Source organism: Gudongella ferriphila (assembly GCF_046224405.1).
GTDB lineage: Bacteria > Bacillota > Clostridia > Tissierellales > Tissierellaceae > Gudongella.
The window spans coordinates 1-46,535 of record NZ_JBJXRK010000018.1 but is presented as its reverse complement, the minus strand read 5'-3'; the positions used below and the strand labels follow the sequence as shown (position 1 = coordinate 46,535).

The 46,535-nt window shown below is 42.6% G+C and carries 46 protein-coding genes, 1 pseudogene and 1 other annotated feature; of the genes and pseudogenes, 10 read left to right on the top strand and 37 right to left on the bottom strand.

All coding sequences use genetic code 11. The features are described from left to right. From ACKVDP_RS09780 to ACKVDP_RS09745, 8 genes are all read right to left on the bottom strand, one after another. On the bottom strand, nt 1–190 hold a 190-nt coding region (locus tag ACKVDP_RS09780), incomplete at its 3' end, for a RidA family protein (protein ID WP_409228650.1). Nucleotides 191–210: 20 nt separating this feature from the next. Then, nucleotides 211–903, bottom strand: a complete 693-nt coding sequence (locus ACKVDP_RS09775; RefSeq protein ID WP_409228653.1) for a M48 family metallopeptidase — start codon at nt 901–903, stop codon at nt 211–213. A 2-nt stretch (nt 904–905) separates the two neighbouring features. Next, nucleotides 906–3,335 carry an AAA family ATPase gene (locus ACKVDP_RS09770; RefSeq protein ID WP_409228649.1) on the bottom strand — a complete coding sequence of 810 codons (2,430 nt, stop codon included), beginning with the start codon at nt 3,333–3,335 and terminating at the stop codon, nt 906–908. Beyond that, complete coding sequence (locus ACKVDP_RS09765) at nt 3,332–4,441, bottom strand: metallophosphoesterase family protein (protein ID WP_409228648.1); 1,110 nt, start codon at nt 4,439–4,441, stop codon at nt 3,332–3,334. Before ACKVDP_RS09765 ends, ACKVDP_RS09770 begins: the two co-directional genes overlap by 4 nt. A gap of 127 nt (nt 4,442–4,568) precedes the next feature. Beyond that, the gene (locus ACKVDP_RS09760) at nt 4,569–4,745 is read right to left on the bottom strand and encodes a hypothetical protein (RefSeq protein ID WP_409228646.1); all 177 of its coding nucleotides are present in this window, start codon (nt 4,743–4,745) and stop codon (nt 4,569–4,571) included. Between the two features lie 20 nt (nt 4,746–4,765). After that, nucleotides 4,766–6,469: an aldehyde ferredoxin oxidoreductase C-terminal domain-containing protein gene (locus tag ACKVDP_RS09755; RefSeq protein ID WP_409228645.1), complete on the bottom strand. Its 1,704-nt coding sequence runs from the start codon at nt 6,467–6,469 to the stop codon at nt 4,766–4,768. Between the two features lie 18 nt (nt 6,470–6,487). Beyond that, on the bottom strand, nt 6,488–7,642 hold the full coding sequence (locus ACKVDP_RS09750) for an iron-containing alcohol dehydrogenase (protein ID WP_409228644.1): 1,155 nt from the start codon (nt 7,640–7,642) through the stop codon (nt 6,488–6,490). A gap of 41 nt (nt 7,643–7,683) precedes the next feature. After that, nucleotides 7,684–8,181, bottom strand: coding sequence for a hypothetical protein (locus ACKVDP_RS09745; RefSeq protein ID WP_409228643.1), 498 nt, complete (start codon nt 8,179–8,181; stop codon nt 7,684–7,686). A gap of 222 nt (nt 8,182–8,403) precedes the next feature. Here ACKVDP_RS09745 and ACKVDP_RS09740 point away from each other — a divergent pair, with 222 nt between their 5' ends. Beyond that, a complete protein-coding gene (locus ACKVDP_RS09740) occupies nt 8,404–9,921 on the top strand; it encodes a PucR family transcriptional regulator (RefSeq protein WP_409228642.1) in 1,518 nt (505 codons plus the stop codon). A gap of 18 nt (nt 9,922–9,939) precedes the next feature. Here ACKVDP_RS09740 and ACKVDP_RS09735 read toward each other — a convergent pair whose 3' ends face one another. From ACKVDP_RS09735 to ACKVDP_RS09710, 6 genes are all read right to left on the bottom strand, one after another. Further along, nucleotides 9,940–10,728, bottom strand: coding sequence for a 2-keto-4-pentenoate hydratase (locus tag ACKVDP_RS09735; protein ID WP_409228641.1), 789 nt, complete (start codon nt 10,726–10,728; stop codon nt 9,940–9,942). Nucleotides 10,729–10,804: 76 nt separating this feature from the next. Then, nucleotides 10,805–11,383, bottom strand: coding sequence for a DUF937 domain-containing protein (locus ACKVDP_RS09730; RefSeq protein WP_409228640.1), 579 nt, complete (start codon nt 11,381–11,383; stop codon nt 10,805–10,807). Nucleotides 11,384–11,455: 72 nt separating this feature from the next. Further along, entirely contained in the window at nt 11,456–12,925 is a 1,470-nt protein-coding gene (locus ACKVDP_RS09725) for a UDP-N-acetylmuramoyl-L-alanyl-D-glutamate--2,6-diaminopimelate ligase (protein WP_409228639.1), read from the bottom strand. A 111-nt stretch (nt 12,926–13,036) separates the two neighbouring features. Then, nucleotides 13,037–14,035, bottom strand: a complete 999-nt coding sequence (locus ACKVDP_RS09720) for a pirin family protein (protein ID WP_409228638.1) — start codon at nt 14,033–14,035, stop codon at nt 13,037–13,039. 24 nt (nt 14,036–14,059) lie between these two features. After that, nucleotides 14,060–15,316: a serine hydroxymethyltransferase gene (locus ACKVDP_RS09715; RefSeq protein WP_409228636.1), complete on the bottom strand. Its 1,257-nt coding sequence runs from the start codon at nt 15,314–15,316 to the stop codon at nt 14,060–14,062. Between the two features lie 135 nt (nt 15,317–15,451). Beyond that, a complete protein-coding gene (locus ACKVDP_RS09710; RefSeq protein WP_409228635.1) occupies nt 15,452–15,991 on the bottom strand; it encodes a putative immunity protein in 540 nt (179 codons plus the stop codon). A gap of 153 nt (nt 15,992–16,144) precedes the next feature. Between ACKVDP_RS09710 and ACKVDP_RS09705 the strand changes: the two genes are divergently transcribed. The 3 genes from ACKVDP_RS09705 to ACKVDP_RS09695 are packed head-to-tail and all read left to right on the top strand — an operon-like array spanning nt 16,145 to nt 18,836. Then, a complete protein-coding gene (locus ACKVDP_RS09705; protein WP_409228634.1) occupies nt 16,145–17,218 on the top strand; it encodes a cobalamin-dependent protein in 1,074 nt (357 codons plus the stop codon). A 24-nt stretch (nt 17,219–17,242) separates the two neighbouring features. Continuing rightward, entirely contained in the window at nt 17,243–18,289 is a 1,047-nt protein-coding gene (locus ACKVDP_RS09700; protein ID WP_409228633.1) for a GGDEF domain-containing protein, read from the top strand. 22 nt (nt 18,290–18,311) lie between these two features. Further along, complete coding sequence (locus tag ACKVDP_RS09695) at nt 18,312–18,836, top strand: hypothetical protein (RefSeq protein ID WP_409228632.1); 525 nt, start codon at nt 18,312–18,314, stop codon at nt 18,834–18,836. Between the two features lie 7 nt (nt 18,837–18,843). Here the strand turns inward: ACKVDP_RS09695 and ACKVDP_RS09690 are convergent, their stop codons facing one another. After that, entirely contained in the window at nt 18,844–19,182 is a 339-nt protein-coding gene (locus ACKVDP_RS09690) for a hypothetical protein (protein WP_409228631.1), read from the bottom strand. Then, entirely contained in the window at nt 19,179–20,201 is a 1,023-nt protein-coding gene (gene recA, locus ACKVDP_RS09685) for a recombinase RecA (RefSeq protein WP_409228630.1), read from the bottom strand. The genes ACKVDP_RS09690 and recA overlap by 4 nt, the downstream gene beginning before the upstream one ends. A gap of 180 nt (nt 20,202–20,381) precedes the next feature. On the opposite strand from recA, the gene ACKVDP_RS09680 reads away from it, so the two are divergent. The 4 genes from ACKVDP_RS09680 (at nt 20,382) to ACKVDP_RS09665 (ending at nt 25,435) form a co-directional block, all read left to right on the top strand. Then, complete coding sequence (locus tag ACKVDP_RS09680; RefSeq protein WP_409228629.1) at nt 20,382–20,819, top strand: MarR family winged helix-turn-helix transcriptional regulator; 438 nt, start codon at nt 20,382–20,384, stop codon at nt 20,817–20,819. A gap of 203 nt (nt 20,820–21,022) precedes the next feature. Then, nucleotides 21,023–22,693: a dihydroxy-acid dehydratase gene (ilvD, locus tag ACKVDP_RS09675; RefSeq protein ID WP_409228628.1), complete on the top strand. Its 1,671-nt coding sequence runs from the start codon at nt 21,023–21,025 to the stop codon at nt 22,691–22,693. A gap of 13 nt (nt 22,694–22,706) precedes the next feature. After that, nucleotides 22,707–23,678 carry a bile acid:sodium symporter family protein gene (locus ACKVDP_RS09670; RefSeq protein WP_409228627.1) on the top strand — a complete coding sequence of 324 codons (972 nt, stop codon included), beginning with the start codon at nt 22,707–22,709 and terminating at the stop codon, nt 23,676–23,678. Nucleotides 23,679–23,785: 107 nt separating this feature from the next. Next, nucleotides 23,786–25,435, top strand: coding sequence for a helix-turn-helix domain-containing protein (locus tag ACKVDP_RS09665; RefSeq protein ID WP_409228626.1), 1,650 nt, complete (start codon nt 23,786–23,788; stop codon nt 25,433–25,435). A gap of 68 nt (nt 25,436–25,503) precedes the next feature. On the opposite strand, the gene ilvN is transcribed toward ACKVDP_RS09665, so the two are convergent. From ilvN to ACKVDP_RS09575, 18 genes and pseudogenes are all read right to left on the bottom strand, one after another. Beyond that, nucleotides 25,504–25,986, bottom strand: a complete 483-nt coding sequence (ilvN, locus tag ACKVDP_RS09660) for an acetolactate synthase small subunit (RefSeq protein ID WP_409228625.1) — start codon at nt 25,984–25,986, stop codon at nt 25,504–25,506. After that, entirely contained in the window at nt 25,986–27,641 is a 1,656-nt protein-coding gene (gene ilvB / locus ACKVDP_RS09655) for a biosynthetic-type acetolactate synthase large subunit (RefSeq protein ID WP_409228624.1), read from the bottom strand. The genes ilvN and ilvB overlap by 1 nt, the downstream gene beginning before the upstream one ends. Nucleotides 27,642–27,876: 235 nt before the next feature. Next, a complete protein-coding gene (locus ACKVDP_RS09650; protein WP_409228623.1) occupies nt 27,877–28,482 on the bottom strand; it encodes a nitroreductase family protein in 606 nt (201 codons plus the stop codon). A 24-nt stretch (nt 28,483–28,506) separates the two neighbouring features. After that, nucleotides 28,507–28,941 carry a MarR family winged helix-turn-helix transcriptional regulator gene (locus tag ACKVDP_RS09645; RefSeq protein WP_409228622.1) on the bottom strand — a complete coding sequence of 145 codons (435 nt, stop codon included), beginning with the start codon at nt 28,939–28,941 and terminating at the stop codon, nt 28,507–28,509. Nucleotides 28,942–29,142: 201 nt separating this feature from the next. Next, nucleotides 29,143–29,256 (bottom strand): annotated as a pseudogene (locus tag ACKVDP_RS09640) (DUF305 domain-containing protein); the annotation flags it as partial. Nucleotides 29,257–29,361: 105 nt separating this feature from the next. Further along, nucleotides 29,362–30,021, bottom strand: a complete 660-nt coding sequence (locus tag ACKVDP_RS09635; RefSeq protein WP_409228621.1) for a vWA domain-containing protein — start codon at nt 30,019–30,021, stop codon at nt 29,362–29,364. An 88-nt stretch (nt 30,022–30,109) separates the two neighbouring features. After that, on the bottom strand, nt 30,110–31,108 hold the full coding sequence (locus ACKVDP_RS09630) for a macro domain-containing protein (RefSeq protein ID WP_409228620.1): 999 nt from the start codon (nt 31,106–31,108) through the stop codon (nt 30,110–30,112). Nucleotides 31,109–31,227: 119 nt separating this feature from the next. Next, complete coding sequence (locus ACKVDP_RS09625) at nt 31,228–31,689, bottom strand: peroxiredoxin family protein (protein WP_409228619.1); 462 nt, start codon at nt 31,687–31,689, stop codon at nt 31,228–31,230. Between the two features lie 61 nt (nt 31,690–31,750). Beyond that, nucleotides 31,751–32,095, bottom strand: a complete 345-nt coding sequence (locus ACKVDP_RS09620) for a GIY-YIG nuclease family protein (protein WP_409228618.1) — start codon at nt 32,093–32,095, stop codon at nt 31,751–31,753. A 19-nt stretch (nt 32,096–32,114) separates the two neighbouring features. Continuing rightward, nucleotides 32,115–32,861: a DUF2087 domain-containing protein gene (locus ACKVDP_RS09615; protein WP_409228617.1), complete on the bottom strand. Its 747-nt coding sequence runs from the start codon at nt 32,859–32,861 to the stop codon at nt 32,115–32,117. 135 nt (nt 32,862–32,996) lie between these two features. Beyond that, a complete protein-coding gene (locus tag ACKVDP_RS09610; RefSeq protein WP_409228616.1) occupies nt 32,997–33,704 on the bottom strand; it encodes a B3/B4 domain-containing protein in 708 nt (235 codons plus the stop codon). Between the two features lie 35 nt (nt 33,705–33,739). Further along, the gene (locus ACKVDP_RS09605; RefSeq protein ID WP_409228615.1) at nt 33,740–34,240 is read right to left on the bottom strand and encodes a GNAT family N-acetyltransferase; all 501 of its coding nucleotides are present in this window, start codon (nt 34,238–34,240) and stop codon (nt 33,740–33,742) included. Nucleotides 34,241–34,364: 124 nt separating this feature from the next. Beyond that, nucleotides 34,365–35,801, bottom strand: coding sequence for an amidohydrolase (locus ACKVDP_RS09600; protein WP_409228614.1), 1,437 nt, complete (start codon nt 35,799–35,801; stop codon nt 34,365–34,367). 11 nt (nt 35,802–35,812) lie between these two features. Further along, nucleotides 35,813–36,535 (bottom strand): amino acid ABC transporter ATP-binding protein, encoded by a 723-nt coding sequence (locus tag ACKVDP_RS09595; RefSeq protein WP_409228652.1) that lies wholly within the window; start codon nt 36,533–36,535, stop codon nt 35,813–35,815. Between the two features lie 7 nt (nt 36,536–36,542). After that, complete coding sequence (locus tag ACKVDP_RS09590) at nt 36,543–37,205, bottom strand: amino acid ABC transporter permease (protein WP_409228613.1); 663 nt, start codon at nt 37,203–37,205, stop codon at nt 36,543–36,545. 40 nt (nt 37,206–37,245) lie between these two features. Further along, nucleotides 37,246–38,109 carry a transporter substrate-binding domain-containing protein gene (locus ACKVDP_RS09585; protein ID WP_409228612.1) on the bottom strand — a complete coding sequence of 288 codons (864 nt, stop codon included), beginning with the start codon at nt 38,107–38,109 and terminating at the stop codon, nt 37,246–37,248. A 57-nt stretch (nt 38,110–38,166) separates the two neighbouring features. Next, nucleotides 38,167–38,418, bottom strand: a binding site (T-box leader). A 91-nt stretch (nt 38,419–38,509) separates the two neighbouring features. Further along, the gene (locus ACKVDP_RS09580; RefSeq protein ID WP_409228611.1) at nt 38,510–39,694 is read right to left on the bottom strand and encodes a M20 metallopeptidase family protein; all 1,185 of its coding nucleotides are present in this window, start codon (nt 39,692–39,694) and stop codon (nt 38,510–38,512) included. Nucleotides 39,695–39,716: 22 nt separating this feature from the next. Then, nucleotides 39,717–40,190: a flavodoxin family protein gene (locus ACKVDP_RS09575; protein WP_409228610.1), complete on the bottom strand. Its 474-nt coding sequence runs from the start codon at nt 40,188–40,190 to the stop codon at nt 39,717–39,719. 161 nt (nt 40,191–40,351) lie between these two features. Here ACKVDP_RS09575 and speB point away from each other — a divergent pair, with 161 nt between their 5' ends. Beyond that, complete coding sequence (gene speB, locus ACKVDP_RS09570; protein WP_409228609.1) at nt 40,352–41,269, top strand: agmatinase; 918 nt, start codon at nt 40,352–40,354, stop codon at nt 41,267–41,269. Between the two features lie 53 nt (nt 41,270–41,322). Here the strand turns inward: speB and ACKVDP_RS09565 are convergent, their stop codons facing one another. Next, nucleotides 41,323–42,165: a nitroreductase family protein gene (locus ACKVDP_RS09565; RefSeq protein WP_409228608.1), complete on the bottom strand. Its 843-nt coding sequence runs from the start codon at nt 42,163–42,165 to the stop codon at nt 41,323–41,325. Nucleotides 42,166–42,180: 15 nt separating this feature from the next. Then, complete coding sequence (locus ACKVDP_RS09560) at nt 42,181–43,032, bottom strand: pirin family protein (RefSeq protein WP_409228607.1); 852 nt, start codon at nt 43,030–43,032, stop codon at nt 42,181–42,183. 186 nt (nt 43,033–43,218) lie between these two features. Between ACKVDP_RS09560 and ACKVDP_RS09555 the strand changes: the two genes are divergently transcribed. Then, the gene (locus ACKVDP_RS09555) at nt 43,219–44,574 is read left to right on the top strand and encodes a deoxyribodipyrimidine photo-lyase (RefSeq protein ID WP_409228606.1); all 1,356 of its coding nucleotides are present in this window, start codon (nt 43,219–43,221) and stop codon (nt 44,572–44,574) included. 105 nt (nt 44,575–44,679) lie between these two features. On the opposite strand, the gene abc-f is transcribed toward ACKVDP_RS09555, so the two are convergent. Then, nucleotides 44,680–46,305 (bottom strand): ribosomal protection-like ABC-F family protein, encoded by a 1,626-nt coding sequence (gene abc-f, locus ACKVDP_RS09550; protein ID WP_409228605.1) that lies wholly within the window; start codon nt 46,303–46,305, stop codon nt 44,680–44,682. Nucleotides 46,306–46,535: the final 230 nt, after the last annotated feature.

Genomic DNA, 46,535 nt, shown 5'->3' with positions numbered 1-46,535 from the left:
CCTCCTTAAGGACCCTATCCACATTGGAAAGGGCCTGCCTTGCATGGTCTTTCACTCCTCCAGCTGGAAGCTCCCTTGTGTCAGGGTCCACTGAAAGCTGTCCGGATACATAAAGCATCCCATTTGATATCACTCCAGGGGAATAATGCCCCTTGTTTTCACTATTGTATTTAGGTTGCACCTTAATCATAACCATACCTTCCCTCTGTTTTATTTTTGACCATTCAGTTCCTTTTTCAGTTCTCTCCAATTTGGAATGAATCCGGTCATAAGCATCTTGAACCTGTCATTGTGAAGCCTTTCCAATATATGTGTCATCTCATGCACCACTATATATTCAAGCAGGCTCTCATCTCTAGTTGCCAATCTCAGGTTGACCCAGATTCTCTTGTCCCTTATATTGCAGGTACCCCAGCGGGTTTTCATACTCTTGATCCCAAACGCCTTAACCTCAACACCCATTATTGGCTCCCATCTCTTAATGTATTTGGGGACCATTTCCTTCAACCGCTCCCTATACCATTCATTGATGAGCTTTTTTCGCTTTTCTCTTGTATGTCCTTCTCTGACGAACAAGATGATCCTACCATCCTCCAGAAGAACCCTCTGCTTGGCCGATGTGGTCTGAAGCTCCAACATGTAATCCTTTCCCAAATAAGAGTGTCTTTCACCTGTAATATACTCCTTTGGCTCCTCCATATGGGACATCTTGAGCCTTGCTCTCTGATTCCTTATCCACTCCATTTTGGATTTTATGAAAATGATTGCTGCATCATCGCTCACTCCATTGGGAACAGAAATCCTAACCTCTCCTTTTGGAGGGTGAACTGAAAGCCTTAAGGTCTTTATGTTTTTTCTTCTTAACTTGATCCTTATATCATCTACAACTATTTCCTTTACCATATTCAAGCCTGTCCTACCTCAATTATATTGCCCTTAAGCTGAGAAGCTGTATCAGGGCTGCAGGTTGTGAATATGACCTGATGACTTTCTGCAAATTCCCTTATCATCCTAACGGCCATATCCTTTCTTTGGGGATCCATATCCACAAGACAGTCATCAAGAACGAGAATTCCCTTGCTGTCCTTAAGGAGATTTTCCGCTAAGGCCAGTCTCAGTGCCAGTCCTACAGAGTCTCTGGTTCCGGTTGAAAGAAGCTCAATTGGCATTTGAACCGACCCCACCCTCTCAAGGATCACGTCCATTGATTCCCCAATACCGCTTATGTCATAACTGTTCTGGGTCAGAATCCTCATGTACTTGGACATGGACTGGACCAATGGCTTGTCCGTGTCTCCATCCAGCTTTTCCTTGGTTCTCTTGAAGGCCTCTCTAATCCTAAGGAGTGCCTCTCCTTTGTCAAGGAGTCTGTTGAAGCTTTCCTGTGCGGATTTAAATTCAGTTTGCAGCTCCTCAAAGGAGGTCTCCGGAAGATTTCTCTCGCACTCCACATAGGCTTCTCTTGCTTCATAAAAGCTGGCACTTACACCTTCCACATCTTCCCTGGCTGTTCCTAGAGCTGCAAAGAACTCATCAACCTCAGAGAACTCTTCAGGAAGACCCTTTATACCCTCAAGCTCCTTTTCAACTAGCTTGACATCTGCACTCATGTCTATCATTTGATCCATCAGACCATCCTGTGAGCTGAAACTTTCCTTCCAGGAGATGAGCGTATCCTCAATTGACTTTCTATCCACACGCTTCTCAATGATTTTATTGTTAAGCTCATCAATTTCCTTTTCAATATCCGCTGCATCCCTTAATCCATCGAGACCCTTAAGCTCTTCTAGGGTTTTCTCCAGCCCCTCTCTTGAATCATCTCCAAGAAGGATTTTAAGCCTTTCATCCAATCTATTGCATACTTCCTCAATCATGGTCTGCTTTGACCGTGCGGAACGTGCTTCCTGAAGGGATTCCAACTGGAGATATTTTAGTCTGCTGTCAATTCCATCCTTTAGCTCCCTTATTTTTGCCGCAGATTCCTCCAGATTTTTCTCCCCTGCAGATATCCTTATTTCAAGACCATCGCTGCTTTTGATTGTTAAGATACCCTTTGCCGAGAACTGTTCTCCTTCTGCCGCCTTTATTCCTTCATCGAATCCTTCTGAGAAATAGATGTCCACACCATTTGGACTGTTGACCAGCTTCCCGCTTAGGCTTCCAGCATTGAGTACCATTTGGAGCTCTCTAAGTTCAAGACTTTCAGCCTCCAGTAGGTCCAGGTCCTCCTTGGATATTCCAATTAGGCCCTTAAGCTCCTCCTGCTTCATCCTAAGCTCATTCTCAGTGGCCACAATATCGTCAAGCCTTTTTTTAAGTCTTTCCCTCTCACCTGCCTTGGAGGCAAGTTCCTGCTCCCTTCTGAGCTTCAAAAGCCTTCCATTTAGCTCCTCAAGCTCCTCTGCAAGCTCCTTGCTTCTATTTTCCTTTATTGGCCAGCTCCTCTGAATATCCTTTAACTCCTGGATATCTTTCTCAAGCTTAATGATCTTGGGCTGCAGCTTCTGTCTAGTTCTTATATCAACTTCCAATTCTTCAAGCTCGTTCTTTCTTTTCCTCACTGCAGACAGACGCTTCTCCAGCTCCTTGAAACGGTTATAGGCATCCTCCAGCTCCAGCTCCCGCTTTCTGGCATCCTTCAACTGTTGGTTGAGCTCCTCTTTCTTATAAAAGCTCTCCAGAATCCTTCCACGACCTATCTTGTATGGATCGTTGATACCTCTGTTGTTCTCAGGATATTCCCTCTCAACATCCCATCTTTTGTACATTTCCTCAAGCTGGTCGTTGATTTTGCCCTCAAGCTCATCCAGAGAAACCCCGTCAAGCTCCATCACGGTCCTTCTCAGGAAATCTCCAATCTCAACATTTGTTCCATTGTGGGAGGTCATTCGTTGGACGGCATCCTTCAGTTCCTCCTGCTTTGCGAAGACTATCCTCCTATAGGTCTCCTCGCCGAATACCAATAGCTCCTTCATAATATCCTCAATTGAACCCTCGTCCTTCTTGATTGACCCGTCAGGCATTACAAGTGAAACTTCAGGTGTTGCACCCCATTCCTTCCTTAGAACATATTCCTCGTCTCCATGGGCAATATGAACACTGCCATCAATGAAGTCCCCCTCAGGATGAGGCATAAACCTCCTTTTGAACTCCTTGTCCTCCTTGGTTCGATCTCCAACCCTTATGGTGTTGAAAAGCGTCGATACCATCCCATTCACTATGGTGCTCTTGCCAGCTTCATTGGGTCCCAGGACTACATTAAGATTTTCGTCAAACTTCAGCTCAAGGTTTTTGAGCCCTGCAAATTGTTTGGTTGAATAGCCTCTTATGATCATTTCCTCACCTCCGAAATGATTTCATATGCCAGCTGCAGAGCTTCCTCATCCTCCTGAAGGGATAGCAACAGCTGCTCCGGAAATGATCCTTTTGTAAACTCCTTGTGGATCTTATCTGAATTTATTCTGATCTTTAGCTCCGAATCCTCAAGAATCAGGTGGAGAAGTCTTTCCTCAAGCTCTTCCTTCAGCTTCAATCTGTACCTGTAGGCTTCCTCATCAAGGGTTCCACTCAAGCTGATCCTTGCTATGGTGTTTTCTGTTCCCTCCTTGAAATGGTTCTTGATCCTGCTGTAATCCTCAAGCTGGTTAATATTAAACACCACATCCATAAAGCTGTATTTTCCTGTATCCACCCTCTTTGCATCAATCTCTCCACTGTCATCTACATTTACAATCCAAGCATTACCATTGTGTTTACAGTCAAGTCCATCCGGCTCAGGAGTTCCGGGGTTGTAAACCTTCCAGTTCTGCAGGGAGTCCTTCTCAGGATATGTTATGTGGGTGTGTCCCATCAGCCATACATTGACAGGAATCCTGTCAAGCTCATCAAGGGCCATGTTAAAGTACTGGTTGTCCAGATCAGGTGAAATTCCCGACAATGCACCATGTCCAACTCCTATGCTGATGACTTCCTTATCCATATCCATTTCCTTGAGCCATCCCAGATTGTTTTCCTTGGAGTGCTTTGAATGGCAGCCAGCAGGATAGATTACAGCCCCAAGTCCATATTCTCTTAGGTCATAGGGCTTTTCCTCCTGCAATAGTATAAGCCTGTCATCAGTGTATGAAAGGAAGCTTGACCATAGGTCAACCATTTCAGTGTGGTAGTCGTGGTTACCTGGAAGAATGACTACACATGCTCCCTCGAATTTTGACAGATGTCCTGCAACTGCAGCCTGGGTTCTCTTGTCTATTCCCTTGATCTTGTCAAAAAGGTCCCCGGCTATTACGAACAGGTCACAGCCTTCCCGGTTCGCCTGCTTGACCATCCTCTCAATGACATCAATTCTTGCTGACTTCAGTAGCTCCCTTATCCCTTCTGGGTAGCTGTTAAAGGTCATGCCTATATGTATATCTCCCGTATGGAAAATCTTGATCCCCACAAAATCCCTCCTTATTACAATCTGTGTAAATTCCAACCTAAGTCTATATTACCACAACAGTTGCCATTTTCCACATGAAAAAGGACACCCTTTTGGATGCCCCTTCAATCTTTATGCCAAATTAACTTTATCCTCCCGAAACCAGAATCATGACCTTTATGTCTGTATCGTTTTCAACTACCTGAAAAAGCTCCTCCTTTGACAATACCTTACGGTCAACCATGACTATGGTTCCCTGGTCTGTGCTCAATCCAGCACTCCTTATTGCATCTGCAACCGTCATACCACTCTCAAATTCAACCACTCTATCATTCACCTTAACCATTAGAATTCAAACAGTACATCCAGCTCATAATCGTCTATATCAAATCGTGACCCGGTTGCCTGCGACCTTTCCATTTTGAAGAATTCCGGTAGTCGGTCGTCCTTATCAGTCATTCCTGCCATCTTGTTGAAGCCTCTTTCTGTAAGCAGGGTTTTCACTCCCATTGTGGTGACGCGGGAGTATTCTGAAGATCCTCCGTACATTGCACCCATCATCTCCCCAAGCAAAGGTAGTGCGGGAACCACATGAGCAAATGCGAATATACACATCATGCTGTCGGCGAAGCTCATTGCAACCTGAAGCTTATTGGATACATAGGCCTGGGCGGCTCTACCCCTGTCATCAAATGCTCTTCCCATTGTTAGCCCAGCAGTATGGTCAGCTCCCATTGGACTTGTGGCATAGGTAATGCCAGTTCCTATTGTATTTCTAGGATCATATGCTGCCATTGCCTGATGCTTGACCACTGGTATTCTTTCACTTCCAAGCTCCTTGCCAACTGCTTCACATCCGTTTCCCATAACCTGTCCAAATCCGGTTCCATCGGCCATCTCCTTGAGCAGATTCAAGGTTCCTGCTGCATCTCCCCACTCCAGTTTCCCTGTTTCCATGCACATGGCAATAGCATTTGCCGTATCAATGGTATCAACCCCAATGTCATCGCAAATTCTGTCCATTCTTGCTATGGCATCCAAATCAGTGATCCCACAGTTTGGTCCGAACAGTGCAATTGTCTCGTACTCAAAGCCTGATGTCAGATAGTTTCCATCCTCGTCATTGTAGCAATTGGAGCACTGTAGGACACATCCAGGCTGACAGGGGATCTTGTTCCTCCCACCCCGGGTGGCTAGATTTGTCATAAACTTTGTTGCTCCAACCTCCTTGTATTGAGGGAACAGTTGTCCTGAGAAACTTTTAACAGGTAGTATCCCATTTTCGCCTGTCGCCTCAATGGTGGCGATGGTACCGATATTGTGGAAGGGATCAGTCTTGGCACCCTCTGCCACCATTTTATTCAGCCTTGAAGCCAGTTCATTGAATTTTTCCTCGTCGTTGAATTCAAACTTGAACTTTTCCTCAGGCTTTTCTATCACAATTGCCTTTAAGCCCTTGCTACCCATTAAGGCACCCAATCCTCCCCTTGCAGCTGCCCTGCTGGGATGTCCTGAATTGAACTCTGAAATCTGTATCGAGGCTGCCCTGTACATTCTTTCACCGGCTGATCCTATGGAGACTGTTGCAAGCTTGTCCCCAAACTTTCCCTTTATGGCGTCCACAAAGTCATAATTGTTCATTCCCCTATATTCTTCCGCCTCTTCAAGAACTGCCTTCCCATCCCTGGTGATCCTAAGTATCCATAGCTTGTCATTATCAGGAAGGCTTTTTACTGTAATAAGCTTCAGTCCATGGTCTGCAAGCAGTGCTGCTGCATATCCTCCAGAGTTGCTTTCCTTGATCCCTCCCGTAAGTGGACTTTTGCCTCCAACCGAAAGGCGATTGGCGGTTGTAAGTCTAGTACCTGCAAACACTGAAGTACAGAAAATCAGGTGATTGTCCTTTCCAAGAGGATCACAGCTTGGTGGTACGTTTTTTATCAGGTATTGAGCCACCAGCCCCCTTCCTCCAAGGTCCTGAAGCTCCTCCTCAAGAGTCTGCTTCTCAACTGTCAGTGCTCCCATATCTATTGTTAGTTTTGACCACATATCTTATCCTCCTTTACACTATGCATCATAGGCTGATTTTATAATATCAGCAATTTTACCACCGGTTATCCTGTATGGGGCCAATGCCAGTCCAGCATCCTGACTTGCCATAGGTGCAGTTCCCATTGCCTCCTCCAGTGATATCCCCAAGTCCTTGAGATTAGGTATGTCAACGGACTTAATCAGCTTTCTAAGAGCCATCTTCCCAATTTTACCTATCTCTTCAGGTGTTGCATCAATTGGGACCTGAGCACCTAGGGCCTCGCAAATCATCTTGACCTTCACATGCTCTGTCTTTGCAGCATATTCAATAACCTCAGGCAGTGATATTGCTACAGCCGTCCCATGGGGGATGTGGAATTTCGCTCCCAGGGTATGTCCAATGGCATGACCAACATGGACAAGGGCATTTGTAAAGGCCATCCCGGCAAACATGGATGCATAAAGCAAATTCTCCCTTGCTTCAATATTTGAACCGTCCTTGTAGGCGATCGGCAGCCACTTGGCAATTGTTCGAATTGCATCCCGTGCCAGAGCGTCCGATAGTGGATTGGAATGTCCACCTGTAATGGATTCAACCGCATGACTCAAGGCATCCACTCCTGTGGCTGCTGTAAGCTTGGGAGGCAGTCCAAGAGTAAGCTCAGGATCAAGTATGGCCAGGGTGCCAACACACACATCACTTATTACGCTATCCTTTTTCCCCAGGGATTCGCAGGAAATTACACACATGTTGGTTACTTCACTTCCCGTACCGCTTGTGGTGGGGATAAACACCAGTGGCACGCCGGGATTTAGGTTCTTTTGCACCCCAAAATATTTCATTATTGGCGGTGTGTTGTTCATAAGTACATTGATTCCCTTTGCAGTATCCATGGAGCTTCCTCCACCGATTGCAACTATGCAGTCAATTTCTTCCGATTTTGCCATTTGGGCCGCTTCCTCAACTACGGTGTCAGGAGGGTCAGGAAGCACTCCATCAAAGCTTACTGTTTGAATCCCAGCATTTTCAAGATTTTCAACAATCTTGTCCGAAATGCCTACATTTTTCAATCCTTTGTCAAATACCACCAAGGCTTTCCTGCAGCCAAGCTTCTTAACCTCAAGTCCTGTCCTCAGGGAAGATCCGCTTCCCATGATGGAAGGAACGAATACATTGTACTCTGTAATCATAATATTGACCTCCTTTAATACTTATGGATAACCTGCCACATCTATGCCGTTTCTGCCTTTGCTGCCTTTGGTTTGAATATAATTTTCAGGAAGAAAAGTATTCCTGTTATCAAGGATAATCCTCCTGCAAACAGTACAAAGAGCCATGTCAGCGTATGCTGTTCTGGATAGATCAAAGCCACTGTGAAATAACAGAAGGCATAGTTGTTGAAGTATGTATGGGAAATGTCTCCCAGAACTATCAGCAGGAAAATGCATAGAAATACCATCAGAAAAATGCTTGGCTGCATTCCTATGGTTGGAGCAAGCATCTCAACGCCTATAAACAAACCATATGCAAAGAGCAAACCCACCGCACCTCCACTGAAAATGCTCCTGAGATTTTCCTTCTTTGCACCTCCCAGGAAGAAAAACAGGGGAATCATAAATGCCGGCCATCCATCATGGATACCTACCAGACCCAATACAAAAAGCAAAACACATAGAAGTGAAGCTACCATAAAACCGATTTTCACCGTTGTTCCCTTAATTTTTGACATCTTTCACTCTCCTCTCATTCATTTGTTGTAATTTTCTATACTTTCATCTAGATTATATATAGAAGCTTGCCTATAGGTATAGGTGTAGATATACGAAAAGTCTATGCCGGCTTTGTACAGAATATACTAGTATAAAAAATTAACAAAGTATTTGATGTTTGTACAGAAGATTAAAAGATGGTAGAATACACTTAGATATAAACGATAAAGGATGTGGGATATTTGAAGTTTAAAGATCTTTTAGATGTCATTTCGGAAGATTACGACGTTTCCCATTCCACCCTGGGAAACTGCCCAAACGACATATCTGACCTTCGACTTATTGGCAAAACAAACAAATGGGACCCTGATGTTCTATATGTAGGGGAGTGGTCCCAGGTGGAATCCCTGCCGACATTTCCTGTAATGACCCTTACCTGGGACAAGCCCTACAATATATCTGTCGAGGGATGTCATGGCTATATCAAAAGGGATGATTTGGTTGGTGTGTTCAACCTGTCAAAGGATCTTATATTCGACAGTCTTAAATCTGAACGAGCACTGCTTCAGCTTATGAGGGATTTGACTGAGGAAAAAAGCATTCTATCAGCAATTAACACAGCTGCAAGACTTCTTGGGAATGCCCTTATACTGGCAGATGCATCCATGAATGTTTTGGCCTACTCCACCGTTTATGATATCGCTGATCCCCTGTGGGCGGAAAATATAAAAAGAGGAAGATACTCCTACGAGTTTATAAAGAAGGTTCAATCCAGCAAGGAAATGAGGGATTGGCAAAAAAGCGGGAAGGAAACCCAAACGATAACCTTGCCCGGTGACAATCAGCCAAAGCTGGTTGCCAGAATCACCCAGGATGGTCATATTAAGGGTGGCATTGTCATGATTGCCCATCATAAACCTATTGACAAGTCACACTATCATCAGCTCCCAATTGTTGGAAAGATGTTGATGGATGCCTTTATCAGGGAAACCTCCGGAACCACTGAGAATTCAGTGGCCAGCACAATTCTATACAACCTACTTGACGAAGAGAAAATTTCTGAAACTATGGACTTGGATGATATGGGTGATGTGAGCTTTCCAGCAGAGATGATGGTTGTAGTTGCAAGGTTTATAAAACCCGTGGAAAATAGATATTTGAAAAGAACCATTTCTGTGGAGCTTGAAAGGATTTTCCCCGAGGGATTTTCAGTCCAGTACAAGAACTATATGGCCATACTGGTACCTTCAGTTTCTCTGGAACAGGAGGAAGCACTGCAAAGGCTAATAGATAGTGAGGATATAGCCATAGGAGTCAGCTGGAAGTTTGATGATGTTTCTGATTTCAAGATATACTTCAATCAGGCGGTTTCTTCCATAAAACAAGCCCATTTATTCAGCAAGGAAGAAGCAGTCCTGTACTATACGGATTATTCATTCTACAACCTGCTTTACAACTATACAGGAAGGATTCCACTTTCCCAGTACTGCAACCCGGCACTTGGAAGGCTTCGGGACTATGACAGGGAAAATGGCACGGAATTCTATGATACCCTAAAGGTTTATCTCGATAACAACAGGAATATCAAGGAAACCTCAAATTCCTTGTTCATACACAGAAACTCATTGATATACAGAATATCAAGAATCAGTGAAATAATTGGCATGGATCTCAATGACTCAGGAAATCTGCATTCCTTGATGGATAGCATAAGAATCAGACAGTTTCTAGATTCACGCGGAAAAGGCAAAAAAAAATAGGGGCGGACCCCCTATTTTTTATTCAAATTTTACCTCTACCTTGCCTAGCTGGCTAAATTCAACTAGGAACTCATCTCCCGCTGAAGCTGCTGGCGATGCTGTAAAGGCTCCTGAAAGGATGACCTCTCCCTTCTTAAGGGATTGACCAAAATCGTGCAGCTTGTTTGCAAGCCATGCCACTCCCATTGCCGGATTCTCAAGAACTTCCTTGCCTGTACCCTTGTTTACAACCTCTCCGTTCTTAAAGAGGGTCATTTCAATCTCAGGCAAAGAAACTTGGGTAATATCCACCTTCTTATCTCCCAGTATATAAAGGGCACTTGATCCATTGTCTGCGATTGTGTCAACAAGCTTTATATTCCAGTCCTCAATTCTGCTGTCAACAATTTCAATTGCAGCACAAACATAATCAGTGGCCTCATATACATCTTCAATTGTCACATTGGGGCCGACCAGGTCCTCCTTTAGCACAAAGGCTACCTCACCTTCAACCTTTGGCTGGATGGCAACGTTCATGGAAACGACACCTCCGTTTTCAACCTCCATACTCCTGAAAAGATGTCCAAAATCAGGCTCTGTGATGTTTAACAACTGCTGCATTCCCTTGGATGTCAAGCCGATTTTCTTCCCAGTAAGATGGTCTCCTTCAGCCAATGCCCTCTTGACATTTCTCATTTGGATGTCATAAGCATCATCCACGGTCAGGTTGTTGTTTGTCATGGTAAGGGGTCTCATTGCTGTTCTTCTCTTAAGGGATTGATAAAGCTCCATTGATAGTTGTTCATTGGTTATTAGTTTTTCTTCCATCAGTATCCTCCTGTCAATTTATATTTAAAGCAAAGCACTGTCTAAGTATGGTAGCCAGACAGTGCAGGGTAACTATTTACTTCTTCTTCCCAAACATCCCGCCAAGCATATCCCCGATGTCATCAACTACACTTCCATCTTTGTCCTTGTCCAGAAACTGTGCAGCCAGGTCCATCATTCCTCCTTTGGCGCTTTTGCCGAGGGCATCGGTCACAAGGGATGCTATACCGGAAGTTCCTACACCCTGTTGCTTCTGTTGCTGTCCCATTACGCCCATCAGAAGCGGTGCAAGCTGGGATAGTATCCCTCCGACCTCATCCTTACCCAGGCCGGCTTCCTTTGCAATATTCATCTTTACCTGTTCATCCTTGGATGAGAGTATGTGACTTAGAATCTTCTCCCCGTCTTTTCTATCAATAGCTGAAGGATTCTGCAGCATCCCTTCAACATCATCCTCCTGGTGCTGCTGCAGGGCATTGAGAAGAGCCTGAGCTCCATCATCCGATTGAGCATTCCTTCCCATGGCTTGTATAATGGTCGGTATACCCAGGTCAACAACCTTCTTGACTTTGTCAGTGTCTGCACCAACCTGTCCACTTATTTTCTCTACATTCTCCCTGTTTGACAACATACTCATAAGATCCATCATATCCATACGGCATTCCCCTTTCATTGCTAACATTACATTTATACCCAAGTGATTCTTGATGACACTGAACTTCCAGATTCAACTTCCAAATCTTTCCCTGGCAAACTGAAGAATTATCATTTTCTCATCAAATGGTTGGTTTTGACCCTTAATTGATTGCCAAATCTCATGACCTTTTCCTGCTATAAGTATTACATCATCCTTTTCAGCCAAATTTATGGCTTTTCTTAAGGCTTCATACCTGTCGACAATCCTGAAGTAATCCTTGTTGGTTTTACTTATTCCAACGATTATATCCTCAATTATACTTTCAGGTTCCTCCCATCTTGGATTATCCGATGTTACAATGCATACATCACTCATTTCTGATGCTATCTTCCCCATTATCGGTCTCTTTTCACGATCTCTGTCTCCCCCTGCGCCAAATACTGTAATAAGTCTTCCTCTACATGATTTTCTAAGGGACAAAAGGACATTATATAATCCATCAGGAGTATGAGCATAATCAACAACTGCCTGAATTCCATCTCCAACATCGACTCTTTCCATTCTCCCTGGAACGTTGCCCAGATTTCTTACTGACTCACATATTGACTCGTAGGGTATCCCTTCCTGTATTGCTGCAAGAATTGCACCGGTAACATTGTAGACATTGAACTCACCTGCAAGATTGGTTTTAAAATCAAGCATTTTTCCTTCATTCTTTAGAGTGAACTCTATGGTATCAGAATTGTATCTTATATTACCAAGCCTTACATCCTGATTTTCTCCTTTGCCATAAATTATTATCCTTTTATTTGGGAAGTTTGATTCAGAATAGAATCTTTCCCCATATTGGTTATCACCATTTACGATGACATAATCCGTAGGCATCTCCAAAAATCTCTTCTTAGCCTGATAGTACTCCTCTATTGTCTTATGGTAGTCAAGATGATCCTGTGTGAGGTTTGTAAAAACTCCGCCTCTAAAGGTGACATCCTCAACCCTTCCCATATGGACACCCTGGGATGATGTCTCCATAGCAACATACTCAGCCCCAAGATAATCCATCTCATCCAACAGCTGCTGGATTTCAAGGGACTCTGGTGTTGTGTTGACAAGTGATTTCTGCATCATCTCAAATGTGGCACCAAGTGTTCCGATTACACCAATTCTCCTTCCGGCATTTTCAAATATCTGCTTGATAAAGTAGGTTGTGCTTGTCTTACCATTGGTTCCAGTAACACCAATTACTCTCAGCCTTTCTGACGGATGTCTGTAGAATTTATCCGACATGGCGGAAAGGGCCCTTCTGCTGTCCTTTACTTTTATATAGGTAAGACTATCGGGAATTTCCTCCACTTGCTTGTCTGATACCACTGCAATGGCACCATTATCAACAGCTGAGCCTATGTATCTGTTGCCGTCATCACTAAGTCCAGAAATGGCAACAAAAATATAATCTTTGGAGCATTTTCTCGAGTCATAGCAAATACCTTGAATATCAATATCTACGTTTCCATAAATTTCAACGTCATCACACATCCTGATCATTTTCTCCAGGTTCATTGGCCCACCTCCATTTGCTCCTAATGGATTTATACCCAATATAGTGAATCCGTCCCTGTTTACCGTTTTTGTGAATCTCCAAAAAATGAAACAGAGTGGAAATCCACTCTGCTAGGGTTTTTCCACTCTGCCATCTGGGTATTCAGCAAATCTTCCAAGAGACTTTTCGTGTGCGACCTCCTGCTCATGGAAAGGCCATCCACCAAACTGTGTCTCCTGATAATCCAGGTATGCCTGTCTGATTTCTTCCTTGGTTGTCATTACAAATGGCCCATAGGCCAATATAGGTTCATCTATCGGTTCTGACTCAAGAAGCAGCAGCTTGATCACTGAATCTGACATATTCTTAATAATGGTCTCTTCATCTGCCGAAAGGAACATATACATCTTTTTCCTCAGCTCCTTGCCTTCAACCATTGCAACTCCATCATAATAATTATACAGGGACCTATTCATTGTGCCACTGACCACTGGAAGCTCGTATTCCACTCCCGGATCCATCTCAATCAGCTGAATTGACAGTCTGTTGATGGGGTTGTTTGCCCATGAATTTTTTGTTGGCTCTACTGCCTTTATTCCATTTACTTCTCCCGCAATCAGAGTTATTCTTGTCTCCCTACCCTTTTCACCTATTGAGATTCTAGGGATATCCTCATTCCAGAGCATCTTGTAGTCCGGCTCCACCATCCTGTGTTCATGATCAAGACTCAGCCAGACCTGGAAGAGCTCCATGGTATTTGGCTTGTCATCATTTATCAAAGGAAACATCTCGCAATGCTGAAGTCCACTTCCTGCAGTCATCCACTGAACATCACCCTCACCGTATCTTCCCCTAGAGCCTAATCCGTCTGTATGGTCCACCAATCCTTCTGTAACTATTGTTATGGTTTCAAAGCCTCTGTGAGGGTGAGCCGGAAACCCTGGTACATTCTTGCCGTAGTACATCCTCCAGTCGGCACTAAGGTCAAAGCCTTCATTCTCTTTCTTCATTGAGCCGGGTCCGAGATTCCCGTTTCCAGCAGGGAAAAAATCCAGATGGTGCATTGATGCAACAAAGGGATTCTGTGTGGGCATCTGGTGCTTGTATGATCCTCTTTCTAGTATTGCCATATAATCTCCTCCAATTACAGTTTTCTAATCCATAAATGTCCCTTCCGGATATAGCGGAAACCTTGCAATAAGCTTCTGTGCATCTTCCTTGCACTCCTTCAGTACATTCTCATCCTTTGGGTTGTCCGCAACCCTATTCATAATTTCAGCAATCCCAATAATTTCTTCTTCCTTCAATCCCCTCTGTGTGACTGAAGTCAATCCAATTCTCACACCGCTGGTGATGCTGGGCTTTTCAGGATCAAATGGAATTAGGTTCTTGTTCACTGTTATTCCTATACCGTCCAATGCTCCCTGAAACACCTTGCCTGTAATCCCTTTTCCTCTCAAATCCACCACAAGTAGATGGTTGTCCGTTCCTCCACTTACAACTCTAAACCCTTGTCTTCCAAGCTCCCTCGATAGGGTTCTTGCATTTATGACCACCTGCTCCATTATCTCCTTGAATTCATCTGTAGCTGCATACTTGAAGGACCAAGCCTTTGCAGCCATTGTATGAAGGTGTATGGAGCCAAGGGATCCCGGAAATGTACCCCTGTCCAGAAGCTTTGCATGCTCTTTCTTGGAAAAGACCATTCCACTTCTTGCAGAGCAGAAGGTCTTTGTGGTTGAGGATGATACAAAGTCAGCATGGGGTATGGGGCTTGGGATAACCCCAGCTGCAACCAAGCCTGCAATGTGGGCCATGTCAACCATGAAGTATGCTCCAACACCCTTCGCTATTCCTGCAATCCTCTCGTAATCTATTAGTCTGGGGTAGGAGCTTCCACCAGCGATGATAAGCTTTGGATTCTCTTCCATTGCCATTCTTTCCAGTTCCCCATAGTCAATCTGCTCTGTTTCAGGGTTAAACCCATAAAATCTGTGCTCGTAGAAACCACTCATCCAGTTTGCAGGGCTTCCATGGGTCAGATGCCCACCCTGGTCCAATCTCATGCTGAGGATTTTATCTCCCGGCTTTAGTACCGCAGCAAAAACGCTATAATTTGCCGAAGTTCCGGAATAGGTCTGTATATTCACATGCTCTGCCTGGAAAAGCTCCTTTGCCCTTTCAATCGCCAACCTTTCCACCTTGTCAGCAACATGCGAACCTGCCTGGTAGCGTGCTCCCGGATAGCCTTCAAGTGTCTTGTTCGTAAACACGCTTCCACTCAGTTCCATTACCGGAACAGGCACAGTTGATTCTGACGCAATCATCTCTATGTTTTGTTCCTGCCTGTGTAGCTCTTCATCCACCAGTTCCGCCAATGTCGGATCTGTTTTTCTTGTTTCCTTAAGCATCGCTTCCCTCCTATGAAAATTCCCTCGAGTTTCATATCTTTTCACTTACCATCATTATATCTCATTTGCAAGTAATTTACAGAATGTTTTCACATTATTACTGATACAAATAGATTACACCCTCCATTCATCTGTTCAAGCCCTTTTAAGAAAATCCGCCCACTCCATTTCCAGCTTATCCACATTCTCCTGCCAATATGTCAAACGTTTAATATAGAAATCTATTTTTTCGCTTGCTGCCTCTTCATATCCAATCTTATTGTGTGAAATGACAATTGCCGTCAACTCATACACTGGTAGTCCAATGGCATGGGACCCCACATGAACAGTTGCTCCTGCGTGACCGATTGCATGGCAAAGGGCTATGCAAGCTTCATCGTCAATTTCCTTGGCAACTGCATGGGCGTCAAGAATTGCTCTCTTTGCGTCCTTCATCTTAATTTCACCCCTTGCCCACATTCTGCATGATTCAAGGCACTTTCTCGGTCGCATCTCCCCAGGAAAGACTGCTTCGAAATCACCTAGAGCTGCTTCCCCACAGTCAAGTGCCCAGAGCACAAGGGTCCTGTGATTCTGTTTGCCCATCCTCTCCACCAGCTCCTTGAGAGCTTTGCTGTCCTTGGAGAACAGTATCCTGTTCCTTTTCTTGATTTTAGCCTCAACGTCTTTAAACATCAAGCACCAGCTTCCTTCCATACGGAGTATATTCCTTATCTGTTTACATCTCCATTATAGCAATATTTCAACCTATATTTACACAATATCACGTTTCTGATATGATTAACTCATTATAATGCTTGAAAACTCTACCGGATAGGAGAATACAATATGAGTCTATTGATGAACTACAATGACCATCGTTTTGTTGAAATTGCACAGCTGATTTTCCAGGAGCAATTCAGACGTGACCCGAAATTGTACAGGGAAATGGATGAGAGAAGAAGGCGATTGATGTATGAGGATGTCGTCTACAACATCAGCTTCCTTATGACCTCTGTTTATTTCAGTGATGTCAAGATCTTCTTGGGCTATGCAACATGGATCTATGAGCTGCTGTGCAATCTTATGAAAGATCTGGACAGGGACAGGATAATGGTTCAGATGACTGATCATTACAGGATCATGTCAGAGATCCTGGCTGGTCATGCAAAGGATATTCTTACGAGAGAGGAACTCGAGAAGATTTCCTTGTACCTTAAGCTTGCCATTGAAGCGACTGAAAATGCAGTTACGGATATTGAGCATTCATCATCCTTCAATAATGGTGACTATTTCAATCTGAGGAAGGATTATCTGGATGCCCTGCTTACTGGTGATGCGAGAAGAGCACATAATATAATTTCATCTGCAAGAGACCAGGGTGTGCCTATTATTAATATTTATGAAGACATTCTTACAAAAACCATGCATGAGATCGGCGAGCTATGGCATAGAAACGTTATTACTGTTGACAAGGAGCACTATGCAACATCTGTAACCCAGACCATAATGTCAAGCTTCTATGACGAGATTTTTGAGAGTCCAAGAAAAAACAAGACACTTCTATCCTGCGCAGTTGGAAGCGAGCTCCATGAAATGGGCATAAGGATGCTTTCAGACCTGTTTGAGCATGGAGGCTGGGATACATACTATCTTGGAGCAGCGCTTCCTGAAGACTCCATCCTACAGGCAATTGGAGAGTACAAGCCGGATCTTGTTGCCCTTTCCGTTACAATGCCGCCCTACCTTGGTGTATGCGAGAAAATCACCCAAAGGATACGTCATGATTTCCCAGATGTAAAGATCGCAGTGGGGGGACAGGCCTTCAACAATACCGACAGGCTTTGGGAAAAGTGGGGTGTCGATTACCACTCACCTTCTGCCAATGAATTGTTGGAGTGGGCACAGGAAGCCATAGGGTAATGTCTGTTACTAAAGGAGACGGATATGGATAGAGAATATACTTCCTTTCTCATACAATGCAACAGTGAACTTAAAATACTTAAGACCTTCTGGTATCAGCCTGCTCATCTGATTTCCCCGTATCAGGAGAAGATTGTTGATCTTTTTGCAGAGTCAGACAAAAGCAGATTGGCTGAAGAACTTTATTTAGCCTTTGAAAGCAATGAAATCCAAAGCTGCGAAGAGCCCTACGCTCTTTTTAGCCCAAAGGGAAGGGTTTCTCTCTGCTTAATGCCTATGCATGATTTTGTGCTTATTTTTGGAATCGATGCAGATATTGTCGGTGCTCAGTCTTCCATTCATTTTATGAAGGATGTCGTACACAGGTTCATGAATGTCATCAAAACATCAGATTCTGATTTTATGACATTCAGCGATGCAATGATACGCAACCAGTTTGAAAAGATCCAAAAGCTTAACAACGACCTGCTGAATATGCAAAGGGAGCTTAGGAAGGCCAATTCAAAGCTTAACAGACTTAACAGAGACCTGAACAACCGACTTGTGAAGGATTTCTTGACAGGACTTGTAAGCAGATACCAATATCGGGAGGAAATCGAACTGACTATTGGAGGCGCACCTGAGAGGCAGGGAGTATTCACATTTCTGGACATAGATGATTTCAAGGGAATAAACGATACCCTTGGACACAGGGCTGGAGATGACTACTTGAAGGAATTTTCAGCTAGACTGCTGAAGCTTCCCTTCGACAATATGATCTGCATGAGAATTGCGGGTGATGAGTTTGGTCTCTATATCCATGGCTATGAAGATGTTTCCGAGGAGGACGTATCCAATATATGGTTTCAGATCAAGAAATTTGTTCTGGAGGATCCCATTTCCTTGGAGTCTGAGGACAGGACCATCAATTGCAGTGCTGGAATGGCTGTCTATGGAAAGGATACAAAGGAGATTTACGATCTCATAGAATATGCTGACTTTGCCATGTATGAGGCAAAGAACTCCGGCAAGAACTCATACAGCCGGTTCAACATGGATAGATACAAGGAAAAGAAGATTTCCATTCTTTAGATGCCATAAAGGGGTTCTAATTATGAATATCACCAACGAAAAAATAAAAACACTGACAATGTCAGCCTTTGGGCTGGCATTATCAGTGTTGAGTCTGATTCTATTCCGCGGTCCAATAAGTATTCTTTCAACCCTACTTATCCCGGCTATCATAGTTCTTTTCTCCGGGAACAAACTTGAAGGTTACGCGCTCTCTTCAATAGGCCTTTTTATTATCACTCTTCTATTTTTCCCAACCCAGATTATATTTGTGTCGGGATATGCCCTCCTGGGGCTACTTCTGAAGCTATTGGCCTTATCTTCAAATCAGAAAGTGAAGTTACATATCGGAAAATTCATCTTGTACTTGCTTATGACTTCCCTGGTACTTTATATGGGCATAAGGCTTACGGAGCTTCTGTTACTCGTACCACTACATTCCATGATGCTTGGAATTTCAAGGGGCAGCTCAGCCCTATATGCTGGAATACTGGTTATTGAAGGATTGTTTGTCAGCGTATTCAACTTTGGCATTCTGAAGCTTCTTATCTCAAGGATTAATCCCTAGCAGCTTTCTATTTAGATTTCTTAGCCTTCTTTGCTGGCTTCTTTTTTGGCTTTTTATTCGCTTCTATCGCTTCCTCTTTAACCTTCTCCTTTGCATCAATCCTTGCCTGTTCCATTTTTTCCAGATCAAGCTTGTTCTGTTCAACTGAAATCTCGTAGTCCTTCATAATTGTTTTTTCTATTTTGGAGTCCATTATCTTAAGAAACTTCCCAAAGGCCTGGGGATATTGAAATGACCTTTCTTCCTCTTCACCATCAAACTGAATAGAAATATGGTTGTCATCTGCCTTTACAATTTTACCATTTCCAAAGCTAACGTGCTTTACCTTCTTGTTAACAAGCTTCATTTCGTTCCCTCCGTTTTTACATCAATTGTTAGATTATACTTTTCTCGAATTTTTGTCTCAATCTCATCCAAGATTTCAGGATTATCCCTGAGAAACTGCTTTGAGTTTTCCCTTCCCTGACCGAGTTTTACATCATTATATGAAAACCATGAGCCGGTTTTCATGACAAAGTCCTCCTCAACACCAAGGTCTAGAAGATCTCCCTCCCTTGAAATGCCTTCATTGTACATTATGTCAAACTCTGCCTGCTTAAAGGGTGGGGCCACCTTGTTCTTCTTAACCTTAACCCTTGTACGGTTACCTACTATAGCATCTCCTGCTTTGATTGAATCTATTCTACGTATGTCCGGTCTTACTGAAGCGTAAAATTTTAAAGCCCTTCCTCCTGTGGTTGTTTCAGGACTCCCAAACATTACACCGATTTTCTCTCTAAGCTGATTTATGAAGATTACCACACATCTTGACTTGCTGATGGCCCCAGCCAGCTTCCTTAGAGCTTGGGACATTAGCCTAGCCTGCAGTCCAATGTGTGAGGCACCCATTTCCCCTTCAAGCTCTGCTCTAGGTACAAGAGCCGCAACAGAATCAACAACCACCACATCCACAGCTCCCGAGCGAACTAGGGCCTCAGTTATTTCAAGGGCCTGTTCTCCTGAATCAGGCTGTGAGATTATCAGTTCATCTGTGTTGACTCCAAGTTTTTTTGCATATGATGGGTCCAATGAATGCTCCGCATCTATAAATGCCGCTGTTCCTCCTCTTTTCTGAGACTGAACTATTGTATGAAGAGCCAAAGTTGTTTTTCCTGATGACTCAGGCCCATAGATTTCAATAACCCTTCCCTTGGGAAATCCGCCTACACCCAAGGCTACATCCAACGCAAGGGATCCGGTGGGGATTACGTCTATGTTGACCACTTCACCACCACCCAGCTTCATTATTGAGCCCTTTCCAAACTGTCTTTCTATTTGCCTAATTGCATCATCCAATGCAGCAAGTTTTTTTTCATCCACCTTCATAATAATCAACTTCCCTTCCTTCAGGCCATTTCAACAACAGCTGAAACACCTGTTTTCACCATAATCGTCAACTTGGTTGACTATCTAATTTTATCCTTTTAGCAATCTTTTGTCAACTTAGTTGACATTTTGCCATCCCAGCTATATACTAATTATTGAAAATTCAAAGGGGGTGGGATTTTGAATTCAGAACTGAAAACTCTTGATCTTATAGACCTTATTAGCGAAAGACATCTGCAGCTAAGATCCATTGCTGAAGGGGAGTGGAATGAAGAGAGTGATATTCACATATCAAATTCAGAATGGTTTATCATGGCTAGAATATATAAAAAGAATCCATCTGTATCACAGGTTACAAGGCGAGTTGATATTTCAAGACAAGCTGTTCATAAGTTCGCAAAGGGTCTTCAAGCCAAGGGTTTAGTTGAAATAACCGACTCCAGGCACAACAAAAGAGATAAATGCCTGATGTTAACACAATTGGGCAAGGAGTGCTACGAAAAGAATCTGCTCCTTAAAAAAGACCTGGAAATGAAAATAGCGGAGGAGATAGGTCTTGATACTCTCAATACCTTGAAGAGGATACTGGTTTCAAATTGGGGCATCAGGGAATACTAAAAAATTACAACTACACCTTATCGTAATATATTTATATGGATATTAATTTTTCAACAAAATAATATCCATATTTTTTTTGGGATACTAAGTAATTTTTTATAACAAAATAGTAATATACTGATGTTATGGAATTGTTGCAAAAATATATATTTTCAGATTATTGTTCGTCTAACAACAAGCATTAAATGAAAGGAATGATTCATATGAGAAGCGATTCAGTGAAAACAGGTACGCAACAGGCCCCTCACAGATCCCTGTTCAACGCCCTTGGAATGACTGAAGAAGAAATGAAAAAGCCCCTTGTGGGAATTGTCAGCTCCTACAATGAGATTGTTCCAGGTCACATGAACCTGGATAAAATAGTAGACGCCGTTAAGTTGGGTGTTGCAGCTGCCGGGGGTACCCCTATGGTGTTCCCTGCAATAGCCGTTTGTGACGGAATAGCCATGGGGCATACCGGCATGAAGTATTCCCTTGTCACAAGGGATCTTATTGCAGATTCCACTGAAGCCATGGCCATGGCCCATGGATTTGATGCTCTTGTAATGGTTCCCAACTGTGACAAGAACGTTCCAGGTTTATTGATGGCAGCTGCCAGAATAAATGTCCCTACCATTTTTGTCAGTGGAGGACCCATGCTGGCCGGTAAGGTTGGTGGAAAGAAGACCAGCCTGTCCTCTGTCTTTGAGGCTGTCGGTTCCTACGCATCAGGTGATATGAGTCTTGAAATGCTCAAGGAATTCGAGAGAAAGGCATGCCCGACCTGCGGGTCATGTTCCGGAATGTATACTGCCAACAGTATGAATTGCCTAACTGAGGTTTTAGGAATGGGTTTAAGGGGAAACGGTACAATCCCAGCAGTCTACTCAGCTAGGATTCAATTGGCTAAAATGGCCGGAATGCAGATTATGAACCTTGTCAAGGAAGATATCCGCCCAAGGGACATCATGACTGAGGATGCCTTTATGAACGCTTTGGCAGTGGATATGGCATTGGGCTGCAGCACCAACAGCATGCTCCATCTTCCTGCAATTGCCCATGAGGTAGGAATTGACCTTAATCTTGACATTGCAAATGAAATAAGTGCAAAAACCCCTAACCTCTGTCATCTGGCTCCAGCAGGAAATACATATATTGAGGATCTGGATGAAGCTGGTGGAGTCTATGCTGTAATGAACGAGCTTGTTAAGAAGAATCTTCTTAAAACAGACGTCATAACCTGTACAGGCAAGACTGTTGCAGAAAACATTGCTGGATGCCACAACCAAAATCCAGATGTAATCAGACCCGTTGAAAATCCCTATAGCGAAACAGGCGGTATAGCTGTTCTTAAAGGCAACCTGGCTCCAGATACCTGTGTTGTGAAACGTTCAGCAGTTCTTCCGGAAATGATGCAGCACCAGGGTCCTGCAAGGGTGTTTGACTGCGAGGAAGATGCCATTTCCGCAATAAAAGGTGGCAAAATTGTCCCTGGCGATGTAGTTGTAATAAGGTATGAGGGTCCCAAGGGTGGTCCAGGCATGAGGGAAATGTTAAATCCGACCTCCGCCATAGCTGGAATGGGTCTTGACAGCACAGTTGCCCTAATAACTGATGGACGTTTCAGCGGGGCTTCAAGAGGGGCTTCAATCGGACATGTCTCCCCGGAAGCTGCTGTAGGTGGAAACATAGCCCTTGTAAATGAGGGTGACATCATAAAAATCGACATTGATGCCAACACAATAGATATGGAAGTTTCAGATAATGAGCTTGAAAAGAGAAGAAATGAATGGGTGCCAAGAGAACCTAAGATAACAACCGGTTACCTTTCACGATATGCATCCATGGTAACATCCGGCAATAGAGGCGCAATACTTGAAGTTCCAAAAAAATAGAGGAGGTATTAGATTGAAGAATATTGCAAAGCTTATCTCAAAATATTTTGGGATAATAATAATCTTGTTTATGCTTTTGGCTTTTATTGAGCCTGGCATATTCAGTTGGGTAACATCACAGCTGTTTGGCCAATCTGTAATAACATTGCTTCTGGGTATTATAATGTTTGGTATGGGAATGACATTGAACCTTGAGGATTTCAAAATAGTATTGAAGAGACCAATGGATATTCTAAAGGGAACCGTGGCACAATACACCATAATGCCTTTGCTGGCACTGGCACTATCCATGATATTTGGTCTTGAGGAGGCGCTTATGGTTGGAGTTGTTCTTGTGGGAACCTGCCCAGGAGGCACATCTTCAAATGTAATCTCCTATATGGCTGGAGGGGATGTTGCACTATCTGTAGCAATGACAACCGTCTCCACCTTGCTTGCACCAATTCTTACACCGGCGATTACATATATGCTGATTAGACAATCGGTAACCTTCAGTCCAATAGGCATGTTTACAAGTATTGTACAGGTGGTGATCCTTCCTATAGCCCTAGGTCTGATCATAAAATCCATAATAAAGGACAAGGCTGATGTTTTGGAGGACTATCTTCCTGCTGTTTCATCAATTGCGATAGCTTGCATAGTAGGTGGAGTAATAGGAGGAAACAGAGAAAGGATTCTTGCATCCCTTGGACTTATTGTTGTTGTGGTTATTCTCCATAATGTCTTGGGATACATTACAGGACTTGGAATTGGAAGATTGACAGGGATGGATCGTAGAAAGAGTATCACCATTGCTGTAGAGGTTGGAATGCAGAACTCTGGTTTGGCAACCTCCCTTGCTGCAAGCCAATTCGCAGCAATGCCATTGGCTGCAGTTCCTGGAGCATTGTTCAGTGCATGGCATAACGTATCAGGTGCCATATTTGCCTGGATTGCAAAATCTATAGAATCCAGAGAACCAAATCCCCAGATTAACTCAAACTAGTACTTTTTATATCATACGCTCTAAAGCAAATCCAAAAGGGTTTGCTTTTTTTTATTGTTAAATATATTATATGAATAAAGATTTTTACAACTTGCGGGGGATATAATATGAATCTACTGGATAATATTGATAAATATGACAAGCAGCGCTTTGATTGGGGAGAAATCTTATGGCTACACGAGCCGATTGAATCTCCTTACCTTAGAATTAGTGTTGCGCAAATAATAATTTATCCTGGTTCGAGACAGGAAAAGCACTTTCATTTGGGAGAAGAGCAGCTGTTTTTTGTCCAGAGTGGAAAAGGGTGCTTCTTTTCTGACGGAATAGAGGAAGAGATTAATCCGACCAAGATAATATATGTGAAGCCCTTTTCAGAGCATGAAGTTGTAAATACCGGGGATGAAAACCTGGTTCTTCATGCAGTTTATGTCCCAATAAAGTTGATACAACTTGAACGCCACTCCTCCTTGCCTGTTGATAGCAATATCCAGGACATAATACCCTTGGAAATTCTTGAAAGCATTGAAGATCAGCTTTCTGACCTGTTGAAAATGGATATATACATAATAGATAGAGATTACACCAGACTTATAGAAAACAAGTGTGAAAATGAATTCTGCCAGCTTTGCCTGTCTGTAAACAAGTGCAGCATGAGTCAATATGGCTTTGAAGGATCGGGGCAACGCCTTGATACAGTTTATAGGTGCAATTATAACCTTTTTGAATTGAAGGCTTCCATAACTGTAAACGAAAATATTCTTGGATATATCAGAAGTGAACGGTTTGTTCTTGATGATTTCGACAAAAACAGAGAGAACTTACTTGATTTCAGCAGGGTCATTGATATGGACCTGGATTCAGTTTTTGAGACATATAAAAAAGTTCCCTATATTATAAAAAGTAGAACCTATGTCATACATGAACACTTGGCTATAGCAGCTGAGTTTATCCAGGAGATGCTCCACCGAAGCATAATGGAAAAGGAACTGATTGATAAGGATAATGAGATTCTTACTAGTACCATCGAGAAAATTCAGCTGAAAGACGCCTTAAAGAAAGCAAATCATCGCATCTACAACGACAGGATATTTACCAGCAATTCCAGGGCAAGAAATGATATCGCATATCCATATGAGCTTGAAATCTTACTGGAAGAGGCAATCCAAAAGCTTGACAAAGATGGCATAGGTAAACTTATAAAGGAGTTCAGCAAAAAATATCCCTTTAGCAAGGGCATTGTTAGTGAGATGATTGTCGTCTTATCAAGGACCGCTTTAAGGCCTTTACAAAATGTTGAATTGACCGTGAAGTTAAGGAAACGCTATGAGAGGTATCTTCAAGGAGAGGTAAAGGAAGACCCCTGGGAAGTCCTAAAGGAATTTTCATTGGAGTGTGTTGAGGAATACATTGCCATATCCCAAACCAACGGAAGTAGTCTCATTGAAAATATAAACTTGTTCATTAAATCCCACTACAGGGAAGACCTTAGCCTCAATCTTGTTGCAGAACGGTTTTTTATAAGTCCAAATTACTTAAGCTCTCTTTTCAATGAGAAAAATGGTGTGTCCTTTAGCGAATATATTCACACATTGCGAATCGATGAGGCAAAATTACATTTAAAAAACCTGAATATAAAGGTACACGAAATTTCCTCAAGAGTAGGATACAAAAACAACAGTTACTTTTCAAGCATCTTTAAAAGGTATGTTGGAGTAACCCCAAATGAATATAGAAGGTCTTTGGCAAAAGACAATTAGACTGATTACTTTGTAAGTAAAAAAGCTCTCACCTTAAAGGCGAGAGCTTTTTATTACAATCATTTCAACTATCCTCTTTCAATTGCCGTCAATCCAGTCCTAACTATCTCAAGGATTCCATATGGCTTCATCAATTCAATAAAGGCATTGTTTTTATCCTCATCCCCTGTGATTTCAATGGTTACGCTTTTTTGTGCAATATCTACCATCTTTCCCTTGAAGACATTGGCAATCTGTAACACTTCAGACCTGCTTTCCTTGCTGCAGGAAATCTTTAGGAACATAAGCTCTCTTAAAATGGATCTCTTCCTTGTCAGATCCTCTATCTTTATGACATTGATAAGCTTGTTCAGCTGCTTTGTAATCTGCTCCAGTATCTCTTCATCGCCAGTCAGTGTAACCGTGATCCTGGAAATATTGGGATTCATTGTTTCCGCAACATTAAGGGTGTCTATGTTGTAGCCTCGTCTTGTAAACAGTCCGGCAACCTTGCTCAAGGTTCCAGCATAGTTCTCAACGGTTATTGAAAGCACATGCCTGTTCTTGTTCATTACTTCCACCTCCAGTGTGCAAGGGTAGGAAAGTCAGGATTTACCCTGCATTGAATCAGACAGGGCTCGTCTGAAGAATATGCACCACTTAAGACATCCTCAATCTGGGAATCCTCCTCTACAAGGTATCCCTTTATTCCATAGGCCTCAGCTAGCTTCATGAAATCTGGATTGAACCCTATATCCACCCCGTGATAGCTGCTGTCTCCATAGGCGGTCAGTTGAAGCTCCCTAACCATTCCCAGCCTTTCATTTGTTATTATAATAACCTTTATGTTCAAATTGTGTTCCCTAATGAGAGCCAGCTCTCCCATAAGCATCTGAAATCCACCCTCTCCCATGATTGCTGTTACGCTTTCATCTTCATCTACGGAAAAGCTGGCCCCTATGGCAGCTGGCAGACTATACCCCATTGTTCCCAAACCACCAGAAGTGAAGTATCTTCTACCATTTCCAGCTATCAGATAATGAGCTGTCCAAATTTGATTTTGGCCAACATCTGATGTCACTACTGCTTTCTCGCCAAGCTTGTTGGATATGGCCCTAATAAATCTGCATGGGTTGACTCCAGGCTCCTGGAAGCTTCTGTTGATGTTCTCATCCATGTACCTTTTTCTTTCTTCCCTAATGGAGTCCGACCATTGTGAAATTTCATTCCTGTATTCATACGAATTCAACTGCCTAAGTATAGCTCCAGCATCTCCTACAACAGGAGTGTGAGTCTTCACATTCTTTCCTATTTCAGCAGGATCTATATCAATATGTATCACATGCTGATTTGGAATTTTATCAGAAATCACAGCTGTTGACCTATCGGCGAATCTGGCTCCGATGACTATGATCAAATCAGCCCTGTTCATGGCTCTGTTTACAAAAGGATATCCATGTGAACCAAGCAGCCCTGCAAAGTATGGATTATCATTGGGAAAGCTATCCACTCCCATCAGAGTGCATACAACTGGTATCTTGGTCTTTGAGACAAACTCAATAAGTTCATCCTTGCAGCCTGAAGAGGATATTCCTCCACCTACACAGATGATTGGCTTAAGGGCTTGATTTATTCTTTCGTGGATTCTTGATATTTGCTTGATATGTCCCTCAATAGTCGGCTTATAGCCCCTTATGTCCACTGAATCAGGGTATTCAAATTCTATGTACTGATTTTGGATATCCTTTGGAACATCGATCAGGACCGGTCCCTTTCTTCCTGTATTTGCTATATGAAAGGCTTCCTTTATTATTCTAGGGATATCATCCCCATCTTTTACTAGATAATTGTGCTTGGTAAATGCCTCACTGGATCCAACCACATCCGCTTCCTGAAACATGTCTGTACCAATCTTCTTGGAATTTACCTGTCCAGTTATTGCCACAATGGGAACTGAATCCATATATGCAGTAGCCAGACCGGTAATTAGGTTTGTAGCACCCGGACCGGATGTTGCAATACAAACACCAACCGTATTGTTAACCCTTCCATAGCCACTAGCCATATGGGCAGCGGACTGCTCTTGCCTTACCAAAACATGCTTTACACTTGACTTCCTTAGACTTTCATATAAAGGAAGCACAGCCCCTCCAGGATACCCAAACACAGTATCTATGGATTCAAGCTTGATACATTCGACTATCGCATCTGCAACCAACATCTTCATTTCGATTTCTCCCCTTAGTTCACCTTGTCACGCCTTTGGTGATAGAATTTCTCATGATTGTAACATAGTTTGATAAGCTTTAGCAACAATATTTTGAATTTTATTTATTTTTGTAATATTTAATTCAATAAACATTTGAAGGCCACAACCTAGGATGTGACCTTCAAATGTTTATCTATCAGTTAAATCTTCTACAATTTAATTTGAGTTTACTCAATAATCCTTCTTATGATTATTAATTCAATCCAAATACCTTCATTTTGTCTTCTGCTTTAATGATCTCCTTCTCTCCTGGCTCCTGGGCTGGTTTCCCAAAGGGCATCTGAGCCATCAGCTTCCACTTTGAAGGTAGGTTGTAGTGTTTCTTGACCTCTTCCTCCACTGCTTCATTATAATGCTGCAGGGACGCTCCCAATCCTTCTGCTGCCAGAGATGTCCAAACATTGTACTGTAGCATTCCCGAGGACTGGTAAGACCATAGTGGGAAGTTATCCTTTGCTTTAGGAAATTGATTCTGTAGTCCTTCCACCACATCGTAATCTTCAAAGAATAGGGCTGTCCCAAAGGAATGTTTGAAGTTGTCAATTTTTTGTGCAGTATCATTGTGTCTGTCCTCAGGCTGTGATGAAATCAGTGAGTTTTTTGTGATTTCCCAGAATTTATCATGATCATCACCGAAAAGTACAACCACCCTACCACTTTGTGAATTAAACGCTGATGGAGTATAGTTCAGTGAGTGCTCCACAACTTCCTTGATCCTTTCCTTCTCTATGGTGGTTTCTCTTGTCAATGCATACATGCTTCTTCTTATCTTCATTACTTCATAATAGTTTTTGCTCATTATTAATTCCTCCTGTTATATATGTTATTTATTTTCATCCTCTATGGAATCCTTAAGTCTGAATAGGGATTCAATGATGTCTTTCTTCGATTTAGGATCCACCCCCATAAACAGTTCCTCCAAATGCTTCTCATGATACGGAAAAATTTCTGCAATTAAAGCTCTACCCTCATCTGTAAGGTCCACATAGAATCTTCTCTTGTCCTCAGAGCATTTTTCTCTTGTCACAAGATTCTTTTTTGCAAGCTTGTCAATCACATATGTTATGGTACCACTTGTAACCAGTATTTTTTCTGCAATCACCTGAACAGGCTGCCTTCCCTTGTGAAAAAGAAATTCCAGAACCCCAAATTCACTGATGGATAGATTGTGCTTTCTCAATCTCTTTTCTATTTTCCCAAATAGAGCATTATGCGTTCTTGCCAATGCTATTACAAGCTTTAAGTTATTTCGGTCCATAATATCCCTCCGAATATTTATCTTTAATTCAAGATAATTGTAACGTATATTAATCTTGATGTCAAGATATATTCCAAAACTTTTTTTCAGCTCCAAGGAATTAACTCCCTTATGGAAAAACTTCTCCAAATTAAAATAACCTCATTATTAGACCCCATTGCCAATATCTGTGCAATGGGGTCTAATAAATGCTAGCATATTCTATTCGCTCTCCAGGTCTTCAATCAGATCCTTCATTTGTTCTATTTCTCTCTTCTGTGCTTCAATGATTTCATCTGCCAACTCTCTAACCCTTGGATCTTCGATATTAGCTCTCTCACTTGTTGAATTATTAACTGCCTACGTATTATTACCTGGGCAGTGGCAGTTCAAACCTTATTTTCAAATCAAAATGAGTCAGTCAGAACCGTCCCCAGTGACTCAAAACTTGTTATCTTTCTTACGCTGCTTGTAATCCTTATCAATCCTGTCCTTCCAGTCATCGTCAATGACTTTTCTGGCTCTCTTCATGCTTACGGTATCGCTTAGTACCTGGTAGTTCAGCCTTGTACCCTCTCCATCCGGGTTGTAGTTTGAAGCCCTGTCCCTGGAAATCCCAAATTGTCTCGCAGTTTCTGCAGCATCTATATTTGCCCCCAGGAAGATAAATTCCCAACCGTACTCCGCCTTCTGATAATTGATCATCTTCCTTACCCTATCATAGCTGTACTCTCTGCTGGCATTTTCCATACCGTCTGTTATGATGACAAAAATTACATTTTCAGCCTGTTCATCTGTTGAGGTATGCCTTTGCACATTGACAATCTTTTGGATTGTCCTTCCAACCGCATCCAGCAGGGCAGTAGTCCCTCTAACGTAATAGTCCCCTGTGGTTATTGGATCGATTCCATTGATACTGATCCTGTCATGCAGCAATTCATATGCATCATCAAAGAGCACCGTGGTTACAAGAGCTGATCCCTTCTCCTGCTTCTGCTTCTTAAGAAGTGAATTGAAGCCTCCGATTGTGTCACCTTCAAGTCCATTCATTGAACCGCTTCTGTCAAGAATAAATACCAATTCCGTTAGATCCCTTTTCATGATGATCTCCTCCTTTTCTTTGATTCAAGGATACCATCCATAAGATTAGGATTGGTCGCATGGGATGCGACATTTTAACAATTTTCGATTATACTCCTAGAGTGGCTTGGTCAAATGCGAAAAGTGCCTCATTTATTTCAAAGATATTATAATTCTTTTCCTGTATGAAAAACTCAATTATAAGGTCAAACTTGTAACTGTGGGACAGTGCATAGCCTGCACTTAGGAGCAGGTCCTTTGTTTGGTCCAGGTTTAATTCAAGCGCTATAGCAAATGCAAGTGCGGTCACCTTGCTTGGTTTATAGTCCATATCATTTCTTATTTTGGAAAAATGTCTCCTGTCAACATTTGCCCTTTTATAGACTTGAGAATCCGTCATACCCTTTTCATCAATCAATCTAAGAAGCATCTGCGAGAATGTCTCATCCCTATTTTTTACAACGTTCTCAAGACTTCTTTTGGTCTTTTTAATGGGCCTCTCAAATGAAACTGCCTCTTCAAAGTTGTACTCCCTTAGCATTGCATCCTCTTGCAGGACGTTTCTGTATAGACGATGCTCCTGGATGTACATGTCATCTATGTATTCCTCGATTGAATGGAATAGCTTCTCAGAAAGCTGGAAGGCCCTCTTGTCATATACCACAAGGTAAACCATCATATCATTTTCCATCAGGAAGCTCCCTATTGCTGATATGGCAGTGCTTAAGGCCTTGTCCTTGGGATATCCGAAGGATCCTGAGGAAATAAGCGGAAATGCTATGGATTCCAAATTATGCTTTTTTGCAAGCTCCAGTGAGCTGGTGTAGCAATCATTAAGAAGCTTCTCTTCATCCTCTTGTCCCCCCTGCCACTTGGGACCTACAGTGTGAATGACGTATTTTGCTGGAAGATTGTAGCCCCCAGTTATCTTAGCTTCGCCGATCTTACAACCACCTAGGGACTTACACTCCTCAAGCAGTTCCACACCTGCAGCCTTGTGTATTGCTCCATCAACTCCACCTCCACCCAAGAGGGATCTGTTGGCTGCATTTACAATCGCATCCACATGAACCTTTGTAATGTCATTTCGAATGATCTCCAATGGCATCAAATCATCTCCTCTGTAAAACTTACTTTCACAATATCTCTATTATGATAATACCATACTTCCCCCTATACATTTACAGCAAAAAAGACCCCAATTAATCCAGGATCCTTTCCACATCATTAAAGGGAATCTATTAGCTCAAGTATTTCCTTATTTTCCGGTATATCCTTCATGGAATGTCCGTAATGAACAAATCTAAGGACACCTTCCTTGTCAACAAGCATCTGAGCTGGCATTCTTCCAAGCTTAAACAGGTTAACCTTCTGACCGTAAAGCTTCAGAACCGAATGCTTCTCATCAGGAATTCCATGGAACCACAAGGAATTTTCATTCCAATATTTCTTGAATGCCTCCTCATTTTCTGGCCCTATTGCAACAATTTCCGTTTCCCTTTTTTTGAATTCTTCATGGTCTTGATGCAACTGCATCATATGCGCTCTGCAGAAGGGTCATACAAAGCCTCTGTTAAGTACTATCAAAATATTGCTCTTGCCTTGAAAATCCGACAACTTGAAACTATTTCCCCTGAAATCATTCATTTCAAAATCCGGTGCTTTTTTGTTCACGTCCACACTTGCCATTTAAATCATCTCCTTTTGTTTTTATATCAATTTTCCTAGTTTATACTACTTTTGAAATTATCTAGTACAGTTTAACCCCTTCCTCCAATAGCCTTTCCTTCCACATGCTAAGAAGAAGCTCAAGCTCCTCCGTATAATCTCCTACCAGATCGTCTTCCCTGTACACAAGGGTCTCAAGAATCTCCATTTCAAAATCCTTCTCACCCTTGTCCTTCCAGTCCTCTTGAAGACCATTGTGCATATGGCTTCCGAAGTTAAGTGTAAACCTTGCTCTGTTGACTCCGCTTTTCAAGTTTCTAGTAGACTCAATATAGGTCTTTCCAGTTGACCTTGACCTGATCATATAGACACCCATGTCGGGTTTTGTTTCCTTATATTCCCTTTTCAATTCCCTTTTTCTATCCATGTTAACAACCTCTTTTTCATTATTTTAGCCAGTATTCTCTGCCGTCTCTTGTTCTGTCCATAAAACCGTACTCAATCAGATACCTTCTGATAACTGCATAATCATCAAAGATTTCCTTTATGATATCATTCATCTGGAGTTCATTATACTTCCTACCAGGTTCAAACTCCTGAGCTATCCTTCTCAGGATCACAATTTTCTTTTTCTCCTTGCCGGGAAATCTCTTAAGCTTAAGTGGCTCTAGACTTTCGAACTCAGCTCTTAAAACCTTGTCACTTTCCTTCTCTGTGATGACATACCTGTCATCCACCATCTTTGCAGAGCTGTGCACAGGAATTATCCTTTCTTCAGGATTCGCCTTCCTTTCAGATGCCTGTTCGTATATTGCCAAATAGAGCTTGGCCTGCTTGGCTTTTTCCCTAAGTGTAAATCTCTGGTTTCTTACAGTGGATGGTGATATGCCAAGCTCCTGGGCAATTTCCTTATCTGACATTCCAGTGTATATCTTCCATATCATATCCTTCTGATTTTCCGTTAGGGTATTGTACTTTGATTCACCAAAGAGCAGATCCTTTAGACTTCCCCCATGCTCAGTCTCAATGTGAAGCTTCACGGCCCTTGATGCTTCAAACAATCTGTCACCAAATTTATAGATCTCCCCAGGTTCGTAAAACTGGCTGCAATGGTTGCAGATATACCTCTTAGATTCCCGATCAAATCTGTATCCGTTTCTCAACTCTTCTATGGCAAGTTTTTCAAGTTCCATTTTAACCCTCCTTTGTTTGTTTTATTGATAAACATATCTTACTATTGTTTGTTTTTATTGTCAATATTTATTTTAAAGTTTGTGTTTTTAACAAACAAAAAGCACCCGGATCTATACCGGATGCTAAAGATATGTCTATTGAATATCTATTGTATTGTTATCCTTATCCACAATATGAATCTCATACTCTCCACCTAGATTCTCCTTAGCCAGGTCTGCCAGGTCATTCAGGGCTGCCTGAAGGTCTTCAGCTCTTGATGGGTCAACGGATTCTATGCATATGAATGCATTTGTGGTTTCTTCTGTAAGCATCGTCCTGACCGATTCCCTCCAGTTCCAACACCTGCAGATTGCTCCTGCTTCATCCTTGTAGACAATCTCCCCTTCAAAGGGTGGTTCACTTTTTTCAGAGCCAAGGGTTATAAAGTCTTCATCCCCCACAGCCTTGGTTAGCTTGATGTCCCCTGCAAATCTATCCATGTCCTCCCCTCCGCAGGGAAGGGCATATCTCAGTGATACGGAATTATATAAGTCCACCAATGGATTTATTCCTCCAATCCCCTTGCCGCTGTGGACTCTCTTCAGCAAGGCTTCTATTGATGATCTGGCACCCTTTTTTGTCTTGAATTTTTGAAATGCCTCTCTCCATACCTTTATTACCTGGTTGCTGCTGAAGTTATCGTCCGGCAAATGCTTAAGTGCATCCTTCTCAGCTCTTTTCAGCAGCTCCAGATACCTGTCTTCATCCTCCTTGGTGTTGTCTATTCCCTTCAGCAGGATTATCCCGATTTCGGCATGGGGAAATACCTCCCAGAAATCCTTCTCCACAATAAATCTTTTCATACTATCCACTCCCAATAATTTATCAGCTAAACCCTTCATAAAACTAACTGGTAATACTCCTCTTCCTTTTTTGTGGCGTCGCACCATTTCATTCCCACAAGCTGAAAGCCATATCTCTTAAGGATTTCTCCAGATGCCTTGTTTTCAATATCCACCATAGCATCCACTCTACTTATATCCAAACTGGTCCTGGCGTATTCAAGAGTTTCTTCGACAGCCTCCTTTGCATAGCCCTTGCCCCAATGTGCCTTGTTGAAGTGATACATAAGCTCAGCATCAGCTTCTCCCCTTGGGGGGTTGAATCCACATACTCCAATAAGCTCCCCATTCTCTTTCAGCTCCACTGCATATGGTGAAAATCCCATTTCTTCCTGCTGTTTAATATAGTACTCAAGGGATCTGGCCTCCTGCTCTCTTGTACCTGCCCCACCACAGTATTTCATGGTCTCAGAGTCTCCCCATATTTTCAGGAGCTCATCAAGATCCTCTTTCTGAAGCAGCCTTAGTCTAAGTCTTTTTGTTTCAGCAATTATCATTTTCTTCAGCTCCATAATTTTTATTGGAAATTACCTTCATACCATATTATACCAGTATTTTTGTTCACGAAACAAAAATAAGACGAGTAACATGATGTCTCCTCGTCTTGTACCAGATTCCTGTTTAGTATGTTCCAATGGGTGTCTTCAGGTCTTCAGGCAATGGACAGCTGTACTTACCACCGTTTTGTTTCTTTACAAATTCCTTTGCTCTTCCGATTGCATCCTCATCATCCATTGTTCTTATTGCAGACAGGGCCATGACCTTGGCTGCCACAAGCATTCCCTTCTCTCCGATTCCGCTTCCGGATTGAGCCGTCATCTGCCATGTGTGTCCCACATTTCCAACACAGGCTGTGGCAACATTGAAATTCAAGGTTGGAACAACATAGCTCACATCCCCCACATCGGTTGACCCTGATCTGTACCTTCTATTGCCAGGGTCCCAAGGATGTACTTTTGAGTCAAGGGGTTTCTCAAGGATCTCATCAACATTCTCATCCCCATAGCCTTCCTCCAGTTCCTCCCTGATTGCCTCCTGAGTTTTACTGTCATAGGATTGCAAAAACCCCTTGGCAAGCTCGTAATCCCCATCATTCCATTTGGGCGGACCTACCTCCAAAAAGCAGTCATTCCCTATTTGAGCCAAAACCGAGTTTGAAATGTAGTCCGAGAAGGCCATGGTTATGTCATACTCCATCGATGTCCCCGTCATTAGTGCTGCCCCCTTGGCAACATCCACAAGCCTTGCAAACAGGTCCCTCATCTGGGAAACCTTGGGAGCCCTCACTTCATACTTTACAAGACTTCTATCCTGTACTACATTAGGCGATACTCCTCCAGCATCCACATATGCATAGTGGATCCTTGCCTGGTCTATCATGTGTTCCCTGAGATAATTCACCCCTACGCTCATAAGCTCCGCAGCATCAAGTGCACTTCTTCCCAGATGCGGGCTTCCTCCTGCATGGGCAGTTGTTCCCTTGAACCTGAAGTTGGCTCCCATAATAGCTACGGTTCGGTCAGACTGAACCTCATTTCTAGTTGCTGGATGCCAAGTATATATAAAATCAGCCTCGTCAAAAATACCATCCCTTGCCATAAACTGCTTGGAACCAGCCCCTTCTTCAGCAGGCGTACCATAATAAATCACTGTTCCTACCCTGCCAGTTTCCTTCATATATTCCTTAAGGGCTATTGCAGCTCCCAGGGAGCCAGTACCAAGGAGATTGTGACCACAACCATGCCCTGGCCCATCCTTGATCAACTGCTCCTTCTGTGGCAGGCCCGGCTTTTGGCTAAGTGCATCAAGGGCATCGTACTCCCCCATGAAACCTGCTACGGGCTTGCCCTCACCATATCTTGCAACAAAGGCTGTCGGCATGCCAGCAACTCCTGATTCCACAGAAAACCCTTCACTCTCAAGGATTTCCATCAGTATTCCCGCTGACTTTTCCTCCATATATGGAAGCTCTGCAGCCTCCCAGATTTTCCTGCTGGCTTCCTTAAGGAGCTCTTCCTTTTCTCCAATGATTCTCTCTATAAACCTTAAATCATCCATTTCCTTACCCCCTACAAAATCTTACTTAAGAATTCAATTGTCCTTGGATTCTTGGGATTGTTGAATATATCCTCTGGATTTCCCTGCTCCTGTATTACCCCACCATCCATAAAAAGAACCCTATCACTAACTTCTTTTGCAAAGCCCATTTCATGGGTCACTATCACAATTGTCATTCCAGTTTGGACAAGGCTCTTGATTACATCCAGCACCTCCTTTACCATCTCCGGGTCCAGTGCACTGGTAGGCTCGTCGAAGAGAATAACATCAGGCTCCATTGCCAAAGCGCGCACTATGGCAAGTCTTTGCTTCTGTCCACCTGACAACCTTGTGGGGTATTCATCCTTCTTATCCGCCAGTCCAACCCTTACAAGAAGCTCTTCTGCGGCTTTTTCGGCTTCCTTTCTTGGAATCTTTTTTTCCAGTATCGGTGCGAGGGTTATATTCTCAAGGACCGTCAAGTGTGGAAATACATTGAACAGTTGAAAGACCATTCCAATGCTCTGACGGTGCAGGTCCACATTTACATTCTTATCAGCCAGATCCACTCCCTTAAAGATCACCTTTCCTCCTGTAGGTCTTTCAAGCAGGTTCAGGCATCTGAGAAATGTGCTCTTACCGCTTCCCGAAGGACCGATTATTGATATGACCTCTCCCTGGTATATACTCTCATTTATGTTTTTAAGCACCTTAAGGTCTCCAAAGGATTTGTCCAAATTTTCAACCCTTATCAGCTCTACCTTACTCATTGGCCTGAAGCCTCCTTTCAAATATGTCCAGTCCCTTGGACAGAACCGACGTCACAACTAGGTATATAATACCAACTATCACCAATGATGGTATTGCAAGAAAGGTCGCGGATTGTACCGTTCTGTAGGAGGTCATCAGCTCCTGAACAAAGAACACAGAGGCCAGTGATGTCTGCTTGACCATATTAATATATTGGTTTCCCAAGGCTGGAAGTATGTTTTTTATGGCCTGTGGAAGTATGATTCTTCTCATGGTATTTCTGTTGCTCATCCCCAAGCTCTTTGCAGCTTCTGTCTGCCCCTTGTCAACAGCCTGAATCCCGGCTCTTATTATCTCTGCCACATATGAGCTTGCATTTACAATCAGTGCAATCACTATGCATGCGGTGTCCGAAAGGGATACAGGAGAAATCTTCGGCAGAAGAAGCCAGAAGAAATATAGCTGCAAAAGTATTGGAGTCCCTCTTAATAATCCAATGTACAGGTTTGTTATTTTGTCCAAAATCTTAACCCTTGAAAGCTTCATGATTGCCAGAAGCGTCCCGATGATTGTGGCCACAAATACGGTGACTGCCGCAAGCCAGAGGGTTCCCACCAGTCCATTAAGGTATACGTAATCATACTTTGTCCAGAGCTGAATTATTGTACTTATCATTGTTTATCTCCTTTATGTCCAGTCGTTCCTTGAGTATATCCTACAATCCAAGGCTCTTTGCATACTCTGTAAACTCCATGTGCCACTTGTCAAACTCTCCTGACTCCATAACCTTGTCGATTATTCTGTTCATCTCTTCAGTCAGTTCATCCTCTCCCTTTGGCATACCAATCCTGGTACCGGAGGTTGATTCATCCATGAAGAATTCGAAGTTATCCACAACCATCAGGTTTGCTCCAGGGTTAGCGTCTATGTATAGCTGAGCCATTGGAATGGAAGCTGCACATACATCGGCCTTGTTTTCCTGGACCATGAGGAATCCGTCGGTTGTAGCAGATACCCTCTTGAATTCCTTGTATCCTGGAACCTGGTCATTTACAAACATCTCCTGCAAGGATCCGCTTTGGGCCACTATTACTTTTTCAGAGATATCATCAGGTCCCTTTATAGAATCCTTATCCTCTGCCCTGATTAGAAGTCCGTGTCCTGCTCCACCTTCAGGGAAGAAGTATCCCTTTGACATATTCATAGCCTCAGCTCTTGCAGGTGTAAAGGAAAGTGCTGATATTGCCATATCATATTTTCCTTCCGTTACACTGCTAAGCACTGCGGAAAATTCCAGAGGTATTATCTTAAGCTCCACACCAAGCTCATCCGCTATGTACTTGGCAAACTCAACATCACTTCCAACATATTGCTCCATCCCATCCTTGCTTGGATCTATAAATTCATAGGGTGCAAAATACGGTTCCATTACTACTTCAAGATATCCTCTTTCCTTAATTTCCTCCAGCCTGTTTGTTGCATCTTTCTCCACACCAGCACTTGCAGTACACCCTGATATAAGCATTGAAAGTGCCAGTACCACCACGAAACCCATTATTCCTCTTCTTTTGATCATCATTTACAACATCTCCCTTTAAAAAATTCCAATTAAAAAACTCCCGCCCAATAGTCTATACTAAAGGACGAGAGTAATTCTCGTGGTCCCACCTTAATTTGACAATGTCTCGCGACATCATCCTCATCAGGTACAAGCTTCTATACCCCTGCATTTATAACGGGTGCAGATATCCGAATAAAACTACTTGCCTTGCGGCTTTCATCCACCAGCTCGAGGATGTGTTCATCAAAGGACTGCCATACATTCACACCAACCATGTACTCTCTTTAAGCCTTCACATTGATTACTCTTTCCTGTCATCACATTAGCATATTAAATTAATATTAATAAGAATAACACGGATATTTTGATTTGTAAACCCCAAAGTTGAATTTATTTTCATGCAACAATATTTTGGGTATTAATCATTTTCCTTGTCCATGAGATATCTTGTTGCAGTATGTGCATAAAGGGCTGCCCCTATATGTAGAGCTTCTTCATTCAATACCATTCCAGGATTGTGTATGGATAGAGCATACCCCTCCTCAATACTTCCCACCCCAAGGTTTATCATCACTCCCGGTACCTTAGCCGCAACAGAAGTGAAGTCCTCTGTTCCAACCGCTATGGGAATCTTGTTGAGATTCTCCTCACCGATTACTTCTTCACAATAGCCAACGATTTCATCTGTCAGTTCAAGGTCGTTATATAGTGGTCCCATTCCATACCAGAATTCAACCACAGCTTCACCTTTATATGTTCTTGCAACGTTTTCAGATACTTCCCTGACCCTGTTTTTCAGATACTCTCGCTTCTCCTCTGTGGTTGCCCTTACAGAAACCTCCAAATCCGCATTTCCCGCTAGGGTGTTTACAGTGTCCCCGCCACTTATCTTACCTACAATCACAACGGCCTGGTCATTGGTTGGAACCTCTCTAGCAATAATCTGCTGCAGAGCTATGACGATGTGGGCAGCGATGCTTATGGCATCAATCCCCTTATCCGGAGTGCTCCCGTGAGCGTTTTTACCCTTCACGTGTATTTTTATGGCATCCCCCGAGAAAAGGGCAGGTCCCCTGGCATATGAAATGGTTCCTGTTTTTGATATTTCATTCCCTACATAAATGTGCATTGCTAACGCTGCATCAACTTTTGGATTCTCAAGGACACCTGCCTCTATCATATCCACTGCTCCTGCCAGCAGCTCTTCAGCAGGCTGGAACATAAGCTTAACTGTTCCATTAAGGTTCTCTTCGTTTTCCTTCAAGAGCTTTGCAGCCCCAAGAAGCATGGCAGTATGTGCATCATGACCACAGGAATGGCAGAAGTCATTTTCTGATTCAAATGGTAGTCCTGTTTCCTCCTTCATTGGAAGGGCATCCATATCCGCCCTTAGAAGAAGTGTCCTCCCTTCTTTTCCTATTGTTGCAGATATTCCGCTTTTACCTACCCTTACTGGTTCAATTCCGTATTCTTTAAGCTTGTTTTCAACAAATTCAACGGTTCTTTCAAGCTCAAAACCCGTTTCAGGGAATCTATGTATCACTCTTCTGTTTTCAATAATTTCTTCATTGATCTTCTTCGCCATTTCGGTATAATCATTCATTTTATCCCTCCTGATCTATATTTCATATGGAATCAACCACTTCTACTATAAACTCTTCCGCTCTATTTATATCCTTTACATCTGGGTGACCCCGGGAAAGTTTTCCAAGGGCATCAAAAATCTTTTTATCTGTAAACTCAGAGGCTACAAAGCTTCCCTTGCAGGCAAAGCTACCCTTTACATTTGCCCCCTTCTTCCGAAGGAGCTTAATTAAACTGTTGTTGTAGTATTTCATCCCCACTCCGCTGGTTGAGAAGACAAACACGTCCTTACCTTCCAAATCCAAATCCTCTACCAAGCTATATAGTCTGTGTGAAAGTGTTTCTCTATATACGCCAGATCCAAAACCTATTAGGGAATATTCTAGAGTATCGGGTGCTTTATTGTCCATATCCTTAATATTCAACAGTTCCGCTTTAATCTTCTTGGCAATTTTACCTGCTATCATTTCAGTGTTGCCTTTGTAGTCCGAACAGTATAATATCAGCGATCTCATATTTGCCTCCAACTCCAACCTGCTATAAGGTTAAATATCCAGTCCCTCTAACCAATATTATAGCAAGGTATTGTCAAAAAGTCTTTTGTTTGACAGCTGTTTATGCAATTTGCTTTCATATATGCTAAAATGCATGTATATACTATACAAAGGGGCTGTGGATGATGAAGGAAACAAAGGATATGATAAATGACAGAGACTTGTGGGCCGGGTTGAACAATCCTGACCTATCTGTTGATGAAGCAGATATTGTTGTGTTTGGACTGGCATATGATGGGGCGGCATCCTTCCGGCAGGGAGCCAAGGATGGCCCAAAATCAATCAGAGGCATCACATATTCAATCACTCCAACAACCGAGGACTTTGAGCTGCTTGATAGCTTAAAGGTTCTGGACCTGGGAGACTTTCATGGAGATGACCAGATTGCACTTTTTGATGAGGTTAAGGAGAAAGTCAGTGAAATTGTCAGAAAGAAAAAGTTCTTTACAATGCTTGGGGGTGATCATTCCACTTCAATACCTATATTCCAGGGAATAGATGACGCATTGGACGAACCATTTGGCATTATCCATCTGGATGCACATTTTGACCTTAATGACCAATTGGCCGGCAGCAGACTATCGCATGGTTGCCCGGCAAGAAGATCTACTGAGCTGAAAAACGTTGGCAGTGCTGACAACATATATTTCGTAGGCATAAGATCTGTTGAAATGGACGAACTGGACTTTATGAAAAACAATAAGGTCAATGTAATCAATGCACGAAAATTTAACGAGATAGGAATAGCAAATGCGATAGATGAGGTCTGTGAGAAAATGAAGAAATTTAATCATGTATATGTTACGGTTGATATTGATGTCTTGGATCCTGCATATGCTGCAGGCACTGGAACCCCTCAGTTTGGAGGTCTCTCAAGCAGAGAGCTGCTTGAATTCTTAAGGGGAATTTTCAAGCTTCCCATAATTGGATTCGACGTTGTAGAGGTTGCACCCAATCTGGATTCTTCACTAACCTCGAGCTTCGCAGCAAGGAAAATAATTACAGAATGCTGGGGACATTACAGCAGAAACATAAAATGATAAACAGGGTTCTTCCAAATATTTGGGAGAACCCTGTTTTCAACTATATTATTCTATTCCCTTATCCACGAGATAACATATTCCATATTTTCAGGCAAAGCTATGCCTGGGTCTGATTTTGAGTCAAAATATCCCTTTATTCCCTTCTCTTGAACAGACAAATCGAAGTGGGCGGCTGCGATGCCCATATCCACCCTTTGTATGTCGTATGGGAATCTATCGCTGTAGCCAGGCTCTCTGTCCTCGTAGAAATGGGCCTCCCCATCCAATACAACTATCCTCCAGGGCTGCTTGTTTGAAGCGGAGGGTCCAAGCCTGACCATTTCAAGGGGAAACGCTAGATCACCAGCCTCCTCCTCAGTTAAAGGAGTTGAAAAATCTCCTTTGAAAAACATGTCTTTCCAAGGTTTCCTCTGGTCTGCCTTGATTACCTTTCTCATGGCCATTTCCTTAATGTGCTTCTTCCCGGCGGCATAGCCATAGGGCGTAATCACAGGGAAGAGGTCTCCTTCATTTACCTTCATCGCTTCCGCAAACCCTTTTCTATCAAAGGTCCCACCAAGCCAGCAGGTTCCAATTCCAAGATGGGCAAGATAGAGTATCATTACCTCAAACTCGTACCCTAAAGCTTCAAGAGCCATTTCTTCCAGCTTAATTGTTGTACCGATATACTGTCTGGCTCCCTTTATGACACCATAGGTCCCCAGTTTCTCCGCATCCTTCATGTCATTTCCATCCAGATAATGAAAGTTGATATTCTTACCAAAGGGATTATCAAGACCTGATATAAAAGCCTCAATCATATCTCTCTTTTCAGCTTCAATTTCTCTATCATCGTAATTTCTAACGCTATATCTTTTTCTAACTGCATCCTCAATGTTGAAATCTACCTTCATCTGCAACACTCCTCTTTATTTGTCACTGTAGTCTATTCCATCCTGCAGGAATGTACCTTGTCTCAGATCTGTGAATGCCTGTCGCAAATCCTCCTGATTGGTCATGACGATTGGACCTCCCCAGGCCACAGGCTCATTTAAATGGTCTGAACTCACAAATAGTACCTGAGCCAAATCTTTTCCATTGTTTGCTATTGTAACCTTATCGCCCTCTGTCAGCCTAACAGCAGTCTTTTCCTTAACCGGTTCATCCCCAACCTTTATTTCACCAATAAGTGTAAAAAGCATAATGGCTTTATCCTTTGGTGTATCAACTGTTATTGCTGCTCCCTGGTTTATGTGTATATCATAATAATCCAAAGGTAGATGAGATGATTTGAAGCCTTCGACATCCTTGTATTGGCCTGCTAGAACCCTTATCTTTCCGCCATCATAATTTACCTCCTGTATCTGGGAATTCTTTATGCTGTGATATGCCGGAGGGGTCATTTTCCTATTTCCAGGCATGTTCAGCCAAAGCTGCACTCCAAGAAGTCTTTCACTTTCAGGTAGCCTTTCCTCATGGAGTATTCCCGAGCCTGCAGTCATCCACTGAACCTCTCCATCACCTACAGTATCTGAATTCCCCAGTGAATCCTTATGCATCATTTTGCCCTTGTAGACATAGCTTATTGTTTCAATCCCTCTGTGGGGATGCAGTGGAAATCCGGCTATGTAATCCTTTGGATTTCTGCTGTCAAATGAATCAAGCATAAGTATGGGGTCATAATCCTCAACAGTCTGATGTCCCAGCACCCTTACCAGTTTTACACCTGCACCATCCTGGGTCTGGAATCCTGTAACCTTCTTTTTTATCTTTCTATCCATTGTACTACCTCCTATATTTTTTCAGTAATGACATTCTGACCTTAAGCTTCTCTCGTACATATACCCACATACAGGGAAAATCCATTAAATCTTTTTAGCTATGCCGATTATTTCTACCTATCGGCATCCATAAAATATAATTTGGGTATAAGTTACTAAATATAAAACCAGGAGGATTCTCAAATTATGCAACCCGAAAGAATACAATCACTCAACAAAAAGGAACTATCCGATAATCCCTATGTCATATATTGGATGCAAAGCTCACAGAGGGTTGATTGCAACCATGCTCTCCAATATGCGGTTGAAAAGGCAAATGATCTTGACAAACCTCTTTTGGTTTATTTCGGTGTCACTGACAATTTCCCAGAGGCCAACTGGAGGCATTATCGTTTTATGCTAGAAGGGCTTAGGGAAGTCAAGATGGAGCTTGAGAAAAGAAAGGTAAAAATGATCATAAGAAAAATCTCTCCCGAGAGAGGGGCCGAGGAACTCTCAGCCTATGCAGCCTTGATTGTCGTGGACAGGGGGTACCTTAGGATTGAAAGGCAGTGGCGAGATTATCTTTCAACCCATGCAGAATGTCCTGTTGTACAAGTTGAGACAAATGTAATCGTCCCAGTAGAGACGGTCTCTGACAAGGGGGAATATTCCGCTGCAACCTTAAGACGAAAGCTTAACAAGCTTCTTGATAGATTTGCTGCTCCTTTGGAGGAGGAGGAGGTAAAAATTTCCTCCTTGAATTTGGATGTAGGTTTTGATGAACTTGATGTTGAAGATTTGGATACAGCTTTTGAAAAGCTCAACCTTGACAGGACGGTCAAGCCTGTGGATAGATTTATTGGAGGTACCAACCAGGCCAAGGTATTCCTTGAGGACTTCATTGAAAACAAGCTTTCAAAATACAGCCAGCTTAAAAACGACCCCTCTCTTGACTATTCGTCAAATTTAAGCCCCTATCTTCACTTTGGGCAGATCTCACCTCTATACATCTACAATCGATTCCTTGAAATTGAGGATGATAACAAGGCAGACTTCCTGGAGGAGCTGGTTGTGAGACGAGAGCTTAGCATGAACTTCGTATACTACAATGGTGGGTATGATACCATTCATTCACTTCATGAATGGGCAAGGAATACACTGGAAGACCATAAAGGGGATGCGAGAGAATATATCTACTCCCTGGAGGACCTCGAAGGAGCACATACCCATGACCCATATTGGAACGCAGCCCAGATGGAAATGGTTCTTACCGGCAAAATGCATGGATATATGCGAATGTACTGGGGCAAGAAAATCCTTGAATGGAGTAAAACTCCTGAAGAGGCTTATAATGCAGCCATTTACCTCAACAATAAGTACAGTCTTGACGGAAGGGACCCCAATGGCTTTGCAGGTGTTGCCTGGTGCTTCGGAAAGCATGACCGAGGTTGGAAGGAACGGAATATCTTCGGTAAAATAAGATATATGAACGACAAGGGACTGGAAAGAAAATTTGATATGGAAAGCTATTTGGAAAAGGTTCAAAGACTGTCTCTATAAAATGATGGTTCTCACTTTTTCAGGGAACTTTGCCAAACAAGAAGAGTATTACTCCATTTATTGTAAAAGTCCCATCACCTTATACTTAGAGGTAATGGGACCTTCCTATTTAACTCTGTTCAGTTTCCCTAAAATATCTTTATATTCCAATTCAAGAGCCACCAAATCATCCTCCTTTGAAGGCATTGATATCCTGCTGATGATCTCAGACAGACGGTTTTTAAGGACCATAATCTGTTCTTGCCCATGATCCACCGATTTATCCTTTCCTTCCCTGTACTCCTCATAGCTTTCCTTGTATAGCTTAATCTTTCCATTTTCGATAGTCATTATCTGGTCAGCAACATTTCCGATAAACTCCCTGTCATGGGAAACAAAGAGCAGTGTTCTGTTGTACTCCTCCAATGCTTCCTCCACTACTTCCAGACTTGTAATATCAAGATAGTTGGTAGGTTCATCCAGAATCAGCATGTTGAAATCCGCCATGAGGATCTTGGCAAAGGATACCTTGACCCTTTCCCCACCGCTCAATACTTTAATCGTCTTGTGGACTGAATCCTTTCTAAACAGGAGCCTTGCAAGTAAAATCCTTGCAAAGGTTTCAGGATAGATGCTGTTCTCCATAACATTTTCTATTATTGACCTTTCTTCCTTCAGTATGCTTAAATCCTGACTGAAATATCCAATCTTTGCTGATTTCGCAACATTTATTCCCTCTTCCCTATCCATGATCATCTTAATAAGGGTGCTCTTTCCACAGCCATTGGGACCGAGTAAAGCAATCTTTGCTCCATTATCAACCATAAACTCTGCATCATCAAATATCCTCTTGCTGCCAAAGGATTTATTAAGACCTTTCCCTTCAATAAGAATTTTACTATGGGTTTTGCTTGAATCCGGAATGTCAAATTTTACTCTGACCGGTTCCCTGGGCTTTTCCTTCTTCTCCATATGCTCGATTCTTTTCTGGATATTTTTGGCTGCACTGTCCAAGGAAGCCTTTGCCCTCTGACCTCCCATCTTGTGAAGCCTTGCTTCGGAGTTACCCATTCTCTTGGGCGCCTGCCTAATTGAACTGCTCTTTCCCTTTACTTCTCCAATGGCTGACTGCAGGCGTTTTTTCTCATCCACGTACTCCTGATACTCAAACTTCGCCCTTTGGATTTCCTGTGCCTTCTGGTCCCTGTAGGCAGTGTAATTTCCCTTGTAGCTTCTTAACTTGCCATCCTCAATTTCTATGATCTTGTTACATAGCTTATCCAAAAATCGTCTGTCATGGGAGATTAAAACGAGAGTACCCTTACGGGAGCCGAAGCAGTCCTCCATCAGCATTATGCTTTCCAAATCTGCATTGCTCGTAGGCTCATCTGCAAACAGCATCAGCGTGTTTTCCTCAAGGGCTGCAGCAACCTTGAACCTTGTTTTTTCACCACCGCTCATGGATTCCTTCCACTGGCTACCCACCCCAAACCTGGATGCCATTTCTTCGCTTAACCTATTCTTATCAGGAGATTCAATCTGGGAAATATAGGAGCTGCTTCCATGGATTCTTACAAAGCCCTGTTCTGGATCAATCATCTTACTAATTATATTGAGCAGGGTCGTCTTACCCGAGCCATTTACTCCAACAATCCCCACACGGTCACCTTCATATATCTTCAAGTCATCAATCTCAAGAATCAGCCTGTCACCGTAATACTTCTTAATATCCTTACACTCTATCAACAACATAAAAATCCTCCCTGTGTCTAGAGAGGATAGTACATTTAAACATCATATGCCAAACCACCCGTTTTCACTGAATGGATACAATCCATTTAAAGCAGGTAATCCTTAGGCAAACATGTCTACATACAACAAATATTATACTATCCACTCATTAGTCTAAATCTGCACACATCAACAAAACCTGTTACAGGTTTCTGATATTTGCATTTAGTTTCTTAAAGAAGTGGATCTTA

Coding starts and splice junctions, on each gene's coding strand:
- ACKVDP_RS09555 (WP_409228606.1), top strand. CDS start 43,219: ATGCAACCCGAAAGAATACAATCACTCAACAAAAAGGAACTATCCGAT.
- ACKVDP_RS09750 (WP_409228644.1), bottom strand. CDS start 7,642: ATGATTACAGAGTACAATGTATTCGTTCCTTCCATCATGGGAAGCGGA.
- ACKVDP_RS09605 (WP_409228615.1), bottom strand. CDS start 34,240: ATGATAATTGCTGAAACAAAAAGACTTAGACTAAGGCTGCTTCAGAAA.
- recA (WP_409228630.1), bottom strand. CDS start 20,201: ATGAAGGTGGATGAAAAAAAACTTGCTGCATTGGATGATGCAATTAGG.
- ACKVDP_RS09590 (WP_409228613.1), bottom strand. CDS start 37,205: ATGATAAGTACAATAATTCAGCTCTGGACAAAGTATGATTACGTATAC.
- ACKVDP_RS09725 (WP_409228639.1), bottom strand. CDS start 12,925: ATGAACCTGGAGAAAATGATCAGGATGTGTGATGACGTTGAAATTTAT.
- ACKVDP_RS09755 (WP_409228645.1), bottom strand. CDS start 6,469: ATGTGGTCAAAACTAACAATAGATATGGGAGCACTGACAGTTGAGAAG.
- ACKVDP_RS09700 (WP_409228633.1), top strand. CDS start 17,243: ATGGATAGAGAATATACTTCCTTTCTCATACAATGCAACAGTGAACTT.
- ACKVDP_RS09650 (WP_409228623.1), bottom strand. CDS start 28,482: ATGAGCAAAAACTATTATGAAGTAATGAAGATAAGAAGAAGCATGTAT.
- ACKVDP_RS09565 (WP_409228608.1), bottom strand. CDS start 42,165: ATGAAGGTAGATTTCAACATTGAGGATGCAGTTAGAAAAAGATATAGC.
- ACKVDP_RS09665 (WP_409228626.1), top strand. CDS start 23,786: ATGAATCTACTGGATAATATTGATAAATATGACAAGCAGCGCTTTGAT.
- ACKVDP_RS09690 (WP_409228631.1), bottom strand. CDS start 19,182: ATGAAGCTTGTTAACAAGAAGGTAAAGCACGTTAGCTTTGGAAATGGT.
- ACKVDP_RS09580 (WP_409228611.1), bottom strand. CDS start 39,694: ATGAATGATTATACCGAAATGGCGAAGAAGATCAATGAAGAAATTATT.
- ilvD (WP_409228628.1), top strand. CDS start 21,023: ATGAGAAGCGATTCAGTGAAAACAGGTACGCAACAGGCCCCTCACAGA.
- ACKVDP_RS09585 (WP_409228612.1), bottom strand. CDS start 38,109: ATGATGATCAAAAGAAGAGGAATAATGGGTTTCGTGGTGGTACTGGCA.
- ACKVDP_RS09720 (WP_409228638.1), bottom strand. CDS start 14,035: ATGGCAATACTAGAAAGAGGATCATACAAGCACCAGATGCCCACACAG.
- ilvN (WP_409228625.1), bottom strand. CDS start 25,986: ATGAACAAGAACAGGCATGTGCTTTCAATAACCGTTGAGAACTATGCT.
- ACKVDP_RS09635 (WP_409228621.1), bottom strand. CDS start 30,021: ATGAAAAGGGATCTAACGGAATTGGTATTTATTCTTGACAGAAGCGGT.
- ACKVDP_RS09615 (WP_409228617.1), bottom strand. CDS start 32,861: ATGGAACTTGAAAAACTTGCCATAGAAGAGTTGAGAAACGGATACAGA.
- ilvB (WP_409228624.1), bottom strand. CDS start 27,641: ATGAAGATGTTGGTTGCAGATGCGATAGTCGAATGTATCAAGCTTGAA.
- ACKVDP_RS09745 (WP_409228643.1), bottom strand. CDS start 8,181: ATGTCAAAAATTAAGGGAACAACGGTGAAAATCGGTTTTATGGTAGCT.
- ACKVDP_RS09560 (WP_409228607.1), bottom strand. CDS start 43,032: ATGGATAGAAAGATAAAAAAGAAGGTTACAGGATTCCAGACCCAGGAT.
- ACKVDP_RS09705 (WP_409228634.1), top strand. CDS start 16,145: ATGAGTCTATTGATGAACTACAATGACCATCGTTTTGTTGAAATTGCA.
- ACKVDP_RS09645 (WP_409228622.1), bottom strand. CDS start 28,941: ATGGACCGAAATAACTTAAAGCTTGTAATAGCATTGGCAAGAACGCAT.
- ACKVDP_RS09600 (WP_409228614.1), bottom strand. CDS start 35,801: ATGGATGATTTAAGGTTTATAGAGAGAATCATTGGAGAAAAGGAAGAG.
- ACKVDP_RS09610 (WP_409228616.1), bottom strand. CDS start 33,704: ATGAAAAGATTTATTGTGGAGAAGGATTTCTGGGAGGTATTTCCCCAT.
- ACKVDP_RS09710 (WP_409228635.1), bottom strand. CDS start 15,991: ATGTTTAAAGACGTTGAGGCTAAAATCAAGAAAAGGAACAGGATACTG.
- speB (WP_409228609.1), top strand. CDS start 40,352: ATGATGAAGGAAACAAAGGATATGATAAATGACAGAGACTTGTGGGCC.
- ACKVDP_RS09730 (WP_409228640.1), bottom strand. CDS start 11,383: ATGGATATGATGGATCTTATGAGTATGTTGTCAAACAGGGAGAATGTA.
- ACKVDP_RS09630 (WP_409228620.1), bottom strand. CDS start 31,108: ATGCCATTGGAGATCATTCGAAATGACATTACAAAGGTTCATGTGGAT.
- ACKVDP_RS09620 (WP_409228618.1), bottom strand. CDS start 32,095: ATGGATAGAAAAAGGGAATTGAAAAGGGAATATAAGGAAACAAAACCC.
- ACKVDP_RS09770 (WP_409228649.1), bottom strand. CDS start 3,335: ATGATCATAAGAGGCTATTCAACCAAACAATTTGCAGGGCTCAAAAAC.
- ACKVDP_RS09695 (WP_409228632.1), top strand. CDS start 18,312: ATGAATATCACCAACGAAAAAATAAAAACACTGACAATGTCAGCCTTT.
- ACKVDP_RS09775 (WP_409228653.1), bottom strand. CDS start 903: ATGGTAAAGGAAATAGTTGTAGATGATATAAGGATCAAGTTAAGAAGA.
- ACKVDP_RS09735 (WP_409228641.1), bottom strand. CDS start 10,728: ATGGAAGAAAAACTAATAACCAATGAACAACTATCAATGGAGCTTTAT.
- abc-f (WP_409228605.1), bottom strand. CDS start 46,305: ATGTTGTTGATAGAGTGTAAGGATATTAAGAAGTATTACGGTGACAGG.
- ACKVDP_RS09575 (WP_409228610.1), bottom strand. CDS start 40,190: ATGAGATCGCTGATATTATACTGTTCGGACTACAAAGGCAACACTGAA.
- ACKVDP_RS09715 (WP_409228636.1), bottom strand. CDS start 15,316: ATGCTTAAGGAAACAAGAAAAACAGATCCGACATTGGCGGAACTGGTG.